The organism is Neptuniibacter sp. CAU 1671 (assembly GCF_029222905.1).
GTDB lineage: Bacteria > Pseudomonadota > Gammaproteobacteria > Pseudomonadales > Balneatricaceae > Neptuniibacter.
In genome coordinates, this window is record NZ_JARHUE010000006.1 from 1 (window position 1) to 57,671 (window position 57,671).

Consider the following 57,671-nt stretch of genomic DNA (forward strand, 5'->3'; position numbering starts at 1 on the left):
CTTGGCGACCATAGAGTTGTGGAACCACCTGAATCCATCCCGAACTCAGACGTGAAACGCAACATCGCCGATGGTAGTGTGGGGCTTCCCCATGTGAGAGTAGGTCATCGCCAAGCACCTAATGTAAAAGAAAGGGTCATCCTAAGGGATGGCCCTTTTTTTATATTCGGCGTGATGATCTGCTGTTACTGCAAAGGGGCATGTGACCACCTCTGCTCCGCAGGAGCGAGGATGGAAGCGCCAAAGGCGTCGCGCAGCGATTGAAAGCATAGCTTTCAACTTAATGTAAGTCATCGCCATACCCATAGGGCATAAATACCCCTAGGGCACCTAGAGCACCTAATATTAAAAAACCCCAATCGCTCACGCGGTTGGGGTTTTTTATTGCGGTTGAGACAGTGCGAGAACATGGAGCCTATGTACCCACGGGGCATAAATGATTAAACAAAAAAAACTGACTGTTACCAATCAGAGCTATGTATTACATCGGCTTAGACCGTTACTTAAAGGCCATTACAGACCTGATCAATAACGGCATATGATTTGCGCAACCAGACTTTGGTGCGCTGGCGTTCCATCAGGCTGAGATGCTCAATACTGCTGTCTTTTAGATTCTCCGCACCCCAGAAGCTGAAATTGAGTGCATCAATTTTATGCATGGTTTCTCCATGCAGTGCGGGTAAGGTCGCTTGTACTAATCTGTCGCTACCCAATTCCATAGCGCTATTTACAATGTTTTCGACGGCTTCGAAACTGTTGCCCCGGCCTCTGTTCTTAATAACGATGCAGCGCATCCGGGTTCCGTATTTCTGAATAAAGTTTTCCAGCAGTTTGGCGGAATCCATTCCATCATCAACGATGTACCAATACACAAACGGCAGCTCTAACTCTTCACACATATCCAGTACGCCATTTTCTTCTATCCAACGATCCAGAAAACGTTCACTTTGTGCGGGTAGATCTACAACCACGTGATGATCGTCTTCTACCGCTACCTCCATGATTGCATCCGTACTTTCAAAATAATCGAGGTTAATAGGCTGGGTAAACTCAGCATAAAAACGGCTCAGCGTGGCATGGGACTGATCGGCATCCAGGCCTACAAAAGGCAGGTTCTGATCAATAAAGTATTGAGACAATAAGCGTGAAAGGACGGATTTACCCACCCCTCCTTTTTCTCCGCCGACAAAATGTATAGTACTCATGCTGAAAATTCCTGTAGGTAAATAATTGCAATGCCGTGTTGAGTCAGCCGGTCTTTAAAACGTAAACGCAATTGCGCGTACACATATTGGCCCTGCTCGAAACATAAAAACACGTACAGGCTCAATGGGTGAAACTATGGGTACATTTGACTGCTCTGAGTGACAGTGTATTGCGGGTGGTACTAAATTGCAGTGTAATTTTGCTGCGGCGCAATAGATAAAGCGGGTTACTGAATAAATTCAGGCTAAATTGCTGTTTCAACGTGGCCGGTTTTTGATAGCTAGAGGTGTGCAAGCCTCTGCTGTAATCTCGGTAATAACCACTCTATCAGGGCCCGTACACGTTTTGAGAGCAGACGTGAATGGGGGTATATGAGATTAACCGGCAGCGGTGCTGGCTCGTAATTCTCCAGTAGAAGGGAGAGCTCCTGGTGCTTCAGGGCATCACTGATCTGGTATAGGAGAAAACGGCTACACCCCAGTCCTTTTTTACAGGCGTCCTGTGCACTATCGACTTGGTTGGTGACCAGCCTGGGTTGAATCGACACAGAGATCTGTTTGTTATTCTCTAAAAAAGTCCACTCTGCTGCAGCATTGAGCGGGGTTAACTGAATACATTGATGTTGGTTCAGGGCTTCAGGTGTTTCAGGTGCTCCGTGCCTGGCTAAATATGCAGGACTTGCGCAGATGACCTGGCGCATCTCTCCTACTGCTCGGCCAATCAGGTTTGAGTTTTGCAGGTGTCCAATTCTTACTGCGAGATCAACGCCTTCTTCCAGCAGGTCTACTGGCCGGTCCAATAACATGAGTTCTATCTGGGTTTTAGGGAATTGGTTCAGAAAGTCATTTATCAATGGCGCTACGTGCATCCGGCCAAAAGTAGTGGGTGCGGTCAGGGTTATTTTTCCAACGGGCTCTGCTGCGCGTTCGGCAAGGCTTGCTTCTGCCTCAGCGATTTCGCTGAGAATATTCTGGCACCGTGCCAGATACTCACGGCCCTCATCCGTTAGGGCAATGTGTCGGGTGCTCCGGTTTAGCAGGCGTACATTGAGGTGGCTCTCTAGTGCCGCAAGTGTGCGTACTACCGATGTGAGCGAGGTGTTGAGTTGATGGGCTGCCCCTGTCAGGCTCCCGTTCTGAACAATCTGGACAAAAACTTCCATCCCTTTCAGCTTATTCATGCTGTTATATCTCGTCTATTACACCGGTTATCGGTTTTTAATGATTACATAAAGTCTATTTATTGCGAATGCCGTTGTGTTGATACTGATCTAAATTCAATATGGTTTATTTTTTTATGCAGTTCAGTGATATCAGTTTCACTTCATCCGTCTTGAAGACCCAATGTGAAAAGGGCACTCGCGAACGTGTGGCTAAGCGGGTTTCCCGGCAGCCGGCCAGAGATAGGCTGGGTCCGCAAGAACAGCAGTTTATTTTGCAGCGGGACAGCTTTTACATGGCCTCTGTCAATTCAGATGGATGGCCGTATGTACAGCATCGCGGTGGAAAACCCGGATTTCTGCAGGTTCTCAATTCCACCACCCTGTCTTTTGTTGAAGCTCCGGGAAATGGCGAGTATGTGAGCCTGGGCAATCTGCGGGATAACCCGCGAGTCGCCTTGATTTTGATGGATTACCCCAATCGTCGACGCCTCAAAATTTTTGGTTGTGCATCTATGGTAGAAGCTGAACAGGGCGCTATTCACTGTGTCATTGAGTTAAAGGCATTTGACTGGAATTGCGCACAATTTATTACGCCGCGCTTCAGTGAAGCCGTGGTGGAGGAGTTGATAGACCCCCTTAAACGTCGCATCCAGGAATTGGAACAGCAATTATTCACTCGTCAAAGTGATTGATAATAAGGAGAAAATAATGAAATTGTATGATCTTGAGTTGTCTGGTAACTGCTATAAAGTCAGGCTTTTTGCTGCGCTGACAGGTGTTCCGCTGGAGGTGATTCCGGTTGATTTTCTGGCAGGCGAGCATAAACAGCCGCATATGCTTGCGATGAATCCTTGGGGAGAAATCCCAATCCTGGTGGATGGTGATGTTGTTTTACGGGATGCACAGGCGATTCTGGTGTATATCGCTAAAAACAATGATCTCGAGGCATGGTTGCCCTCTAATCCTGCAGAGATGGCTGAAGTTGTGCAATGGTTATCGACCGCGGCGAATGAGATTCAGCATGGCCCTAATTCAGCCCGACTGGTTGATAAATTTGGTTATGCGCTTGATAAACAAACGACATTAAAGACATCAGAAAGAATTTTGTCATTACTTGAGCAACATCTCAGTCAGCATGACTGGTTGGCGCTGAACCGGCCTACGATAGCCGATTGTGCTGTCATGCCTTATGTTGCGCTGGCGCCGGAAGGAGGTGTCTCACTGACGCCGTATCCGGCGGTTCAGCGTTGGATTGAGCGTATTCGTCAGTTACCTGGATTTATTTCAATGCCGGGAATCTAATTCCGTTATTGTCGTTATGCTGCACCGCACCTAATATACTTCTCCTGAATAATAATTCGCTCTGACCCTGGGTCTCAGAGCAGTCCATTTGTCAGAAGAAGGGGATTGTAGTGCAGTTAATGGCGGGTAAGAAAATACTGATTGTGGGGATTGCTAACGATAAAAGCATTGCGTACGGCTGCGCGAAACAGCTGAAAGCGCAAGGGGCTGAGTTAGCAATTACCTATCTGAATGCGAAAGCGGAACCCTATGTGCGTCCTTTGGCAGAGGCGCTTGAGGCCGATATTTTTCTGCCGTTGGATGTAACAGTGCCTGCGCAGATGGATGCGGTGTTTGCTGCCATTGCAGAACAGTGGGGTGAGTTGCATGGCCTGGTGCACTCACTGGCATTCTGCCCGCTGGATGATCTGCATGCGCCAATCTCGGCCTGTAGCCGGGACGGTTTCCTGCAAGCGATGGACGTGTCCTGTTATTCCTTTATTGATCTTGCAGCCAGAGCCAGGGTGTTGATGAAAAACGGTGGCTCTATGATCAATTTTTCATATCTGGGCAGCGCGCTGGCCACCGGTGATTACAACATCATGGGATGTGCCAAAGCGGCGTTGGAAGCTTCCACGCGTTACCTGGCGCGGGATCTTGGCTCAGAGCATATTCGCGTTAACTGCATCTCGCCGGGCACAATTCCGACCCGGGCCGCAGGCGGCATAAAGGATTTTGATGCGATGCTGGAGTATAACCAGCACCGTGCAGTGGATGGCCTGTTGCCCACCATCGAGGAAGTGGGCAACGCGGCGCTGTATTTTCTGAGTGATCTTTCTAAGGGTGTGACCGGCAGTATTCATTATGTCGATCACGGCGTGAATATTATCGGTTAGCTCAGATCCCGTACTGATCCCGATAGGTGCGAATCGCTGCCAGATGTTCGGGGTCGGTACCGGTTTCCTCAAGGTATTCGATCAGATCGGCCAGAGAGATAATGCTGACAACCGGCATGTTGTAATCGCGCTCGACTTCCTGAATCGCGGACAGTTCGCCCTGGCCTTTTTCCTGACGGTTCAGGGCGATAACCACGCCAGCGGGTTGGGCGCCGGCCTGATCAATGATCGCCATCACTTCACGAATGGCGGTACCTGCAGTGATAACATCATCGATAATCAGTGCTTTTCCCTGCAACGGTGCGCCCACAAGCGTGCCGCCTTCACCGTGATCTTTTGCTTCCTTGCGATTGAAGACGTAAGGCACGTCACGCTGATGCTGATCGTACAGGGCAACGGCGGTTGTGGCGGCCAGAGGAATGCCTTTGTAGGCGGGACCAAGCAACACATCGAAGCTGAGCTTTGAATCTGTGATGGCCTGGGCGTAAAAACGACCCAGTTTCGCCAATGCGGCACCGCTATTGAACAGTCCTGCATTGAAAAAATAGGGACTGGTGCGGCCTGATTTCAGCGTAAACTCGCCAAAGCGCAGTACTTTCTGGGCGATGGCAAATTCAATAAACTCGCGCTGATAATCATGCATTGTGTTACTCCTGCTTTGGGCATAAATAAAATGCCTATTCTACCAGCCTGCTCTGCTTATCGGGATGCAGGTGACGGCAAAAAATTTCAATTTAAAGCAGTTCACTATACAATCCGCAGATGGGGGAGAGTATAAACCCTTCTTTTGTTATGACTTTATCTTCATTTTCTGAGTGGCGACTTGCCTAAAGGTGGATCGAAATCCCCTGACATACCAGAAAATGATCTGAAGGATCTCATTTCTCGGGCCTTGGGACAGGATCAGAAATATATGCGAGTCATCACCTTCAATACACAGGGTATTGAACTGGCTACTGAGCTTGGCTTATTCGACTGGCTGGTTCAGCAGAATGCGGATGTAATTTGTCTGCAGAATCTCAAAGCCAAGGAGTATCAGCTGGATGACGAGCGGTACCATCCCGAGGGCTATAATGCTTATTTCTTTGATGCCTGGGAAGACGGGTACAGTGGCGTCGCCATTTATACCAAACACCTGCCCAAAGCGATCATGACCGGGCTGGGTTTTGAGCTGTGTGACCAGCATGGCCGTTTTATCCAAGCCGACTTCGAACATGTCAGTGTCAGTTCTTTGTGTGTGCCTTCCGGCCTCAAAGGTGAAGATGCCCAGGCGGCAAAAGAAGCCTTTATGGATGGTCTGCTGGGACACTTCAGAAAAACCCTGCGCAAGCGCCGTGAATTTATCTTCTGCGGTAGCCTGAACATCGCACATAAAACCGTTGATCTCAGCAACTGGTATGCAAACCAGACCGTGTCCGGCTTTCTGCCTCACGAGCGTGAGTGGATGGATGAAATCTTTGAAGAGATGGGCTTTGTTGATGCGTTTCGTGAGCTCAACAAAGCGGAACGTCAGTTTACCTGGTGGCCTGATTACAACCGTGCGCGTTCTCTTAATGAGGGTGCCCGTCTGGATTACCAGATCACTACCGCAAATCTACGCAAAACCATCAAAAATGCACGCATCTTCCGTGAAAAATCGTTCAGTGAGCATGCGCCGTTGATTATCGATTACGATGTGCCGATGTAAGTTTGAATCGCTGGAAATAAAAAAGGAGCCTTGTGGCTCCTTTTTTAATGTCGATCAGTTTTGTGCCAGGGCATCCTGTTGTGCGGCGAGTAGCTCCTGAATCCCTTTTTGGGCCAGAGCCAGCATGGCGTTGAGTTCGTCCTGCGTATAGGGCGCACCCTCTGCCGTACCCTGAACTTCAACAAAGCCACCCAGGGATGTCATCACCACATTCATGTCCGTTTCGGCTTTACAGTCTTCGGCGTAATCCAGATCCAGGACTGGCTCGCCCTCAAAAATGCCCACGGATACGGCTGCAATCGCGTATTTGATAGGGTCACCTTTCATAGCACCGTTTTTATCCTGCTTGAGCACATTAATGGCGTCCTGAAGTGCGACAAACGCACCAGTGATCGCCGCGGTGCGGGTGCCGCCGTCGGCCTGCAGGACATCACAGTCGATGGTGATGGTGTTTTCACCCAGTTTATTCAGGTCCAGACTGGCGCGCAGCGAGCGGCCGATCAGGCGCTGAATTTCAACCGTCCGCCCGCCCTGTTTGCCGCGGGCAGCTTCCCGGTCATTACGGGTGGTTGTGGCACGGGGCAGCATACCGTATTCCGCCGTGACCCAGCCTTGACCGGAACCGCGCAGGAAACGAGGTACGCCTCTGTCCACGGTGGCGGTACAGAGGACACGGGTATCACCAAATTCAACCAGCACCGAGCCTTCAGCGTGTTTAGTAAAGTGACGGGTAATTTTGATGGGGCGCAACTGGTCGGGTGCGCGACGGCTGGGTCTTAATTTAGACAGGCCAAGGTTTTGCAGCTGTTCAGAGATTGATGAACTCATGCGGATCCCTTAGGGTTGCTCGCCATGGGCAGGATGCCAGAGGACGAATCACTCAAGTATGAATGGCGGCATTCTAAATCATCCGGCCCCGTATTGGCAGCGTACCTTTAGTTACCCTGACATAGAGCAGTAAATTGTGGGTTCTGTTTGTTACACTTGTCGGGCCAATGAGTTTTGGCTCAGGCACCACCGGTCAGCCAACAAAGAGATACGATGTATGACGAAAAGTATGACAGCCTTCGCCCGACAGGATGCCGAGTATGCATGGGGTTCCATCAGTTGGGAGATCCGATCAGTCAATCATCGTTACCTTGAACCCCATCTGCGGTTGCCTGACAACCTGCGCGACATTGAGCCTGTGCTGCGTGAAAAGCTGCGTAAGTCTCTTAATAGGGGCAAAGTTGAATGCACCCTGCGGTTTTTCCCGGAAGCCAGTCTGCAACAGCTGGTGATCAATGAAGAGTATGCGCGTCAGGTGGTGGCTGCGGCAGAACAGGTCCAACGTCTGATTGCGGGCAATGCGCCCCTGGATGCGCTTGAAGTGTTGCGTTGGCCCGGGGTATTGCAGGATGTAAAGCTGGATATGGAGGCGGTCAAGACCGCTGCGGTAGTACTGTTTGATAAGGCGTTAACGGATTTGACCAATGGCCGCCGACGGGAAGGTCAGGAGCTGGCCCAGTTAATAGAGCAACGCCTGGTGGCCATCAGTGACATTGTCGATCTGGTCAGAGCGCAGATGCCAACGATTCTTTCAAACCAGCGTGACACGCTTGCCCAGCGAATCGCGGAGTTGAAAGTTGATCTTGATGAAGCGCGGCTCGAACAGGAAGTGGTACTGTTAGCCCAAAAAGCGGACGTCGATGAAGAGATGGATCGCTTAAATACCCATGTGCAGGAAGTACGCCGGATACTGCAGCAAAATGGACCGGTTGGGCGACGCCTGGACTTCCTGATGCAGGAATTAAACCGTGAGGCGAATACACTGTCGTCTAAATCCATCGTCTCCGGAACGACGCAAAGCGCTGTTGAATTGAAGGTACTGATTGAGCAGATGCGTGAGCAGATCCAGAATATCGAGTGATGTTCAACTGATATTCGTCAAACACCAGTGAATATGTAAAGCCCCAATATTAGGGGCTTTTTTATTTCTTTGGTTTGTGGCGATTCATTGTAAAAGAGATATATGGCTCGTTAGTTACCCAAATTCAGCTGTGGACTTTGAGGAGGAAGCCGGTGCAGTTAAAGGGCGCGAATGCATCCCCTTGGAGTTCTGGTAATAACTGTACAGAATGAACATCAGCTGGAAATTAGAGCATCAATTTGCTGATAGACATTGCGCCCTTGATCGTCTGTCTCAACAGCCATTAAGAACAAACATTTACCTTGGCTGCTTTCAGCCCAGCGTAAGCCAACAGCGTTCTTGACCCTGGAGTCGTCGTTACTGCGGTAGACCGCACCCTTGTACTCCACTACCAGTGTTCGACCATCGTTAAGCTCGACGACAAAATCTGGATAGAACCACCCTTTTGAGAGTGGAAGCCTGAACGAAGCCTGCTGTCGATCCACAAGGTTGCGAACCCAGTGTTTAATTTGGCTATTAGCATCAATTGCTTGAGCGCAAAGAAATTCTTCACCATCTACTTTTAGGTCTTCGATGTAGGGGTAATAGTGCTTCCTAAATTTATATCCACCGGAATAATATGGAGGGCGTGCGGGATAGAGGCCGGGGAAGAATTCGTAGCTGTAGTCAAAGCAGCTTTTCATCGGCAGAGTATTTTCGAACAGCGCCTGCTGGAAGCCTTGGCTCGATGCCCTCTCCTGCAAAATTGCCAGGCGTTGGCGAATCGCCTTAACCAGAAGGAACTTGCTGCGTAGCAGTGCGGTTAGGCTAATGCCTCGCTCTTGGGTGAGATGTGAAAGGGTTTTCACCACAAAGGCATGCAGTACCGACTGGTTTAAATAGTGGGTCCGTAATTCTCGATCCAGCCAGCGCGCTAGATCATCTTCACTAATGTCAGTAGCGACCATGTTCAGATTATAAACGGCCTTTTCTTCGGCAACCTGATAGCTGACTTTTTTACCCTCCATATCCACTTCAAACGTAGTGGCGTTTTCTTGCAGGCTAAAGCCGGGCAGCTCAATGGTGAAATTCAAGGGTGACCAGTCACCATTCAAAAATAGAAAGGATTCCGGTTCTAACAATTCCAGCTCGCCTTGCTGTTGAAGACAGAGCTGAGGCAAAGGTGCAAAAGGCACCCCCTGTTCAGAAGGTGATTTACTGGCTTCAATGCGGGCATTGTGTTGCTCAATCAGCTCCAAGGTTTCTTTTTTTTCTTTGCCTTTTAAGCTTTTACTGATGCAGGATTGTAGCTTTTCATCCACTTGACCTTTCACCTCAAGGGTAAAGCCCTCATTAGTTTCGGTCAGTCGCATGGAATCTGAAAGAGACAGCTCATTTTCATCCAGCGCTGGCCGTGTTGAGAGTTGCAGGGTAAGCGGCGGCTCTGGCTGATGTGTAGGTGTTTGGTCAGAGAACAAATCATCCGCATCGCCGTGTCGAATATGGGCAGGTACTTCCATTGCCTCAAAACCCATATTAATGAGGTTATCCGTCAGTGATTTAGCCACTTGTGCAAAGCCGGGGGAAGCTAGATGAGCATACGCACGGTTTAGCGCTTCTACTGGACGGCGTTTGGCAAAGGGCATCCGTAGTACACGGCCTAGCAGCTGCTCTGCATCTTTGTTCGAACGGATATCTCTGACAGAGCAAAACACATAGGCAAAGGGGCAGTCCCAGCCTTCTTTGAGGGCTTCGACGGTGATAATCAGCTCTATAGGGCAGCTGGGTGAAAGCAGATTAAGGCCATCCAGCTCCCGTTGGGTGCCAGTGACTACCGCGATTTTCTGCTCGTCGATATTCTGCTCATTGATCAGAAAATCCCGCAGTCTTTCCCAGGGCACTTCGCCGTTTTTCTTGTCTGCCTGAAACAGCACGATGGGGCGAATATAGTCCGGGTCTTTTTGTGCTTCGGTATTGAGTTTGGTGCGGGTCAGTACCGCATCACGCACGGCTTCCTGCCAGTCTTTATGCTCGGTCAGCATAATCGGCAGCTTGATCATTTCCTCTGCTTTCAATTCAGCTGCCGTGACATGAAAAAGCACGTTTGACGCCGAGGTTGTGGATTGATCCGGCGTGGCGGTAAATTCCACCACACAAGCCGGATGTACTCGTTTCAGGGTTTCAAAGGTCAGTGGGGTGCGGGCGTTATGGGCTTCATCCATAATTACCAGCGGGCGTTTTAGGGCTAGTAGATTGGCGAAAGAGTATTTGATCTTGCCCAGTTGTGCCGGGCCTAAGCCTTGCTCTTGCAGGTCAGATTCAACTACCCGCTCAAGGTTAGGGGTGTTAGGATCAATCCCGGAAAAATGTGGTTCAAAATCTTCATGGTAGGCGTAGATTTTGCGGTCGCCGGTATTAGTGACGCGCAGGTTCGCCAGCGTGGTCACCACAACAATCAGTTGCGAGCCAATATCTTGCGGACGAATCTGGGTGACTTCATCGGCATCTAATACCCGCACCCGTTGATCAAAGGCACGATCCAGCTCGACCCGGTAGGGGTGGCCGGGGGTTTTCAGGGCTTCGAGGGTTTGTTGCTGGATGGTGTTAGTGGGCACCAGCCAGAGCACGATGGGGTAATCCTGTTCTAAATAAGCGCGGGCGGCGACTTTAACCGTGTGTGAACCCAACACAGTTTTACCGCCGCCGGTGGGCAGGCGTAGGCACACATAGGGTACTTCGGCAAAATCGTAATGACGATAAGGCCAGGGCTGTTTGCCCTGATTGCGCAAGCTGATCTCAAAGGCTTCGGCCACAGACGAAAGGCGCGCCTGGCTTAAAAAGGCTTCCAGTGCATCCAGGGCATTTTGTTGGTAAGTCTTGAGCCGAAACATTAGCGCGTCCTTACGTCATAGGGGATTTGTTTAAAGCTGATCTGTTCTTGCGCCAGCCGTGCCGGGCCAAGACGGCTGCTTTCACCGTAAATAACCTTGGGGCCGCTATGGGTGGGCAAGCTGTCGAGAATGGTGTTAGTGAGTACATTCCCCCCCTGTGGCCGTCGATCCCCCAAAATGCCGTTATAAAGCAGATAATAGGCAGTGCCGTTATGTACACCCAAAAGGGGTGTGTCAGTTTGTTTTTGCAAAGGCTGTTTGGTTTCTAAAAACCATAGATGCGTGGCCAAATCGGCAAAGCGCACTTCCGGGCGGATAGCACCAAACTCATCAAACACACTGGGGCCTAAACGGTAATAGTGAAAGCCGCCACCGCCTTGCCAATTAACGGCTTTGGAAATACCGCCCTGTTCGCCCCCAATCACTTTGGCCAAGCGTGGCTGGCAATGGGTTTGGGCATGTTCACCCATTTCGATACCGATATAACGGCGCTTCATTTTATGGGCTACAGCAGCGGTGGTGCCGGAGCCAAGGAAGGAGTCGAGGACTAGGTCGTTGGGATTCGTAGCAATATGAAGAATTCTTTCTATAAGACGCTCAGGCTTTGGGGTGCCAAAGGATAACTCAGCAGAAAATAGTCTATGCCCTTCTCTCTTGGCTTCATCTGTGTGGCCGGCCTCATCATGTGGCCACCATGTCCAAGGAACCATTCCTTCTACTTCATTGAGAAACTGCTTTCTCGAAGGGATGGCATTCCCATCTTTGCCAAAATAGATTCTGTCGTTTTTAAGTAACTCGTTATATTTTGACTCTATGATCTTCCAGCATGAACCAGCTGGCGGAATATGTTTTTTACCATTAGGAGCAGTAATCTCATACATTTGGTTTGGCCTGTAGCCTTGAGCAGAAAGGGATACCCCACGCCAAGGTCCTCGAGGGTCGTTATTATCGTTTTTGTATGGCTTTAACTGCTTTTCTCCTAACGGTAGTTTATTTCTGAGTTGTTTAAACGTATCTGGGTTTTTCGCATAAAGTAAAATGTGTTCGTGAGCCTCTCCAATGGCAGTTCTATTTTCACGAGAGTATCTTTTCTGCCAGACCATTGACGTTATAAAATTCTTCCTCCCAAATACCTCATCCATGATTACCTTTAAGTAATGGGCCTCATTGTCATCAATCGACACCCAAATACTGCCATCCTCCGCGAGTAATTCTCGTAACAATTCCAGACGGGGATAGATTATCGACAACCATTGGCTATGCTCCAGATTATCGTCGTAGTGCTCAAAGGCCGATTTGGTGTTGTACGGCGGGTCAATATAGATGCATTTTACCTGCCCGGCATAAAGCGGCAGCAGGGCTTTCAGAGCATCCAGGTTATCGCCCTCGATCAGCATATTCTGGTTATTGGGGTCACCGGCCGACAGCTCCGGCACTGCCTGCAACAAACGGTAAGGCACCTGCTTGGCGGTGTTAACGGCGGCGTCTTTATTTAACCAGTCCAGAATGGGCATGTATTAATTCCAATCAAATCAGCTATTCGTATTGTTCGTGGGTTCAGCCAGAGCCTGCTGCCAAAGCGGTAAATCCCGCCAATCTACCGGAAAGCCCATGCGCTTGGTATCCACTGGGTATTTTTCGATCAAGGCATTCAGGCGCATGGCCCAGCTTGAATCGGGGCAGATGATAGTCATCAAGTGCTGGATTACCACCAGAGTGTTGTAGATTTTATGTTCGGTTTTGTTGGCATCATCGACATAGATATTGTCTTTAAGCCCGGCGGGTTTGCCCTTGGGGAGTGGCATCTTTTTGGTGAGGTGACGGTTCCATAAGCGGTTGTGATGAGCGCAGACATTTCTTATGTAGCAGAGGTGCTCCATAAAACCCTCCAGAAACCCCTCGTCAAAGCCGTATATAGACGCAATGGCCCGTCTTACGGGATATGCTCTGAGGTTGCTGTAAAACCGGGACAGCAATCCAAGAGACATGACTTCACAGCTAACCCAGGCTGGCGGTAATGCTTCATCGTAATGGTCGTTGTAGTGCTGAATAAATACTTCGTCGCTGCGTTGTACGTGCTGCTCTAGGTCCTTAATGTCATTCAGTAGACGGTGTTCGCTTTTGCGCATGCCCTTGCTATTGATAAGGTAGCCATGAGGACCGTAAGCATGACTGATGTGATAGGCCCACTGAGTGCGAAAGGAGACTTCTATCCTTTCGATAGCGTCCAGTACGAGCAGTCTGAGCTCACGGTCGAACAGGTAATGGTCGACAATGGTCTCAAAACGGGTTTCTGGTTTAAAGTGGTGAGGTGATCTACTGGCTTCAAAAGGTAGCCAGTAGGCTTCCAACCGGTAGTAGTTCAGGTGGGATAACAGCGCTAGTGCCTGGCTTCGATCCGGGATGATCATGCCCCGAGTCAGCAGAATGTCCAGCTGTTCATCAAAGGTTTTGGCAGGCTTTTCGAATTTCATCGGCCCCCCAGAAATAAATAACCCGCCAGTTTGAGGGTATTCCGGAGAACATAGCCTGGGCGGGTATTATTGGCGCTAATTATAGGTTTGATTTGAGATTTTGCAACCGGCCTGTCTAACAAAAGCTGGCATCCTTCCTTGGAGTAAGTAGGCAATATAAGGAGATTATTACTTAGCCTGATTGAAATGCCAACCTCCTGCCTATTTGTTCACGCACTCTTACATAATCTGTCTATTGCCTATGCTGGCTAGTTAAGAATCGTTTAAATTGTGATGATACGTTGGTGGGTAAAATGTTGGGTTTTTGAAGCCTTAATCTATATTAATTTTATGCAAAACAGATAGCTAAGGTTGGTTTGTTAAAAAGATCCAGAATATTGAATAACCGCATTTGGCAGGAAGCCTGTGATCGAACATGGGCTTCCTGCCAAGCTGGTAAGGACTTGTGCGAAAGTAGTATGAAGTCCGGCGCTCATTTCTAAACCAGCAACCTCCCGCCACATCACGGCAGTACTATTCTGAGACTATTTTCAAACGCTGCTTTTAAAATTAACTGCAGCGGAAAGCCCAATTTCTGCCTGATTCCTGTCATTCTTAGACCTTGGTCGTGTATTTTTATTGATGCGAATCAGGAAACTCTAATCAACAAAGCTGTTTGGTAAAGTTCATAATGCGTATGCAAAAAAAATTGTGCTTTACTTCATTCTTAAGTGCTTAAGTATCTACTGCTGAAGCCGAAGAAACACTTATTAGCGAGTGGTTAATCAATTCATCCAGAATTGGTTATCTGGAAGGTGCTGGTTTACTGGTGACCTTTCGTTCACTTTATGAACGATTGCTGGCCTCAGGCGGTGGTTGCCGCCAGGTAAGGAATGTTTATGACCCCTGAAATGACCGTTGAACTGCCCGAAGAAATTTCGATAGAAAATGTCGCAGAGTGGAAGCAGACATTTACCGGATTATTGCAAGGAAGCAGTCCAGTACAGGTTGTGGCCAGTGCGCTCAGTCGGGTCGACACTGCAGGTGTTCAGCTCTTTGCTGTTGTTGCCCAGGCGGCTAAAGCCGCGGGTAAACCTCTGGTATGGCAACAGCCCTCTGATGCTTTGAAAACAACCGTTGCTCAGCTTGGGCTGACCCAGGTTGTGTTCAATTAAGCAAAAACTTCTTTTTTAAAAAAATCCTGGAGATTGTTCGAATGGCAACAATTCTGGTGGTTGATGACTCCGCGTCCCTTCGCAGCATGGTGACTTTCACCCTGAAGCAGGAAGGCTATTCCGTTGTGGAAGCCGGAAACGGGCAAGAGGCTCTTACCAAGGCTCAGTCGGGCCGTTTTGATCTGGTTCTTACCGATGTGAATATGCCGATTATGGATGGCATCACCTTTTGTACAGAGCTGCGCAAACTGCCGGCCTTTAAGTTTACCCCGGTGCTCATGCTGACCACAGAAAGCTCAGATGACATGAAGCAGAAAGGTAAAACTGCCGGTGCAACGGGTTGGTTGGTGAAACCGTTCAATCCTGAAAAACTGATCAGTACGATCAAGCGCGTTGTAAGGTAATCAGAGATGAGTATTGATCTGTCCCAATTTGTCGCGACTTTTCTGGAAGAAAGTTACGAAGGCTTGGAGGTCATGGAATCCAGTCTGCTGAACCTTGAAGCGGCAGATGATGAGACGATCAATACGATCTTTAGGGCTGCACACTCCATCAAGGGCGGTGCCGGTACCTTTGGTTTTAATGACGTGGCCCATTTTACCCACGTGGTTGAAACCCTGCTGGATGAAATACGCAATGGCAAACAGGCGGTTACGCCTGTGCTGGTTAACCTGTTGCTGGAATCGGTGGATTGTATCCGGGCCCTGCTTGAAGCCGCTCAGGATGGCCCGGATGCCGAGATGGACAAAATTGAAGATGTCCGGGCGCGTCTGAAGGACTCCCTTGCTGGCGAGTCCGCTGCCGCTGCTGCACCTGCTGCGAGTGAATCTGCTGCCACTGTGGCGCAGGCAAAACGCTGGCAGATTGAGTTCATCCCTAATGCCGATATGTTGCAGGCCGGGCACGAGCCGATCTTTATGTTTGAGGCCCTGGCTCAGCTGGGTGAACTTGAAGTCACAGTCAGGACTGATAGTTTGCCGCAACTGGCTGACTTTGACCCGCAACTGCTGTCGCTATCCTGGCTGCTCACACTCACCTCGGAGTGCCCTGAAGACGAGGTACGTGAAATCTTCGAATGGGTCGAAGATGATTGCCAGCTGACTATCAAAGCTGTCGAATCCGGCCCGGCTGCCGCGATGCAGGGCTGGTCGATCCTGTTTGTGCCAAAACCGGGTTTGCTGCAAACCGGTAACGAACCCTTGCTGATGTTTGCTGCGTTGGCTGATCTGGGTGACTTAACGGTGCAGGCTGACACCAAGGGTCTGCCAGTGCTGGCTGAGCTTGATCCCGAGCAGGTACATCTGTCCTGGCAGCTCACACTGATTTCGGATTGTGCGCAGTCCGAAGTAGAGGAAGTGTTCGAATGGGTTGAGGATGAGTGCAAACTCGAAATTAAACCCCTTGTGCCAGTATCGGCTGAGGCTGAAACACCGCAAAGCAACACGGCGCCTCCGGTGGCTGAGGTCAAAGCGGAAGCACCTAAACCGGCGGGTGCGCCTGCTCGCAAACCCAAAGCGGCAGCGGAAGCCAGTTCAGTACGTGTCGATACTGACAAAATTGATGCCCTGATCAACCGCGTCGGCGAGCTGGTTATTACACAGGCAATGCTGGGTCAGATTGGCTCAGAACTGGCTGATCAGCTCGGCACGCAAGGCTCTGCGATGGAAGCATTACAGGCCGGGCTTGAGCAACTCGAACGTAATACGCGTGACCTGCAGGAAGACATCATGCGGGTCCGCATGTTGCCTATCAGTTTTGTATTCAACCGATTCCCCCGACTGGTGCACGATGTCAGTGGCAAACTGGGTAAAAAGGTTGAACTGGTGCTGTCCGGTGAACAGACCGAAATTGATAAAACCGTGATGGAAAAAATCGGTGACCCGATGGTTCACCTGATTCGAAACTCTCTGGATCACGGTCTGGAAACACCTGATGAGCGTCGTGCCGCAGGCAAGCCTGAAACCGGTCGTGTTGAGCTGAATGCGTATCATCAGGGTGGCTACATCATTATCGATATCATTGATGATGGTCGTGGCCTGAATACGCAGAAAATCTATCAGAAAGCGGTTGAGAAGGGGCTTATTAACCCTGATGTGGCGATGTCTGATCAGGAGATTAACGACCTTATTTTCCGCCCTGGCTTCTCAACGGCGGATGCGGTCAGTGACCTCTCCGGTCGTGGTGTCGGCATGGATGTGGTCCGCCGTAACATTGAGTCGCTGGGTGGACACGTCAGCCTCAACTCAGAACCCGGTATGGGGTCAACGTTCAGTGTCAAACTGCCACTGACCCTCGCTATTCTGGACGGCCAGCTGATTGGTGTAGGGCCTGAAACCTATATTATTCCGGTGGTTTCTATTGTCGAGACCATGCAGGCAAAATCGTCCGCGCTCAGTTCGATGGGGGGGGAAAGCAAGCTATTGCACTTCAGGGATGAATACATCCCGCTGATTAATCTGCGTAAATTGTTTGGCCTGGATAATGCCCCGGTTACTCATACCAACCTGGTTGCCATTGTTGAAAATGGTGGTCAGAAAGTCGGCATTATGGTGGATGAGCTATTTGGTCAGCAGCAGGTTGTGATCAAGAGTCTTGAAGTGAATTTTAAACGTATTGAAGGTTTCTCAGGCGCCACCATCCTCGGTGATGGCAGCGTCGCGCTGATTCTGGATATAGCCGGTCTGGTAAAACGTGGTTTAGACCGGGAAACCTCAGAAGCTGCCGCAAAACGCAGCAATATCTTTAGACAAAATACCAATCTTGGAGGTGTCGCATGAGCCTTGGCGCCCGGCAGTCGGACGAATCTGGCGTGATTAAAAGTTCCGATAGCCGTCAGTACCTCAGCTTTCTTTTGGATAACGAGGAGTATGGCGTCGACATACTTCGCGTGCAGGAGTTAAGAGGCTGGACGCCTGTCACCCGGATTCCGGAGATGCCCAATTACATCAAGGGTGTCCTGAATCTGCGGGGTGCGATCATTCCGGTTATTGACTTGCGGCAGCGGTTTGGGTTGCCGCCGCGTGAGTACGGCCCAACGACGGTGGTCATTGTTGTTAAGGTTGAAACCGGCACCTCTGAGCGCGCTATGGGCATTATTGTTGATGCCGTAGCGGAAACGTACACACTGGAAAAAAACGAGATTCAGCCAGCCCCTAATTTTGGTGGTGTGATTAATTCCGAATACATCACAGGGCTGACGTCACAGGATGACACCATGATTGTGTTGATAGATATCGACGCGCTGTTGAATTCGGATGAGTTGGCAATTGAAGACTTGACCACAAAAAATCTTGTAGAGACTCAGGCTTAGGCACTGCAGAGAAGGGGCGGAGGTAACACAATGAAAATTAATGAGCCGGTCACAGATCGCGAAGTCAAGATGCGGGATGACCAGGAGCTGGTCACGCGTACTGATCTGAAAGGGATTATCACCTATACCAACCCTGATTTTGTGGAAATCAGTGGGTTCTCTCGGGAAGAGTTGATGCATAAAAACCACAACGTGGTTCGCCATCCCGATATGCCCCCTGCTGCATTCAAAGACCTGTGGGAGACCCTGAAGCTCGGTCGGCCATGGTCAAAGCTGGTTAAAAACCGTTGCAAAAGCGGTGATTACTACTGGGTAAAAGCCAACGTCACGCCGGTCTTCCGCAATGGCGAAATTGTTGAGTACATGTCGGTTCGTACCAAGCCCAGCCAGGAAGAGATCGATGCCTCCGCCAAACTCTATGCCAAGCTGAAACGCAATGAAGTCACGCTGCCGTCCCCAAGCCGTATCGCTAAGGCTACTCTGGGAAGTGCGATTTTCAAGGTGGCTGGCGTTGCCGTTGCCGCAGGTGTGGCTATTGACCTGATTGGTGCCGCCGTGGGTTTGACCGGCAACTGGACCATGGCCGGACCTATAGCCGCATTTCTGGTGATGCTGGCCGGTGCTCAGAATGTTCTGTCGAAAAAAGTGATCGCTCCGCTGCGTCAGGTGCAGGAGTTCATGAAGCAGATCATGGAAGGCGACTACAAAGCGGATATCCCGATCGAGGATGATGGGGAGATGGGCGAGCTGATGCGATATGTGAAGATGCTGTCGCAGCAGATGGGCTTTGAGGTAAATGACGCAAAAGAAGCGGCCCGTCGTTCTCAGCGCATCAAAGTCGCGCTGGATAACGTTTCCTCTAACGTCATGATGGCGGCGAATGATGGTGAAATCATCTACTGCAACGAAGCGGTACTGGAGATGATGCGCAGGGCGGAAACCGATATTCGTGAACAGCTGCCTGATTTTGACGTGGATAAAATTGTTGGCTCTAACTTTGATATCTTCCACAAAAATCCCGATCACCAGCGTCGCATGCTGGACGCGCTGAAAACCACGCATCGTGGCCGTATCCGAGTGGGCAAACGCAGTTTTGATCTGATCGCCAACCCGGTGGTGGACGATAGCGGTGTGCGTTTGGGTACTGTGGTTGAGTGGGCCGATGTGACTGATCAGCTGATTGCTGAAGAGCAGGTGGATAACCTGATCCGTCAGGCGTCTTTGGGTCAGTTGGATGAACGTCTGGATGCATCAATCTACACCGGCTTTATGAACCAGATTGCAACCGGTGTGAACCAGATGCTGGATGCGGTGGTTGAGCCGATGCGCGAAGTTAAACGCGTGCTGCAGTCCCTGTCGCAGGGTGATCTTACCCAGAAGATGGAAGGTGAGTTCCACGGTGAATTTGCTGAGCTGAATGAAGCGTTGGATAGCTCGCTGGATAACCTGAATCAGATGGTGAGTGAGATTCGCACGGCAGGTGCCAGCATCTCTACCGGTGCCAGTGAAATTGCCAGCGGTAACACCACGCTGAGTCAGCGTACTGAAGAGCAGGCAGCCAGTCTGGAAGAGACCGCCGCCAGCATGGAAGAGATGACCAGTACGGTGAAACAGAACGCAGACAATGCTGATGAAGCGCGTCGTCTGGCGGCTGATGCGCAGAAACTGGCTGAAAAAGGTGGAGAAATTTCGAACCGGGTGGTTCGCTCCATGGGGGATATCAGTGGCAGCTCCACCAAAATCGCTGAAATTATTGGTGTGATCGACGAGATTGCCTTCCAGACCAACCTGCTGGCGCTGAATGCGGCCGTTGAGGCTGCACGCGCCGGTGAGCAGGGCCGTGGTTTCGCGGTGGTTGCTTCTGAGGTGCGCAGCCTGGCGCAGCGCAGTGCCTCTGCGGCTAAAGAGATCAAAGAGCTGATTAACGACAGTGTCCAGAAAGTTGAAGAGGGCGGCGCATTCGTTGATGAGTCAGGTAAAGCCTTGTCTGAGATCATGGCGGCCATTAAAAACGTCTCTAATATCATCAATGAAATTGCTGCGGCCAGCCGTGAGCAGGCGACCGGTATTGAGCAGGTGAATATCGCCGTGACCCAGATGGATGAGGGTACTCAGCAGAATGCTGCACTGGTAGAGGAGGTTGCTGCTGCATCGTCTTCTATGGAAGAGCAGGCTGCGCAACTGGATCGACTGGTGAATGCGTTTAAGGTGTCGGGCGCTGAAGTGGTTAAGGCCGCTGGCTCTGCCATGAGTGATATTGCCAAGATCCGTAAGATGGCAACCCAGACTGCACCGGCGCCGGTCAAGGCCAGCATGCCAGCGAGCAGGCCTGCCGCTAAAGCAGCACCCAAGCCTGCCGCCAAAGTGCCACCACTGGTGAAACCGAATGCCAGTGACGATGAGTGGGAAGAGTTCTGAGAACCCTTCTCCTCACAAGGATAAACATTAACAGTGGCCGATGACGGTGTCAGTCAAACGATGGTTGAGAGCACGCACACAAATCGCGAGTTCGAGTTTACCCATGCACACTTCGTTAAGGTTAAAGACGAGTTGTATGACTACGCCGGAATCGTGCTTGCTGAGCACAAAATGGATATGGCCTACAACCGGCTGGTCCGCCGGTTGCGGGAGCTGCGGTTAAACTCTTTTGAGGATTACTTCCGCTATCTGGATCAGCATCCGGAAGAGTTTACGCAGTTTATCAATGCGCTTACGACTAACCTGACGGCGTTTTTCCGGGAACGCCATCATTTCGAATTTATCACTCAGCGTATCCTGCCGGAGCTGGCTGCAAAATCGCAGCGCTCGCTTCGGGTCTGGTCTGCCGGTTGTTCTTTGGGTGAGGAGCCCTACAGCATAGCGATTACGCTACAGGATGCGATGCTGACCCGCGGCTGGGATATGAAAATACTGGCAACCGATATTGATTCCAAGGTCCTCGCCAGTGCGCAGTCCGGCGAATACAGCTTTGACCGGGTTAAGGCGTTACCTGATGCAACGCTGCGTAAATGGTTTCTGCGCGGTAAAGGGTCACGCGCCGGACAGGTGAAAGTGCGCCAGCCACTGCAGGATATGATCACGTTCAGGCACCTGAATCTGATGCATGAATGGCCTATGAAAACGGCTTTCGACATCATTTTTTGCCGCAATGTGATGATCTATTTTGATCAGGCAACCCAATCTCGGCTGCTGAACCGTATGGCCAGCCTGTTGACGCCGGGTGGTTACCTGTTTGTGGGTCATTCCGAATCGCTGGCCCGCACTACCACCGAGTTTGCTCTGGTGGGAGGCACCACGTATCGCAAGGTACAGTCATGAGTGCCCCGGCTTTTCGCCCGCGTATTGTGCCTGGGTTTGAGCAGTTCCACCTGTTTATGGACCCGAAATGGGGCAAGTACGCCGCCAAAATCGGCCCCGGTGATTATTATGTTGCCTGTGACGATATGATCATTACTACGGTGCTGGGCTCCTGCATCTCAGCCTGTATTCATGATCCGGTGATGGGGATGGGCGGAGTCAATCATTTTATGTTGCCGCCAACAGACGCAAACCAGGAGTCCTCCCGTTCCCTGCGGTATGGCCTGTTTGCAATGGAGCAGTTGATCAACGGCTTGATGCGCTTTGGCTGTCAGAAAAGCAACATGCAGGTAAAAATCTCCGGCGGGGGCAAAATTCTGGCTGGGATGACCGATATAGGTAAACAGAACATTGATTTTGTTATGCGCTATATCAATGACGAGGGTTTAAATCTCCTGGCTTCTGATGTCGGCGGCACCAGCGCCCGAAAAGTAGTGTATTTCCCTACTCAGGGAAGAATGCTGGTGAATAAACTGGATCATAAAGAAGACAAACGTCTGGCGCTGGTGGAACGCGCCTTCCGTGTTCAGGTGGAACACGACGTTGACGATAACGATGTAGAACTGTTCTGAGGATTGACGGATTCATGGCGAAAGTGCGGGTATTGATCGTTGATGACTCTGCGGTGGTGCGAAGTGTACTTGCCGAGCTGTTGTCGATGGACCCTGGCATTGAAGTGGTGGGTGAGGCAGAAGATCCCTATGTGGCGCGGGACAAGATCAAAGCGCTGCGTCCGGATGTGTTGACACTGGATATTGAAATGCCGCGTATGGATGGTCTTACCTTCCTGAAGAACCTGATGCGGCTGAATCCAATGCCGGTTGTCATGTTGTCCTCGCTGACCAGTGAAGGCGCTGAGGAAACCCTGTATGCGCTTGAATTGGGTGCTGTTGATTTTATTTCCAAGCCCACTGTTTCAGCGTCGGACACCGCGTTGGAACAGTTTCAGCGTGAACTGATCAGTAAAATTAAAACGGCGGCAGCAACCGCCAGCAAACTTAAGTTTCGCCGTACCAGTTCAACGCCTGCGCCGAAAACGGCAAGTACAAAACCGTTGTCATTTGGTAAGCACTCACTGATTGCGATGGGCGCATCCACCGGCGGCACCGAAGCCCTGCGTGAAGTGATCTGCGGGTTACCTGCCGGAATGCCCCCCATCGTGGTGACCCAGCATATTCCGGCAACGTTCAGTTCCCGGTTTGCCAACCGCCTGAATGAACAGGCGGTGCTGACAGTGAAAGAGCCGGCTGAAAATGAAGTTTTGCAACCGGGTTATGTGTATATCGCACCGGGCTCTCATCACCTTGAAATCAAAAAGCGGGGCGACCAGCTTTATTGTCATCTGAGTGATGCCGAGCGGGTCAACCGGCATAAGCCTTCGGTTGAGGTGATGTTTAAATCGTTACTAGGGATTAGTCCTGATAAAGTGGTAGCCGTGATGTTGACCGGCATGGGTGAGGACGGTGCCAAAGCGATGAAAGAGCTGGTGGATGCCGGTGCGCATTCACTGGTTCAGGATGAAGCTTCGAGTATGGTCTGGGGTATGCCCGGCGCTGCATATCGATACGGTGCAGCAAAAGAACTGGTGTCATTGGATAAAGTGGCTGACAAACTGGTTAGATATTTTTCACGTTAGCCCCGCAGCAGAGGAATTGTTATGAAATTGAAGCAACTGTCTGTCCTGACGCTGATTTTGGCGTTGATGTTGTTGGCTGCACAGGCGTTTGGCTTACCCGCTCCCTTTTTCTGGGTCGGTGCAGTCCTTATTTTGCTGTGTCAGATTGCTGTGATTCTGCAGTTATCCAAGGCAACGAAAGAGCCAAAGGTAAAAGTGGTTGAAGCAGCGGTGTTTTCGGATACCTCACCCCTTCAGGCGGCGACCCATGAGTTGTCCTCCAGCCTGGGTCAGGAGGCGTCCATCATCAGACAGGAAGTCACGCGCGTTAATCAGTTGATTGGTGAAGCGGTGGCTCTGATGGGGCAGAGTTTTCACAATATGCATGAACTGGCCAGTCGTCAGGGCCAACTGACGGCAGAAATTATCGATCAGACCCATGATTCGGTTGCCAATGATGCTGCTGGCGATGAGGCGAGTGATAACTTCAGCATGCAGCAGTTTATCCAGGCCACCAGTGCCACATTGGATATGTTTGTGAAGATGATGGTGGATGTCAGTAAACACAGCCTTGAAACTGTGCATCACATTGATGACATGGTGCAGAAGCTCGATGGTATTTTCGGATTGATAGAAAATGTTGAAAATCTGGCCAGTCAGACTAACCTGCTGGCCCTCAACGCCAGTATTGAAGCGGCCCGCGCCGGTGATGCCGGGCGTGGGTTTGCGGTTGTGGCTGATGAAGTGCGCTCCCTATCGATTAACTCTGCAAAACTGAACAACCAGATCCGTGAAGAGATTGCCGGTGCCAAGGGGACGATTGAGGTGCTGAGATCTACGGTAGGCAATATGGCGTCGGCGGATATGACTGATACCATTTCCACCAAAGATAAGATGAGCCGGATGCTGGAAATGATGGAGCGCATGAATACGTTCCTGAATGACAAAGTGATGCAGATTTCCGGTATCAGCGGGCAGCTCAGTCAGGCTGTCGACAATGCGGTTCGCTCAATGCAGTTTGAAGATATTTCATCGCAGGCGCTGGGGTCACTCGATCATAACATCACTGCCATGCATGAGATCGCAATTCTGATCAGTAATCTGATTGATGGTGAGGGCAAAATCAGTGCCGAAGCCGCGCGTGAAGCGGTTGACCGCTGTCGTGCCCTGACCCATGAGGCAGGAAAACGTAATACCCAAAGAGCTGTTTCTCAGCAGACGATGGATGAAGGTGAGGTTGAGCTGTTTTAAAAATTTAGCTTAAAACAGCACGATCCCGATTCAAAACAGAATAAGAGACACGCCAATGACCGTATCCGTAAGACAGGTTGATGATAAAAATATAGTGATTGTTGTAGGGGAACAGTTTGATTATTCCCTGCATCAGGCGTTCCGTAATGCCTATGCTCAGGTACAAAAGCCCGGCACTGTATTTCGGGTTGATCTGGCCAGAGCAAAACATATGGATAGCTCTGCCCTTGGCATGATCTTGCTGCTGAAAGAACATGCGGATAAGTTGGGCGGCCGGGTGATTTTGTCTAAACCAGCTGAAAACGTGGTTAAAATCCTCACCATCGCGAATTTCAATCAGTTTGTCACGATTGAGTCCTGAGCATGCCGCAGTCGGTTCGAGCAAGTGGTAAAGAGGTGCTGATCCTCATTGCCGATGATGTAGCTCCTAACCGCGAGTTACTTGCCCATATGGTCAAAAATATGGGCTTTGAATCCATCATGGCCAGTAACGGCCATGAAGCCATAGAACAGTTTGAACGCTTCCGTCCTGATCTGGTGCTGATGGATATCAGCATGCCCGTTATGAACGGTATTGACGCGACGCGGGAAATCAAACAGCAAGCGGATGAACGTTTTGTCCCTATTGTGTTTGTTTCTGCTGCTGTGGGCCCTGAGGCCATTCGCAGTGCCATTGAGGCGGGCGGGGATGACTTTTTGCAGATGCCGTTCCCCTATGAGCTGCTGGAAGGCAAAATCATTGCGCTGTTGCGTATCTCAGAGCTCTACTCTGAAGTGGCTAAGTTAAATGCACTGCGCTCGCACGAAGCCGAACTGGCTGAAAAACTGCTGAGTAATGCGGTGGAGTCGGGCAATGTGCCCAATTCCCAGGTGCGCATGCATAAACAACCGGCGGAAACCTTCAGTGGTGATGTGCTGCTCAGTGCATACCGGCCTAACGGTGATCTCAATGTGTTGTTAGGTGACTTTACCGGTCATGGTCTTACCGCAGCAGTGGGGGCTTTGCCGCTGTCGGAAACCTTCCGGGCGATGACGGCCAAGGGCTATGAAGCTGAAGAGATTGTCGCCCAGATTAACCGCAAACTTGGCCAGCTCCTGCCGACGGGGAAGTTTCTCGCGACAGCCATGCTGACCCTGACCGCTGAGGGTACGGTTAAGATCTGGAACGGTGGTTTGCCGGACGTGTTGATTGTGTCTAAGGGTAAAGTGGTGCACCGGATCGCCTCCAGTCACCCTCCTTTGGGGATCCTCAAAAAATTAAACGATACCCATTTTCAGCTTTTCAAGGTTGAACCGGAAGACCGCATTCTGATGCTCAGCGATGGTGTCCTCGAGGCGGTGAATGCTCAGGATGAACAATATAGTGAAGCGCGTCTGATCGATGTCATTGAGCAATGCCCGAAAGGTTTTGATCTGATCAGCGCAATCCTCTCAAGTCTGCAGAACTTTATGCACGGCCAGGTGCAGCGGGATGATATCTCCCTGATTACAGTGCCGGGTTGGCTTGAGAATAACACGCTTGAACAGGTTAAACCCGCCTATGCATTTGAGGTTGATTCAGAAGAAGAGGGCATACTGGATACCTGGACCTGGCACATTGAGTTGCAGGGCCAGAGCCTGCATCGGACCAGCCCTGTTGCCCAGGCGTTAAGCCGGTTACAGGAATCTGAGGGGCCGCGTCCGGAGTGGCAGCAGGTGTTTACGGTGATTACCGAACTCTATGTAAATGCGCTGGATCACGGGGTACTGGGTTTAAGTTCGAATATGAAACGCACGCCTGAGGGGTTTGCGCGCTACTTTGACGAGCGGGAAAAACGTTTACAGAGTCTGGACTCCGGCAAGGTGTCACTGAGTCTGCAGCATACCCGCATGCCGGGCGGTGGGCGTCTGGTGATTCGGGTTGAAGACAGTGGCAAGGGTTTTGATTACGACTGGTGGTTAAAAAATCTTAACCAGTCTGCAGAGCGTCAGTTTTCCGGCCGGGGTATCTCTCTGGTAAAAAATATCTGTGAATACCTGACCTTCAGTCACAATGGTTCAGTGGTTGAAGCGGTGATGTATTTCGGCGATAAACACTAATCAATGGGGCCGTTTTGACTCTCAGATTCGGCTCTATTGTTTTGCTCCGGTTAGAAAAATCCCCCATGGCAGGCTACATTTTTTCTAATTACGCCGAGGCGTACAGTTCTCTTCTAAACTTTAGGTGTTATGCCAAAGCACTGGCCTGCTAATTGCTTTATGCGATAACAGAACTATCAGAGTAGGGAAAAGCACCATCTGGCTGCGCCTGCTGCCCTAATTCAGAGCCGTGTATTTCTTGTTCTGGGTTGCACGCACCTTTTATGTGCATTTAACCACTTCCCACTAGCTGACCAGAAATCAGGGTGTGTCGTAATGAGTATTGAATGGTCCAAGTATGTTCCGGGGAATTTTTATGATGAGCTGATCGACGGGGATATCAAACCACGTCCGACAGCTAAAAAACTGGTGGAATACCTGCAGTCACTTTCGACAGAGGAGTTGAAGCGTCGCAAGCAACTGGCAGAGGCTACCATTCAGGAGATGGGGGTGAGTTTTACCGTCTACTCCGATGAAGGCAACATTGATCGTGCCTGGCCCTTCGATATTATCCCTCGCACTATCTCCTCCTGTCAGTGGGCTAAAACAGAAGCCGGTCTGAAGCAGCGCCTGACAGCGCTGAATATGTTCATCAACGATCTATATAACGATCAGCAGGTAATTAAAGACGGCATCATTCCTGAAGCCATCATCAAAGAATCCAGCAACTTCAGACCTGAGTGTGTCGGCATGACGCCGCCCTATGGTGTCTGGGCGAATATCTGCGGCACCGATCTGGTACGTGACCAGGATGGTGAGTTCTACGTGCTCGAGGACAACCTGCGGGTGCCCTCCGGTGTCTCCTACATGATTGAAAACCGGGAGATCACCAAGCGGGTACTGCCGGAGTTATTTGAAAATGACTCCATCTTGCCGGTGGACGGTTATCCGGCGGCACTGTTTGACATGCTGAAATCGCTGTCTCCCCGCAAACTCAAACAACCTGAAATTGTTGTGTTAACGCCGGGCATCTTCAACTCGGCCTACTTCGAACACAGCTTTCTGGCGCAGCAGATGGGGGCTGAGCTGGTCGAAGGCAATGACCTGGTTGTGCTGGAAGATGACTGCGTCTACATGAAAACCATCTCCGGACTGGAGCGGGTGGACGTGATCTATCGCCGCATCGATGATGCGTTCCTCGATCCCGAGGTGTTCCGCAAAGATTCCATGCTGGGTGTGCCGGGCCTGATGCGTGCCTGGAAAGCGGGCAATGTTGCACTGGCCAACGCGCCGGGGGCCGGTGTGGCTGACGATAAGGTGGTTTATGCCTATGTGCCGGACATTATCCGGTACTACCTGAACGAAGAGCCATTGCTGCCTAATGTTGAAACATATCTGTGTGATGATCCGGAGCAGCGTGCGTATGTACTGGATAATTTGGACAAGCTGGTGGTGAAACCGGCGAATGAGTCTGGCGGTTACGGCATGCTGGTGGGGCCGCACTCCACCAAAAAAGATCAGGCCAAATTTGCTGAGCTGATCAAAGCCAACCCGCGTAACTACATCGCTCAGCCAACTCTGAGTCTGTCCACGGCGCCAGCGCTGGTGGGAAGCGGCGTTCCAGAGCCAAGGCATCTGGATTTGCGGCCGTTTATTTTGCAAGCCAAAGAGACCTATGTGACGACCGGTGGTCTGACCCGGGTTGCTATGAAAAAAGGCTCGCTGGTAGTGAACTCCTCCCAGGGCGGGGGCAGTAAAGACACCTGGATTGTGGAAGAGGAGTGCCTGTAATGCTGTCAAAAGTTGCAGAGCGGATGTACTGGTTTGCGCGTTACCTGGAGCGCGTCGAGAATACCGCACGTTTAGTAGGGGTATATGATAACCTGCTGTTTGACCTGCCACGCAGTTACTCCATCAGCTGGTTTAATCTGGTGGTGATCAACTCGTCAGCAGAGCAGTTTGCGGCCCGGTATAAAAACCAGGATGAGCGCAATGTGGTTAAGTTCCTGCTGGCCGATGATGATAACCCCAGCTCCATGATGACCAGTTTGATCATGGCGCGGGAGAATGTGCGTACCACACGTGAAGTGTTGCCGGAAGAGGTCTGGGAACAGGTCAACGAACTCTATCTGTATGTGAAAGAAAATGTGCAGACCGGCATCAACCGCACCTATCGCCACGCATTTCTGGATCAGATTATTAAGAGCTGTCAGCAGATGGTGGGTTTGCTCGCTGCCAATATGAGCAAAGATGCGGGCTGGCAGTTTATTCGCCTGGGCCGCAACTTGGAGCGGGCGGATATGACCACCCGTTTGCTGGATGCGGGCAGTGCGGCGCTGCTGAACAACGAAGCGGCGGAGCAACAACTGGACACCTCGCAGCTGATCTGGGGCAACGTGTTGCGCTCCTGCAGTGCGTCGATGAACTACCGCCGCACCGTGCGCTCACAGGTCACCGGACCTGATGTGGCAACTTTTCTGCTGCAGGATGAGGCGTTTCCACGCTCGGTTATTTTCTGTACTCAGCAGATGCAGAATGCGATTGATGCGCTGCCGGAATGCTGTGTCGATAAAATGGAGACTCTGCAGAGCTTGCTGGATATTGAGTTTGCTGAAGATGATCAGCTGGGCGAGAACTTCCGTGATTACTTGAATGAATTGCAACTGGTACTGGCCGAATTACATGGCCAGTTTGCACACTGTTGGTTTGCCGCAGAATAATTTTTTAGCTGGAGGAACGGCATGACCATTCGTGTTGCCATTCATCACAAGACCCGTTACAAGTTTGACCGTCGCGTAAACCTCTCACCGCATATTTTGCGTTTACGCCCGGCGCCGCACTCCCGTACCCATATTCACGGTTACTCACTGAAAGTGGAGCCTGAGGATCATTTCCTTAACTGGCAACAGGATCCGTTTGGTAATTATCAGGCGCGTCTGGTCTTTCCCGAAAAAACCACGGAGCTGAGCTTTGAGGTGGAGGTGATCGCCGATATGACGGTGATTAACCCCTTCGACTTCTTTGTGGAAGAGTATGCGGAAAAATTTCCCTTCAAATATGACAAACAGCTGCTGAAAGAGCTGGCGCCCTATCTGGAAGTCACCGACAAAGGGCCGCTGATTACAGAATGGGTCTCCAAGATCTCCCGCAAAGAGACGCCGATCATCGATTTTCTGGTGGCGCTGAACCAAGGTCTCGAAAAAGAGATTGAATACGGTATCCGCATGGAGCCGGGGGTTCAGACCTGTGAAGAAACCCTGAGCCTGAAAAAAGGCTCCTGTCGTGACAGCGCCTGGCTGCTGGTGCAGATTTTGCGCAGCATGGGACTGGCGGCACGGTTTGCTTCGGGCTATCTGATTCAGCTGGTGGCTGATGTGAAATCACTGGACGGTCCGTCCGGCACCGACGTGGACTTTACGGATCTGCATGCCTGGTGTGAAGTCTACCTGCCGGGTGCTGGCTGGGTGGGTCTTGATCCGACCTCAGGCCTGTTTGCTGGCGAAGGGCACATTCCGCTGGCCTGTACGCCTGATCCGGTCTCTGCCGCACCGATTACTGGTGCAACCGATAAATGTGAAGTGGAATTTGAATATTCCAACGAAGTTATTCGTATTCACGAAGACCCCCGTGTGACCAAACCTTACACCGATGACCAGTGGCAAACCATCATGGCGCTGGGTGATAAGGTGGATGATGATCTGCAGCAGATGGACGTGCGTCTTACCATGGGTGGCGAACCGACCTTTGTGTCCATCGATGATATGGAATCGCCGCAGTGGAACACCGAAGCGTTGGGTGCAGACAAACTGCGCCTGGCCAAAGATCTGCTGCTGAAACTGCGTGAATCCTTTGCCCCCGGTGGGCTGCTGCATTACGGGCAGGGTAAATGGTATCCGGGCGAGGAGATTCCGCGCTGGGCGCTGGGTTGTTTTTGGCGCGAAGATGGCCATAGCCTCTGGCACAACCCTGAGCTGCTGGCCCGGGTTGATAAAGATTACGGGCATGGCCCGGAAGACGCTAAACGTTTCAGTGATTGTCTGGCTGGCAAGCTTGGCCTTTCCACCGAATATGTACTGGATGCTTACGAGGACGCGCTGTATTACCTGATGACCGAGCAGTCTCTGCCGGATAACGTAGACCCGCTCAAATACAACCTGAAGGACAGCCTGGAGCGACGTCGTCTGGCCAAGCTGCTGCAGAAGGGGCTTAACCAGGCGTCGGGTAATATTCTGCCGCTGGCGTGGAATTACTTCACCTCTAGCTGGCGCAGTAGTCCATGGCCAATGCGGCGTGATCACATCGTACTGGTACCCGGTGACTCACCTATGGGCCTGCGTCTGCCGTTGAACTCTCTGCCGGTGGTGGCAGAAGAGCACAAAAAAGAGCTGCCGCATGAAGCGGATCCGATGGCGCATCGCGAACCCTTGCCGCCAAGCGATTTTGCAGCGATACCGGCGCGTCCACCTAAGATGGCCGCGGCGGACCGAATGGATACGGTACTTACCGATGTGATTCGGACGGCGCTCTGTATTGAACCGCGTGACGGTAAACTGCATATCTTCCTGCCGCCTCTGCAGTATCTGGAACACTTTGTTGAGCTGATTCATGCCATTGAACATACCGCAGTTGAATTGCAGTTGCCGGTGGTGTTGGAAGGTTATGAGCCGCCCAAAGATTTCCGCCTGAAAAAACTGCTGGTGACTCCCGATCCGGGTGTGATCGAAGTGAATATCCACCCATCCTCAAGTTGGCAGGAGCTGGTGCATACCACCGAGACCCTCTACGACGCGGCATTCCGCAGCCGTCTGGGTACCGAGAAATTCATGCTGGATGGCCGTCATACCGGCACGGGGGGCGGCAACCATATCACCATCGGTGGTACGACGCCGGCAGACAGTCCACTGCTGCGACGGCCTGATGTGTTACGCAGTCTGCTGACCTACTGGCAGCACCATCCGGGCCTGTCCTATGTGTTTTCGGGCATGTTTATCGGCCCGACCAGTCAGGCGCCACGTGTTGATGAGGCGCGTGAAGAGTCACTGTATGAACTCGAAATCGCCTTCCAGCAGATGCCGAACGGGGTGATTGAACAGCCCTGGCTGGTGGATCGCCTGTTGCGTAACCTGCTGGTGGACATGACCGGTAACACGCACCGGTCTGAGTTCTGTATCGATAAACTCTATGCGCCGGGCAGTGCCAGTGGCCGTCAAGGCCTGCTCGAATTCCGTGGCTTTGAAATGCCACCGCATTCGCGGATGGCTCTGGTGCAGGCGCTGCTGATTCGCTGCCTGGTGGCGCGTTTCTGGAAACGGCCATACCACAAACCGCTGGCCCGCTGGGGCACTGAACTGCATGACAAGTTTATGCTGCCGCACTACGCCTGGTCCGATATTCGGGGTGTGGTGAAAGACCTGCAAGCTAATGGTTATCCATTCCAGCTGGAATGGCTGGCGGCGTTTGAAGAGTTCCGCTATCCACACTATGGCCGGGTGCGCATCGATGATGTTGAGCTGGAGCTGCGCTGGGCGATCGAACCCTGGCATGTGCTGGGTGAAGAGGTCAGCAGTTTTGGTACTGCGCGTTACGTAGACTCGTCTGTGGAACGTCTGCAGGTCAGAGCCACTGGCCTTGATCCTAACCGTTATGTGCTGGCGTGTAATGGGCGTCGTGTGCCCCTGCGCAATACCGGGCAGCATGGCGAGTATGTTGCCGGTGTCCGCTATCGTGCCTGGCAGCCACCTTCGGCCCTGCACCCGACCATCGGGGTCCATGCGCCGCTGGTGTTCGATCTGATCGATACCTGGAACGGCCACAGTATTGGCGGCTGCACTTACAGTGTCAGCCATCAGGGCGGGCGTAATTACGATACTTACCCGGTCAATAGTTATGAAGCAGAAGCACGCAGGGTTGCGCGTTATGATGGCTTTGGCCATACTCCCGGTGCCTTGCCTGTGCAGCATCCAATGGAAATGCTTCGCAGTTTCTTCCCTCATGAGCATATCCCTCGTCCGATGGAGCCGCCGAAAGAGGAAAGAACCGACGAATATCCGCATACGCTGGACCTGCGTCGGCAACCTGAATAACGATTGTCAGTTTAATCATCGCGGAACCAGAGCATGAAAACACCCGGGGCGGCCGAGCAGCAGCAGTTGGATAGTTTGTTATATCCAGCGGCTAATCAACGGCATGATGAGGTTTACACCCCAGAGGGTAAGGTACGTCCCTACTGGCAATATCTGCTTGATAGTCTGGAAACGCTGGGCCAGTCCGAGATGGCTCAGCGTCAGCTCAAAACCCAGCGCATCCTGCGGGATGACGGTGCTACCTATAGCTCCTTTGAAGGCCCGGCCAAGAGCAATATCTGGGAACTCGACCCGGTACCGATGCTACTCGACAGTGAAGAGTGGAGCGGTATTGAGGCGGGGCTTATAGAACGTGCTGAACTGCTGGATCTGGTCCTCAAAGACCTCTATGGCGAACGCACACTGATTCGTCGTGGCATTCTACCGCCCGAACTGCTGTTTGATCACAAAGGGTTTATCCGTGCCTGCCATGACGTGTTCATGCCGGGTGAGCAGCAGCTGATTTTCCATTCGGCGGATATGATCCGTACCCAGGATGGTTCGATCTGCGTCCTCACAGACCGCACCCAGATGCCAAAAGGGGTGGGGTACGCGCTGGAAAACCGCACCGTATTATCACGCGTATTCCCCAGCCTGTTCCGGGACAGTCAGGTGCATCGTCTGGCGTTGTTCTATCAGGCGCTGCGTCAGAAACTGAACGAACTGGTGCCCTATGCACCGGATGGTCGTCCCCGTGTGGTGGTGATGACACCGGGTACTTTCAACCAGTCCTATTTTGAACATACCTACCTGGCCAACTACCTGGGTTATCCGCTGGTTCAGGGCGGTGACCTCACCGTACGGGGTGGCCGGGTCTGGATGAAATCCGTGGGTGGTCTGCACCCGGTGGATGTGATCGTCCGCTTTGTAAATGACAGCTTCTGTGACCCGGTTGAACTGCGCAGTGATTCCCATCTGGGTGTACCCGGTTTGCTTGAAGTGGTGCGCAGCGGCGGTGTTGTGGTGGTGAATCCGCTGGGTTCCGGTGTGTTGGAAAATCCGGCACTGCAATGCTATTTGCCAAAAATCAGCGAATTTTTCCTCGGTCGGCCGCTGCAGCTGGCCTCGGTTAACAGTTACTGGTGTGGCGATAAAAAAGATCTGGAGTTTGTGCAGGCAAACTTTGATGCCATGGTGCTCAAGGCCGTTAATCCAACGCATGATAACCAGAGCGTGTTTGTTGCTGAGCTGAGTAAAGAGGAGCGGGCCAACTGGCTGGCACGGATTCTGGCGGAACCACAGAAGTGGGTGGCTCAGGATCTGTTGGAACCTTCGCAGTGCCCGACGCTGGTGAAGGGTGATCTGCAGCCGCGTCGTGTCATTCTGCGCAGTTTTGCGGTCGCCTCTGAACAATCGTTTAACGTGATGCCGGGCTGTCTGGCACGTATTGCACCGGATAAACGCTCCCGCCGTGTGGTGCAGGGTCAGGGTTCCCTCAGTAAAGATACCTGGGTACTGGCGTCCGAACCGGAGAAACAGTTCTCACTGCAGGCAACTGCCCGTGGCAAACAGCTGGCGCGGACCGATGTACCAGCCAACCTGCCAAGCCGTGCGGTCGAAAATCTGTTCTGGCTGGGCCGTTATGCTGAACGTGCTGAAACCTCAGCGCGTCTGCTCAGAACGGTGTTCCTGCAGCTCAACAGTACCTTGCAGTTACCGAAAGATGCCCGTCATCTGATGCTCACAGCTGTGACTGATGTGACCAATACACTGCCGGGTTTCCGTGGTCCGGATGCGGCCAAACTGTTTGATGCACCGGAGCCGGAGTTGCTGTCGGTGATTCTGGACAGCAGTCGTCCTGGCTCATTGCGTTATGACCTGCACGCCATGCTCACCTGCGCGGAAGAGGTAAAAGAGCAGTTGTCAGCGGATGCGCAACGAATCGTTAACGACATCCGCGACGAACTGAGTTATCTGGATTCTTCTCTGGCCGGTGGCCTGGGTTCTGCGCCGGAAGAAGCCCTGGACCCGCTGGTCACAGCTCTGTTGGCCATGGCAGGACAGGCACACGAAAGCATGTTCCGCGGCATAGGCTGGCGGTTCCTTGAAATGGGCCGTCGTCTGGAAAAAGCCCACCAGAGCGCGTCGCTGATCCGTGCGCTGCTGGTAAGCTGTTATGAAGGCCGCTCGCAGGATCTGTTACTGGAAACCCTGCTGCTGAGTACCGAAGCGCTGATCTCCTACCGTCGTCGTTATCTGGCACAGCTTGATATTGGCGATGGCCTGAAACTGATGCTGATGGATCTGAGCAACCCGCGCTCTATGCTGTTCCTGATGCAGGAGCTGACCGAACATCTTAACAGTCTGGTGAGTGACCTTTCCCTCTCGGGTCTGGCAGCAGAGCAGAAACAGCTGCTGTCCGCTACAACGGCGCTGCAGCTGGTGGATATTGATGCGCTTGAATTAGCTGACGAGGAAGGCATTGAGCGGGCAGCGCTGGATGCGTTCCTTGAATCATTGCAGGAGAAACTGCGGCATACCGCTGATCTGATCAGTGATCGTTACTTTGATCACACGGCAGGACCGCAGCAGTTGGTGCAGACCGCCTGGGAGAATGACGCATGAAGTATCAGATCCGCCACGTCACCCGTTACGATTATGCATCCCCGGTCAGCCAGTGTTACAACCGCGCTCACCTGTTGCCACGGGACACCGATACCCAGACCTGTCTTCATACCCGGGTGCGGATTGCACCGCTGCCGGCGACTGCCCAGCAGCGCGTAGATTATTTTGGTAACAGTACTTACCACTTCGCGCTGGAAGACCCCCATACCTCACTGACCATCGACGTTGAATCGGAGATTGAGGTATTGGAGCGGCCCAAGTTCAACGCTTTCGATCTGGATCTGGGGGTTACCTGCGCAGAAGCCCGTAACCTGATCCGGCGCGGCCGTACGGAAGAGATTCTGCTGGCCAAAGAGTACCTGCTGGACTCGCCCATGGTTCGATGCAGTGAGGAGCTTGCAGAGTACGCTCGGGCGCTGTTTGTGGATGACCGCCCGTTGTTGTCTGCGGCACGTGAACTGACCAGCAAGATCTTCAATGAGTTTACCTATGATCCCGAATTCACCACGGTGGCAACGCCGATTGGTGAGGTAATGGAACACAAGCGGGGCGTGTGTCAGGACTTTGCGCATCTGGCTATCGGCTGTTTGCGCTCTCTTGGTTATCCGGCCCGTTATGTCAGTGGTTATCTTGAAACCCTGCCGCCACCCGGGCAGGAAAAACTGGTGGGGTCTGATGCCTCTCATGCCTGGTTTGCTCTGTTCTCGCCCACCGAGGGTTGGTTCGAGTTTGACCCGACCAATGACAATATGCCCACCGAACAACACATTACCACGGCCTGGGGCCGCGACTACTCCGATGTGACCCCACTGCGGGGGGTGATATTTGATGGCGGTAAAACCCAGAAATTACACGTCGCAGTAGACGTTACCCGTATTCCCGAGTGAGTTAGCCCTGCCATGCAACTCGGCGTGGCAGGGTATATAATGCCTCTCCCATTCACCAGCTAGCTTATATGTCATGAATGATGCTCAGGGCACACTGTTTATCATCTCGGCGCCATCCGGTGCCGGTAAAACCAGTCTGGTAAAGGCGCTGCTGAAACGCGATTCGCAGATCGTGGTGTCGGTTTCTCATACCACGCGGGCGCAGCGTCCGGGTGAGCAGCACGGCATTGATTATCACTTTATCGACCATGTCGAGTTTGATGCCATGATTCAGGCTGGAGATTTCCTTGAGTATGCCGAAGTCTTCACCAACAAATATGGCACCTCGCAGCAGTGGGTTCAGCAGCAGCTGGATAATGGACTGGATGTCATCCTGGAAATCGACTGGCAGGGTGCGGCTCAGGTACGCCAGTTGATGCCGCACAGCCGCTCTGTTTTCATTCTGCCGCCAAGCCGCGAGGCGCTGCATGAACGCCTGACCGGCCGTGGTCAGGACAGTGACGAGGTGATTGATCTGCGCATGCGCGAAGCGATCAGCGAAATGAGCCACTATCCGGAATATGATTTTCTGGTGATCAATGATCAGTTTGATCAGGCGCTTGAAGAGCTTGCAGCGATTTTTGTGGCCCGCCGGGCCGAGCTGAACATGCAGGAGTCCCGTCATGGCGGATTGCTGCAGGCGCTCTTGTCATAAACTATCGCGAAGAGTAAACTGCGCGGTCTCCTTTCCGTAAGATTTTTAGATTGAGGTCACCATGGCACGCGTTACCGTTGAAGATTGCCTGGAAAACGTGGATAACCGCTTCCAATTGGTGCTGGTTGCAGCTAAACGCGCGCGTCAGCTGGCTACCGGTGGTAAAGAAGCTAAGGTTGAGTGGGAAAACGACAAACCAACAGTCGTTGCCCTGCGTGAAATTGCAGATGGTCTGGTGGGTCGTACCGTTCTGGACGAAAACGATCACGACTGATCTGCGACTGCAGCGTCTTTCGGGGCGCTGCATCTGCCCAATCCCTTTCCCTCCAGCCCTGAATACGGCATGATCCTTAGTAAGGGTGCTCTATAGTTGTAAGAGGCACCGGAGGAATTATGTCCAGCATCGACGAACTGTCATATCAATTGAATACCTATATGGATCCATCGCTGATCCAGCAGGTTCGTCGTTCCTATTTTTATGCCGAACAGGCCCATGACGGTCAGAAACGCAAAAGTGGTGAGCCCTATGTGACCCACCCTCTGGCAGCGGCTGGCATTCTTGCTGAAATGCGCATGGATCATCAGAGTCTGATGGCTGCCATGCTGCATGACGTCATTGAAGACACCGAAATTACCTACGAAGGTCTCGAGTCACAGTTTGGTACAGTGGTGGCGGATATCGTCGATGGTGTCTCCAAGCTGACCCATCTGGAATTCGAAACCCGGGCCGAAGCGCAAGCCAGCAACTTTCAGAAAATGGTGCTGGCGATGGCGGAGGATATCCGCGTTATTCTGGTCAAACTGGCGGATCGGTTGCACAACATGCGTACCCTGGGCGCCATGCCGCCGGTTAAGCAGCGCCGCATCGCCCGCGAAACCCTCGATATCTATGCGCCGATCGCCGCGCGTCTCGGGATGCGTGACCTGCAGGTTGAGTTGGAAGATCTGGCGTTTCAGGCCTATTACCCGATGCGAGCCCGCTATATTCGCCGGGCAGTTGTTAAAGCGCGTGGTCAACGCAAAGACGTCATCAGTGGTATTCAGCAGGCGATTGAGCAACGTCTGGCGCAGGAAGGTTTGTCTGGACAGGTGACGGGGCGTGAAAAGCACCTGTACAGCATCTATTCCAAGATGAAGGCGCAGGGTAAATCCTTCGCCGAAATAATGGATGTGTTTGCTTTCAGAATTGTGACGGATTCCGTGGATGATTGTTACCGCATCCTGGGGTCGGTGCACAATCTCTACAAACCGGTATTGGGTCGGTTTAAAGATTACATCGCCATTCCTAAAGCCAATGGCTATCAGTCACTGCACACGGACCTGTTTGGTTCGCATGACATCACCATAGAGGTGCAGATTCGTACTCATGAGATGGATGCGGTGGCCAGCCAGGGTGTTGCCGAACACAGCATGTACAAAGCCAACCGTACAGACAGTGGCAACGACTCTGAAAGTGCTCAGGACTCCTATCACCGTGCCCGTAAGTGGGTTCAGGGCCTGCTGGAGATGCATAAAAGCGCGGGTAACTCGATGGAGTTTATCGACAGCGTTAAATCCGATCTTTTCCCTGATGAAGTCTATGTTTTTACGCCAAAAGGCAAAATCATGGAATTGCCTCGGGGGGCAACGGCTGTAGACTTCGCTTACGCCGTGCATACCGCAGTAGGGAACTCCTGTGTTTCCTGTCGTATTAACCGTCGTTTGGCACCCTTGTCGCAACCGCTGCTGAACGGTCAGACCGTTGAGATCATCACCACTAAAGCCGCCCAGCCGAATATGGCCTGGCTGAATTTTGTGGTCACGGGTAAGGCTCGCTCGGCGATTCGGCATTACCTGAAAAATCAGCAGCGTCACGAATCTGTAGCCCTGGGGACCCGTCTTCTGAACCAGTTCCTCGGCAACTACAACATCACGCTGGCGGATGTCTCACAGGCAAAACTTGAGCATGTACTGTCACAGGCGGGGCTTAAGACACTGGATGACCTGCTGGAAGATATCGGGCAGGGCAACCGGATGGCTTATGTGGTGGCCCGTCAGTTACGACCAGATGAGTCCGAACTGGCTGAAGCGGATCACTCCAACAGCCCACTGGCGATTAAGGGCACTGAAGGCACCATGCTGCACTATGCCAAGTGTTGCCGTCCGATTCCGGGAGATCTGATAGTCGGTCATATCAGTGCCGGACGCGGGCTGGTGGTCCATCAGGTGGATTGCCGGAATATTGATTATCTGCGTGATGATCCGGAGAAGTGTGTCTATCTGGAGTGGTCATCCACCCAGGATCAGGAGTTTCCGGTGGACCTGCACTGTGAGGTGCAGAGTCATCGCGGCATCATCGCCGAGCTGGCCTCTGCAGTTGCCAGTGTCGGGGCCGATGTGTTGTCCATTGATCTTGGTCGCCATGAAGGTGAGCTGGCGCAGGTGAAGATGGAAGTCAGTGTGAAAGACCGTGTGCACCTGGCGCGGGTGCTGAAAAAACTACGTCACCTCAAAACCGTCAGCCGAATCAGTCGCAGCGAATAGTCGCTTATTCGCTGATTGCCCTGCCTTCTCGCCGTGGATCAACACCACTCTCCCAGCCACCTTGTGGCAGTCTTCTGAATGCATGCAGGCCGCTGTTAAGATCCCGAATTTTTACGTCATGGCCCATCTCTTCCAGGACTGATTGCCAATTCACGGCAGAGGTATCGGCTTCCAGTTCTGTCTGGCCATTGCGGTTACTGATATGGGGCTGAGAGACCACCTCCTGCAGACTCAGGGGGGTGTTCAGCATCAGCAGCAGGCTTTGTGCGACATAACTGATGATACGGCTGCCACCGGGTGATCCGACGGCGGCATAGAGCTGATTATTCTGGTCAAACACCATAAAGGGCGCCATGGAACTGCGCGGTCGTTTACCGGGCTGCACCCGATTGGCGACCCATTTCCCCTCCCTGTCCCTAGGGGTAAAGGAAAAATCGGTGAGCTGATTATTTAACAGAAAACCACCGACCATCAGGGTAGAGCCGAAGGCCATCTCTATGCTGCTGGTCATCGACATCGCATTGCCCCACTGATCAACCACCACAAAGTGGCTGGTGGAGGGTTGCTCGGGCGATAAGCTGTCCTGCCAGTCAGGGGAGGTTCCGGGTGGCTGACCTGCCTGGGCGGTGCCATCATCAAAATTTGGGTTCATCAGCGCTGCACGCTGTTTTAGGTAGTCGGTATTAAGCAGTCCGGCCACCGGGACGGGGACAAAATCACTGTCGGCCAGATAGCGCTGGCGGTCAGCAAAGGCGAGTCTCGACGCCTGAGTAAACAGGTGGTTAAAGCGAGGATTATCAGGCGCCACGGTCAGCCCCTTGACCTGCTCCAGCAGCTTAAGGATCTGCAATACGGCGATCCCGCCCGAGGTGGGTGGTGGAAAACCGCAGACCCGGTAAGCCAGATAAGGCTGACAGAGCGCGCTGCGTCGAACGGCTTTGTAGTTACTCAGATCCTCGTTACTCAGATGCCCCGGATTATCCGGCACGGTTTGCACCGCCTTACTGATGGCCGCAGCCAGTGGGCCGGTATAAAACGCATCAGCGCCACGGTTGGCAATTTCGGTCAGGCTATAGGCCAACGCCGGGTTTTTGCGCAGGTAACCCACGGGTAGCGGACTGCCATCGGGCAGATAGAAATATTCCCGGCTGGCTTCATACCGGTTCAGTCCCGGATTGATGCCACTGGCGATAAGCTTATGCAGTCTGGGTGTGACCGAAAACCCAAAATGGGCCTGGTGTATGGCCGGCTGAAACAGATTCTTCCAGGGTTGTTTGCCGTGCTGCCGGTGTGCCATATCGAGCATTCTGACGACACCGGGCACGCCCACAGCGCGGCCGCCTACCAGGGCCGTTTGCCAGCTCACCGGTGTATCGCCTTGCATAAATAGGCTTTCGTCTACTGTAGCTGGCGCGGTTTCCCGGCCATCATAGGCGTTCAGCATCTGTTTTTCGGCATCCCAATACAGCATAAAGCCACCTCCGCCAATACCGGAGGACTGGGGTTCTACCAATGTCAGCATGGCCTGTATGGCCACGGCCGCATCAGCAGCCGTGCCACCCTGGCGTAAAATGCTCATACCGGCCCGGCTGGCAAGGGGATGGGCACTAACGACCAGTGCCTGATGGCCGATAACAGTGCTATGGGTCTGTATGCCTGTTGCAGACTCCGGGGCGAGGTTTTCCTCAACAGCAGACAGTTGAGCTGAAAACAGGCAGCCGAGCCCCAACCAGAAAGCGTACCGCAATAGCCCGCGGTAGTAGGGAAACTCCATGATGTTGTAATAAGTCCGTTAACGACGTGTTGGAATTTTCGCTACTAATCTACGCTTTAGATTGCGTCATGACCATAGAGGGAGAGGGAAATTGGCAATCGGCGTCAGAATTCCAGAAGGCCATGCTGACTCAATGTTACGTATGGTGCTGTTGCATGACAGCGAAAGTAAGGTGTTGGCGATCATGCCGGCCCAGTCCTTGTTAAATTTATCCGTTGTGTGGAAACAAACGCACCGTCAGTTACAGCCGGTGCGGCATGAAGATGTCTGTCGTTTTTTTAATCAGGATGCGTTGCAGCGTGAAGCCGGTCAAAAGAAACTGCTCTCGCTACCCCTGCTGATCGACCCACAATGTCTTAAACACGATAAAAGCGAGCTGATCGAGCTTTGCTCAGGTTTTAGTTTTCCCGTCACGCGGGCGGATTTTGCCGGTGCTGTGCCCTGTCAACTGTCTGTGACCACGGCGGAGATCGCGGCCGAGCAGCCCAGCGGTGATGATGAAACCGTGATCACCCGTGCAGTGGAACGGTTTACCGCACTGCGCATTAAACAACGCCTGGAAGATACGCTGGATCTGCCTTCGTTGTCGCCCACTGTGCAGCAGATCATTATGTTGCGTTCAGACCCGGATGCGGGAGTGGCGGATCTGGTCCCGGTGGTGAAGGTGGACCCCAGTCTGTCAGCTCAGGTGATGAGCTGGGCCGCGTCGCCCTACTATGCGGCCCCGGGCGATGTGCATTCGATTGATGATGCTGTGATTCGGGTGCTGGGTTTTGATCTGGTGGTGAATATGGCGCTGGGCACCGGCATGGGCAAGGTATTGAAAGTGCCGAAAGACGGTCCCCGGGGCGGCACGCCGTTCTGGTTACAGTCGGTCTACAATGCCTGTCTGGCGGAGAAACTCTGTAAGCAGATGCCTGCGGACATTCGGCCACAGCCGGGTATGGCCTATCTGGCTGGGTTGCTGCACAACTTTGGTTATCTGGTACTGGCACATCTGTTTGCGCCGCAGTTTTCACTGCTGATCCGTTACATTGAGGCAAACCCGCACTTTCAGTTGCATCAGGTTGAACAGCAGGTTTTGAATGTGACGCGTGAGCAGATAGGCAGCTGGCTGCTGTCCAGCTGGGCTTTGCCGGAAGCAGTCTGCACCGGAATTCGTCACCAGAACCAGCCTGGTTACACGGGTGAGCATGCCCATATGGCACAGCTACTTTACCTTGCTAACCGGATGCTGAGACAGGAAGGGTTAGCAGATGGTCCGTTGGAAGAGCCTGCTCCTGAAGTCTACAAAACGCTGGGGCTGACCCCGGAGCAAGCGCGTGCAGCTCTGGATAAACTGCTGACAGAGGACAGTGCTATTCGTGCGCTGTCCACCATGCTGGAGCAGCCAGGCCAGGTGGCTTAAAGCGCGGCTGCATCGATCTCGGCCTGCAGAGCCTCCAATTGTTCCTGCAGGCTGAGCCATTCCTCTTCGGCCTCATCGTTTTGCTGCTTAAACTGGGTTTGTTGTTGCAGCAACGTTTTCAGGCGATCTTTGTGTGCTTCGGTATAAAGCTCGCTGTCGGATAACTCGGATTCGATGACCGAGAGCCGGGCCTGAGCCGATTCCATGGTTTTTTCAAGGTTTTCAATCGCTTTACGCAGAGGTCGTAACTGATTACGCCGTTCTGCATCCAGACGTTTTTGTTCCTTGCGCTCTGCGGCGCTGAGTGAACGTTTTTCACTGCCCGATTCTGAAATCTCGGCGGCTGCAGTGTTGGCCGTGGCCTGACGTTTTTGCTGAATCAGCCACTGCTGGTAGTCATCCAGATCACCGGCAAACGGTGCCACTTCGCCATTAGCGACCAGTAAAAACTCATCCACGGTATTGCGCAGCAGATGACGGTCATGGGATACCAGAATCAGCGCCCCTTCAAAACTTTGTACGGCCATGGTCAGGGCGTGCCGTACTTCAAGATCCAGATGGTTGGTTGGTTCGTCCATCAGCAACAGGTTTGGTTTCTGCCAGGCCAGCATCGCCAGCGCAACACGGGCTTTTTCGCCGCCGGAAAAGGTGCTGACCTGCTCCAGCGCCTGATCGCCATGGAAACCAAAACTGCCGAGAAAATCCCGTATCTCCTGGTCTGTACGCAACGGTGTCATGCGTTTCAGGTGCAGGGCAGGTGAGGCATCCAGATCCAGTGCTTCCAGCTGATGCTGGGCAAAATAACCTACCTTGAGATGCTCGCCTCGGTGGGATTCGCCACTGAGCAGGGCCAGATCTCCCACCAGAGTTTTGACCAGCGTGGATTTACCGGCACCATTGGGGCCCAGTAAACCAATGCGGGAGCCTGGTGCCAGATTAAGTTTCACCTGACGCAGTATGGGTTTGCCGGGATAACCGCAGTCGGCTTTATCCAGTGTCAGCAACGGGTTGGATAGCTTTTCATTGGCATCAAAGCGGAAACTGAAGGGGCTGTCGACATGGGCGGGCGCAATGCTCTCCATACGCTCCAGCTCTTTCAATCGGCTCTGCGCCTGTTTTGCTTTGGAGGCTTTGGCCCGGAAACGACGGACAAAATCTTCAATCTGGGCAATGCGCTCCTGCTGTTTTACAAAAGCGGATTGTTGCTGCGCCAGACGCGCTGCGCGCTGGCGTTCGAAATCAGAATAGCCGCCCTTATAGAGCTGCAGCTGGCGCTGCTCCAGATGCACTACATGGGTGACGACGTTATCGAGAAAGTCGCGGTCATGCGAGATCAGCATCAACATGCCCGGGTACTGACGCAGCCACTGCTCCAGCCAGATAGTGGCGTCCAGATCCAGGTGGTTGGTGGGTTCATCAAGCAGTAACAGATCGGACGGACGCATCAACGCCTGAGCCAGATTGAGGCGGATACGCCAGCCGCCGGAAAAGTCTTTCACGCTGCGGCTAATATCTGCGGGGGCAAAGCCCAGGCCGTCCAGCAACTGTGCGGCCCGTGCCTCTGCGCTATAGCCGTTATGGCTGTCCAGCTCAGCATGCAGACTGCCGATGTGAGCATGGTTCTCTTCCTGCTCGGCATGAAGCAGTGCCTGCTGAATCCGGCGCAGCTCGGTGTCTCCGTCCAGCACATAATCGAGAGCACTGCGGTCCGTAGCAGGAACTTCCTGTGCCATGTGGGCAATACGCAGACCACCGGGCAGCAGCAGATCGCCCTGATCCTGATGCAGTTCCCCCAGCAGCAGTTTAAATAGCGATGACTTGCCGGCACCGTTGGCACCGACAAAACCGATTTTCCAGCCATCATGCAGAGTCAGGGAAGCCTGCTCTAGCAATGGGTTGCGGCCGCGTTGTAAGCTGAGGTTCTGTATTTGAATCATGGCGCGGATTCTATCAATAGCGATGGCACTGGAAAATGCACTCTGGCACTTTGCCCTGAAATTTTATGCTCAGCCAGGGGTGGAAGCGGCTTGTCTGGAACTGCAAAACCGCTTTGGACTGAGTATTAACCGTCTGATCTGGTCATGCTGGGCGGCGCAACAGGGTATCCAGCTCAGCGCGGATGATTTTGTGGAGACCCCGGCGCAGCAGTGGCAACAGCAGATCACCGCCCCTTTACGGGAGGTGCGCTACCGCGTGCGCCAGCAGCGCGTAGACCAGCCAGAGCTGGATGCCTGTTATCAGGCGCTGCGCAAGGCGGAACTGGCGTGTGAGCAGGTTGAACTGTCATTGCTTTATGCCTCAGTGCAGGACCGAATTCCAGTTCCAGATAAAGTTGATCTGCTGCAGGTGAATTTGAAGCAGTATCTGCAAAGTCGCGCTCTTAAGGGAGAGGAGATCTGGACGGTTCTTAAGCCGTTGCTGGAGGCGGCAGAACAAATCAATCATGGCTAAGGCTGGCGAGTCGATGAACTTTACGGTTTAATCGTCCACTAAGGTAGCATCGAATCAGCCTCGCTTATCTCTGTTGCGCAGCTGTTTGAGCCATTTAACCCCGCAGGTGCATAGGCGGGTATTTTTTCAATTATAAGTATTAAAGGATTTGAGCAATCATGAAAAAAACATTGCTGGCCGTTGCCCTGAGTGTAGGCATGGTTTCTCCGCTGGTGAGCGCCGTGGAGCTGAAAACCGAAGATCAGAAAGTCAGCTACAGTGTGGGTTTGATGGTAGGTGAGCAGCTGAAAACCATCGATAATTTTGATTTCGAAGCGTTCCTTGCGGCTGCAAAAGCGGTGTATCAGGACAAAGAGCCTCAGATGACAGTTGAAGAAGTGCGTACTGTGATGAAGGCTTTCCAGGACCGCAAAATGGAAGAGAAAAAAGCCGAATTTGCCAAGCTGAGCCAGGATAATCTGGATAAAGGTAAGGCTTACATGGCGGAAAACGGTAAAAAGAAAGGCGTGAAAACCACTGACTCCGGCCTGCAGTATGAAGAGCTGACGGCGGGTAAAGGTGCAATGCCAAAAGCGACCGATACCGTTAAAGTGCATTACCGCGGTACCCTGATCGATGGCACTGAATTTGACAGCTCTTATTCACGTAATGAACCTGTTTCATTCCCGCTGGACGGTGTGATTCCAGGCTGGACCGAAGGTCTGCAGCTGATCAAAGAGGGCGGCAAAGCACGTCTGGTGATCCCTTCTGAGCTGGCCTATGGCCCGGGCGGTATGGGTAATGCGATTGGCCCTAACGAAACACTGGTGTTCGAGGTTGAGCTGCTGAAGGTTAACCCAACTGAAGAAGATGAAAAGGTAGCTGGCGAAAAAGCCGCTAACTAAGTCTTTGTCTAAATTGAAAAAGCCGGTCTTATGACCGGCTTTTTTGTGTCTTTAAAGCTGGCTTAGCGTAACTGGTTGAGGATGCCGTTGGAGCTGATAGCGAAATAACTGCCATCAGGACCAAAGGCCAGCGCGTATACACCGGCGTGTACCGGACCGTAGGGATCACGTTTATGCACGCGCCAGGCTTTCAGTACTGTGCCGTCGGCAACACTCCATAACTGCACTAATCCGGCGGCGGTACCGGTGAGTAATTGCTCACCATCATCAGAAAAGCGGGCGCTAAGATAGCTGACCCGTTGCTGTTTGATACTGTTGATATCACTGAGTGTGTGCAGGATTTCGCCGGTTTGGGTATCCCAGATGATCGCTTTGTCGAGACTGCCGGAACTGAAAGCTCGCTGGGCATCCGGCGACAAGGCAACCGTATCGACCACGTTACCGAGAGTGATGGATTGTAACTCGGTACCCTGCTGTATATCCCAGAAGCGGGTTTTGTAGGCATCAGAGCCGGTCAGTGCAAAACGACCGTCGACGCTCAGGTCAACGCTGCGTACCCGTGCGTCATGGCGCAGTGTGCGTTTGATACCGCCCTGTTTCACATCAAACAACACCGCGGTATGGTCAGCCAGCCCTAACAGCGCGAAGTTGCCGGCCGGTGACAGGTCGAGCTGCATGATTTCTGCCGGTGCACTCCAGAATGCGCGGGGCTGGCCGGAGGTGACTTCCCACAGTACCAGGTCCTGTTGGGTTGCAGTGACGGCATAATCTGCGTTGGGTGAAAATGCGGCAGCAGAAATGATACTGAAACCCTGATTAACATGATTCCAGTCAAACAGCCGCTCTTTTGATTGAATATCCCACAGGCTACCGCCGTGGTTGAAAGAACCCACCACGGCAAGTCGGCCATCATCAGACAGGCTGGCGCTGTAGGCACCGCCTATCGCCAGCTCTTCCCAACTGGTGGGTGATGTGGCGTTATCACAGCCGACCAGGGTCAAACACCCCACAAGCAGCGCAATTTTGACTGGCTGACGCCCAAACATCTGGTTAGCCTGTAACAAGATCCTGATGCGAGGTATGGAGGATCTGAATCATCTGATCTTCCAGTTCAAAACGCTCTTCCAGGGCTTCCCCTAAACGGGAAAGCTTTTCAGAAAACTCACGAATGGACTGCACGCTGAACTGCATACGCTGGGCGCAATCATCATTGAAGTCGAGCGCAATGTCCGTGGTGTTCTGGATTCTGGGCAGTAGCGCCTGAGCTTTTTCAAGGCTGCCATCATTGTATTCGTTGCCTTCGAGCAGTAACTGCTCGTACACCTCGAAGTGACCAAAGGAAAGGTAATCCATCATCACCTGACAAAAGCGAGCGATGTTGTCGTTCAATTGGTCATCAATGGGGTGTTCCGGTAGGTGCACATAGAGGCTGATCAGTGTTTGCCGCTCGTCCAGCCAGTTATCAACGATCTGGCTGACACCGCCCCAACGCTCCTTGGCATTTTTGCATTTTTCCAACATGGTGTGCTCCGGGCTTTCTTCTTTTTTATTATTTGAATATCCACTGGATGGCTGCGCAATGGCAGACCGACATAGACCCATCATATGCCCATGAGATTTTTCGGGCAATGCTCAGCAGATCGAAAAATGGCGTAACCGTTTGAGAGTTGCTTGGCAGATGGCCACAGGTATACTGCCTGTATTGATCCTCTGAGGAAGCTGAAAATGCTGGTGCGTTTGTTAATCTGTCTGATATTGAGTGTGGCTCCGCTAACGGTCATGGCGGAAGATCCCGCTCCTGAAAAAGAGTCGGATTACGTAAGTTACATAGAGCTTAAGCCCTTTATCACCAACTTTGGCGGGCAGGGCCAGACGCGGTTTCTGAAGTGTGAAGTCAGTATCCAGGTGGGCAGCTCTGAGGCGCACCACGCGGTTAACCACCATATGGCGCATATTCGCAATGATCTGGTGTTTTTACTCAGTGCGCAGACTGAAGACACTGTAAAGACGGTGGAAGCGCAGCAGATTCTGGCGAAAAAAGCGCTGGATAAAGTGCAGAAAATTTTGCTGGATGAAGAGGGCGAAGCGTTTGTCTCCGACCTCTTCTTTACCAGCTTTGTGGTGCAGTAAGCTTAGTTGGCCAGATAGCTGGCCAGAAAACTGTCAAAATCAGGTGCCGGTGCTGCTTCCAGCGCCGCCTGAGCCTGCAAGGATGCTTCCGATTGACTGCGCAGTGTGCTGAACAGATCCTGATTCAGTGGACTGGCACTCAGCGTCTGCTGATGCAACTGACTCTGTTGCATAACAAATGCCGCATGGCTCAGATGCTGATCACGCATCGCGGCTAAGACCTGTGCCGAGGGTGTCAGTGAACTGTCCAGTAGCTTAGCCTTCTGTATTGCCAGCGTTTCAGAGTAGCGCGTGTTTTGATTAACACGATCCAGCGTTGCAGCGGTAAGACTTAGCTGTTCCAGCAGCGCAATCCCCCAGTCCTGCAGCGCAATCGCTTCCCCTTTAAAGGTCAATGTAAGACCCGGTTCCCGACCACGATTAACCACCCTTTGCTGGTTTTCACTGATCTCGCCGCACTCTGCTGCAGAGATATCGTCATCGCCCATAAACAGGCAACTGAGCAGAAACAGGTTGAGGAAATCGGCTTCTGCCGCATCAATGCCGACCGGCAGGAAGGGATTGATGTCGATATTGCGCACTTCGATATACTCCACACCCCGGTTCATCAGGGCGTGAATCGGTTTTTCACCGGAGCGAATCACCCGTTTAGGGCGGATGTCACTGTAATATTCGTTTTCAATCTGCAGGATATTGCTGTTGAGCTGACGGTATTGCCCGTCTACCTTGATACCGATCTTTTCATAGGGCGGATGCGGGGTATGGATCGCCTGGTGCAATGAATTCAGATAGGTATTGAGCTGGTTAAAACAGATACCGAGACTGGACTGGGCCTTGTTGGAGTAACCCAGATCGCTCATGCGCAGGGAAGTCGCCCAGGGCAGGTAGAGGGTTTCATCATCAAACTGCTCAAGGTTATGCGGCTTGTCCTTCATAAAGCTGCTGCACAGAGCCGGTGAGGCGCCAAACAGATACAACAGCAGCCATGAATAACGGCGGAAGTTGCGGATCAGGGCAAAATAAGCCGCTGACTGAAAACCCTGCAGGGGTGTATTGGAGCCTTTGTACTGCTGATACAGCGGCCAGAAACCGCAGGGCAGCGAGAAGTTGTAATGAATGCCGGCAATGGTCTGCATGGCACGTCCGTAACGGTGCTCAAGTCCGACCCGGTAGATATGCTTTAGCTGACCAATATTGGAGCTGCCATACTCGGCGATGGGGATCTGGTCCGCCGGTGGCAATTCGCCCGGCATGCTGCCGCCCCAGATCTGTTCATCGGAGAGCTGGGTGTAGGCGTACCGGTGCAGGTCGGCAAGATATTCAATACCTTGTTCCGGCTGGCTGAAAACCGGCGTAATAAATTCCAGCAGTGCTTCAGAGTAGTCAGTCGTGATCTGCTCATGGGTTAACGCAGAACCGAGTCCGCGCGGGTGCGGTTGTTGCGAAAGCTGACCTTGCTGGTCCACGCGCAAACCTTCTTTTTCGATCCCGTGTTGCAGTTGGCTGAGCAGGTGTTCCTGGCCTGATGTTTTAAGCCAGGTCAGTGACTGGGCGAGTGAACTTGGCAAACGTATATCCTCTGAAACCGCCGTGAAGGGGTGCATTATAGTAGAGCAGGGGTGAAATACTCTATGTTTAAAAAGCCCCGTTCAGTGTGGGGCTATTCGACCTTCAGTACCTGCAGGGTGTTGGTTCCGGCATGCTCGCCCAGGACAGAACCGTGGGTCAGGATCACCAGATCACCGCTGTTCAGCAGGCCGCGAGCGCGTAGTCCGGCCAGTACTTCCTGATACAGTGATTCTTCAGGGATTGCAGTGGCATCAAACAGCAGGCCCTCAACGCCGCGATACAGGGCTACCCGGCGCAGGGTTTGTTCATTGCGGCTTAGGGCATAGATGGGCAGACCAGAGCGAATACGCGACATCCACAGCGGGGTGGAGCCCGATTCAGTCAGGCAGATGATGGCTTTAACGCCGGTCAGGTTATTGGCGGTATACATGGCCGAGCGGGCAATCGCTTCATCAAAACGCGCCAGCGGTTTGCTGGGTGCAGTGGGACTGCGACGCGCCAGCTGGTGTTTTTCTGCGCCCTGACAGATAGAGGTCATCGCTTTAACTACCTCAACCGGGTGGCTGCCAGCCGCCGTTTCGGCGGACAGCATCACCGCATCGGTACCATCAAGGATGGCATTGGCCACATCAAACACTTCGGCACGGGTGGGCATTGGATTCTGGATCATGCTCTCCATCATCTGGGTCGCCGTGATCACGACACGGTTCAGTTCGCGGGCCCGTTTAATGATGTGTTTCTGCACGCCAATCAGTTCGGCATCACCAATTTCCACCCCCAGATCGCCGCGGGCGACCATCACACCGTCGCTGGCCATGATAATGGCGTCCAGTGCTTCGGCACTGGTGACGGTTTCGGCGCGTTCAACTTTGGCGATAATTTCGGCACGGCCATCGGCGGCACGCAGTAACTGACGGGCTTCGTTGAGGTCGTCAGCGGTGCGCGGGAAAGAGACCGCGACGTAATCCATGTCCAGCTCGGCAGCCAGTTTGATATCACGTTTGTCTTTGTCGGTGAGTGCCGCGGCAGAGAGACCCCCGCCCTGCAGGTTGATGCCTTTATTGTTGGACAAAGTCCCGCCAATCACCACTTCGGTTTTAACCTGGCTGCCTTCGACCGCAGTCACCCGCAACTGAATGCGGCCATCGTCCAGCATCAGAATATCGCCGGTTTTGCAGTCCTGCGGCAGGTCTTTGTAATCCAGTCCCACCTGATGTTGATCGCCGGACATCGTGCCCAGGTTGGCATCCAGTGTAAACGCATCACCGTTGGCGAGTTGAATCTTGCCCTCTTTAAACTTGGCGATACGAATTTTCGGTCCCTGCAAATCCCCCAGTATTGCCACAGCCAGCCCAAGCTTACGTGCCGCTTCACGCACTTCACTCGCGCGTCGTCGGTGATCATCGGCCACGCCATGTGAGAAGTTCAGGCGTACGGTGTTTACCCCGGCGCGCAGGATCTGCTCAAGTACATTGCTTTCGTCAGTGGCGGGTCCCAGGGTGGCGACAATCTTGGTGCGCTTCAACATGGTTGAGATTTGCTCCATAGGGCAGAAGGGTTAGACTCAATAGAACAGGGCATACCATACTCCCCTTTCTAAGGGATGTCAGGCCGGACAAACGGGCTGAAACGTCCATGCTTATTACAGGTTAGACATAAACGATGACATCGGAAATAACCAGCGGCTGGAAATCCTATCGGAGTTTGATCCTGTTGTTGCTGGTGCTGATTTTTCTGGCGGTGATTGGCAAAACAGCAGAAATCAGCCAGCAGCGCGGTTACGAGGAGCTGCAACAGCGTAGCGCCACTAACCTCAATCGTTACCTGATCAGTTTGCAGCAGAAACTGGAGCGATACCGTGATCTGCCCAGCCTGCTTTCGACCCACTCATTGTTAGTGCAAACGCTGTTGCAACCTGATGATAGGGGAGTGGCCGCAGACGCCAGTGTTTACCTTGAGTATGTGAACCACACCGTCGGCAGTGCGGATGTCTATCTGATGGCAATGGATGGCACTACACTCGCCGCCAGTAACTGGGCAGAAGCCCGCTCCTTTGTGGGCAGTAATTATGCGTTCCGCCCCTATTTTAAAGACGCGGTGAAAGGCCGTGCCGGCCAGTACTTTGCTTTGGGTACGGTATCGAAAAAACGCGGCTATTACTTCTCCTATCCGGTGTATGCCAATCTGCAGGTGATCGGAGTTGTGGTGGTTAAAATTGACCTGAATGACATCGAGGCAGACTGGAGTGATCCGGATCAGGACCTGCTGGTAACGGATGAGGACGGTGTCATTTTTATCTCCACCCGCGAAGAGTGGAAATTCAAAACCCTGCGGCCGCTGAACCAACCAGACCTGCAGCGTATTATTGAGAGCCTGCGTTACGGCGACCATACCCTGACGGCGCTGGATATTGTTGATCGCAAACCAAGACCAGATGGCAGTGAACTGATCACGCTGGTAGAAGGGGACCGCATCAGCAGTCCTGCACTGGATGGTGTGAAAGCCCGGGAATATCTGGTGCAGACCCGTCGCCTGGAAGGCTCAGGGTTGAGTGTAGTGGCACTGGCCAGCACCCGGCCGGTTGCTGTGCGGATGGTGTCTGCCACCGTGACCAGCGGTTTTGTCTATGTTGCACTGGTTCTGCTGGTACTGTTTCTGGTCACCCGGCATCGTATTCAGCGTGAACGCCTGCGCTTCAAGCAGAAAGAAACCCAGGCATTGGAAGCCAACGAACAGCGGGTGCGGGCGATTATCGACAGCACCCAGGCCGGATTGATCACGCTGGACAGTCAGGGGCGAATCGAAAGTTTCAATACCATGGCGGAAAGGCTGTTTGGCTATAACCAGGCTGAGATCGTGGGTGAGTATTTCAGCAAGCTGCTGTCGCAGGGTGACCGGCCAATCTGCTGGCACTATCTGACATCGGACCCGGCGCACCGTACACAAGAGCTGACCATTGAAGCCCGCGCCGTACGCAACGACCATAGTACCTTTCCGGTGGATCTGATTATCGGCGAAATGGTCTATGGTCCGATTAAGCGTTTTCTGGTGACCATCCACGACATCACCCAGCGTAAACAGTTTGAAGATGCGCTTGAACACGCCCGTGAGCTGCTGGAGCAGCGTGTTGAAGAACGAACGCTGGATCTGACCCGGGCCAACAGTCAGCTCAGAGACGAAGCGGAAAAACATAAAAGCACGCAGGATCAGTTGATTCAGACCGCTAAACTGGCGGTGCTGGGGCAGATGTCTGCCGGGATCAACCACGAACTGAATCAGCCGCTGACAGCGATTCGCACCTATGCCGACAACGCCCGGGCGTTTCTGGCACTGGGCAAACCGGAAACGGTGAATGCCAATCTGCAGGAGATCAGCGGCCTGACTGAACGCATGGCGAAGATCATCCATCCATTGAAAGAGTTCTCCCGCAAATCCTCCGGCGCACCTGAACCGGTTTGCCTGAAGAATGTACGTGACGGGGCTATGTCGATCCTGTACGGCAAACTGAGTAAAGTGCACGCTGCGGTGGAATGGCCGGGGCAGCTGGAGCAGTATTTTGTGATGGGCGATACCGTCCGGCTGGAGCAGGTCTTTGTAAATCTGATCGGCAATGCGCTACAGGCGATGGAAGATCAGGATCAGCCGCGTATCGAAATCACTCTGCAGGAACGGACTGATGAGATTGAGATCGCTCTGCGTGATTATGGCCCGGGCATCCCCAAGGCAGAATTGAGCCGGGTATTTGAGCCATTTTACACCACCAAAAAAGCGGGGCAGGGATTAGGGCTTGGTTTGTCTATTTCGCACCGTATTATGGTCAATCTGGGTGGCCAGCTGAGTGCCCGCAACCATCCGGAGGGTGGTGCGGTGTTTATATTAATCCTGCCGAAAGTCACCACGCAGGACCGGGCAACAGGTTAAGTACGTTAAGGGTTATTGATGCATACAGAAACTGAACAGCCAGTCATGCTGGTGGACGATGAACAGCACATTCGTCTTGCCGCGGGACAGGCGCTGGAACTGGGTGGATATGCGGTGCAGCTCCATGAGTGTGCAGAAACCGCACTGGCAGCACTCAGTGCCGACTGGCCCGGTGTGCTGGTAACAGACATTAACCTGCCCGGTATGGATGGCCTGAAGCTGCTGGAAGCTGTGCAAAAACTGGATGACAGCCTGCCGGTGATCCTGATTACCGGTCACGGTGATATCTCCATGGCGGTCAATGCCATGCGCTCGGGTGCCTATGACTTTATTGAAAAGCCCTTTTCGTCCGAGCTGCTGACCGATGTAGTTCGCCGGGCCATGGAAAAACGCAGTCTGGTGGCTGAAAACCGACGGCTGCGTAAAGAACTGGAGGCCCAGAGTGCTCCCGGCCCCCGCGTAATCGGCAATACCCCACAGATCGCCCAGCTGCGTCAGGTGGTGCACCGTATTGCGGATACCCCGGCAGATATTCTGATTCTGGGTGAAACCGGCACCGGTAAAGACCTTTTGGCGCGTTACATACATGAACACAGTCAGCGTCGTGGCAAGAATTTTGTGGCGATCAACTGCGGTGCGGTGCCGGAAAACCTGATCGAATCCGAGTTGTTTGGTCATGAAAAGGGGGCTTTTACCGATGCCCGTACCCAACGCATCGGTAAATTTGAACACGCTAACGGTGGCACCCTGTTTCTGGATGAAATTGAAAGCATGCCGCTGGCGCTGCAGATCAGATTGCTGCGGGTACTGGAGGAACGCAGTATCGAACGCCTGGGTTCAAACGTGACCATCCCGCTGGACCTGCGGGTTGTTGCCGCAACCAAGGTGGATCTGCGTGAAGCGGCGGACCGTGGCAGTTTCCGGGAAGACCTGTATTACCGGCTTAATGTGGTGCGGGTCGATATTCCGCCACTGCGGGAGCGGCGGGAAGACATTGGCATGCTGTTTCAGCACTTTGCCCTGATTGCGTCCTCGCAGTATGGCCGCGAGGTACCGCTGCTGTCACCGGAGCGTATGCACAGCCTGATGACCCATGACTGGCCAGGCAACGTCAGGGAGCTGCGTAATCTGGCAGAGCGCTACGTGTTGCTGGGTGAGAGCTGTACCTTCGACTTTGAAAACCGTCCCATTACGGATCTGAACCATCAAGCCAGTCTGTCGCTGGCGGAACGGGTCGAGCAGTTTGAACGGTTGCTGATTCAGGCGGAATTGTCACGTTGTGGGGGGTCTATCAAAGAAACCCAGCAAGGCTTAGGTCTGCCGCGTAAAACACTCTACGACAAGATGAAGAAATACGGTTTGGATAAAAGTGACTTCAAACCGGAACCGGGCGCTTGATCGTTGGTCCAAACTAATTGGTGTATTTTAAATGCATTAAAATAATGCAGTGTTGCACTTTTATTACACACGATTTCATTTTTTGCTGCACCACAGCAAAACAAGCTAGCGCCAAAGATGTGCAAAAAATATATTTTTAGCCTGTTTTGCTAAAGGTGTATTGCTAAAACATCTAATTGGCACAGCCCTTGCTCTATCAGGGTTAATCTATAACCTGATAAGGAGCAATCCATGATCGCCTTCCCCCCCCGTATGATTCTGGCTGCCGCCATTGCTTCAGTTATTCTGACGCCGGTACAGGCTGCTGAATCGATCGCAGAAGCGTTTACTAACGGTAAAACCAACGTAAGTTTTCGCCTGCGTTACGAAGATGTGAATGATGATGCTGCTGAAGATGCAGAAGCACTGACCCTGAAGAGCCGAATCACTTTTACCACTGACAGCTACAAAGGCTTCTCTGCCCTGCTGGAAGTGGACGACGTGACCGAGCTGGATAACGTGACCTATACCGATGGTGTTACCAATCGTGGAACGACTCCGATTGTTGACCCTGAAGATACTGACGTAAACCAGGCTTACCTGGCGTACACTACTGGCGCAACAACCGTGAAAGTTGGTCGTCAGCGCATCCTGCTGGATAACCAGCGTTTTGTGGGTGGCGTAGGTTTCCGTCAGAACGAACAGACCTATGACGCGCTGTCCATCACCAACACCTCACTGCCAGATACCACCCTGTTCTACAGCTATATCTCGTCTGTAAACGGCATCACCGGTACTGACGTTGAGCACGAAACTCACCTGGTTAACGCCAAATATACCGGCCTGCCAATCGGTGCGCTGAGTGCGTACTACTACAGCATTGAGCTGGAAGATGCCGATGACAGCCTGGATACCTACGGTGTGCGTTTGTCCGGCAGCAAGCCAGCAGGCGATGCAAAAATCCTTTATACCGCTGAATATGCAACTCAGGAAAACGTGGGTGGCACTGCAGAACCTGATTACTACGTAGTAGAAGGTGGTGTCAGCGTTGCGGGCGTTACCGCTAAACTGGGTTACGAAGTGCTGGGCTCTGATGAAGGCGTAGGTTTCAATACTCCGCTGGCAACCAAGCACAAGTTCCAGGGTTGGGCTGATATGTTCCTGGCAACCCCAGGTGCAGGTATTGAAGACCTGTATTTCTCTGTGGGTACCACGCTGGCCGGTATCAAACTGCTGGCGGTTTACCACGACTACGAGTCTGACGAAGGTTCTCTGGACTTCGGTGACGAGTGGGGCTTCCTGGCTGCGAAAAGCTTTGGCAAAAACTACGGTCTTGAACTGAAGTACGCCAGCTATGACGCCGGTAAAGACATCGCTAAAGAAGACAAATCCAAACTGTGGCTGACCGCTACAGCGAAGTTCTGATCTCTCCCCGAGCTGTCTGACAGCTCCACTGGCAATGCCGGTAAGGATGCCTCACCCCTTCGGGGCATCCATGGGCCGCCTTCGGGCGGCCTGTTTTATTTTGCGGTGCAGTAATTAATGGGGCGATTACTTTGTGCTGTGAATGGCCGCTTCCATATTGCTTTATCCTGATGTGAAACAGCCCTTGCCTGGTGCCGAGTAACACTGTCAGCTAACAACATCCGACCAGACCGCAAACTCATTGCCGCTGGGTTCGGTAAAGTGGAAACGTCGTCCACCCGGGAATTCAAAAATCGGTTTCACAACCTCACCTCCCGCGGCTGTCACGCGAGACAAGGTAGCTTCCAGCGCCTGACTGTAAAACACCAGCAATGCACCACCGTTCGCGGTGCTGGAACAGAGATCCGCCCTGAAAAAACCACCGTCCAGCCCCTGATCTGAAAAGGCCGTGTAGTCCGGGCCATAGTCCACAAAGTCCCAACCAAAGGCCTGTTCAAAAAACTGTTTGGTGGCAGTCAGATCGGCTGCTGCAAATTCGACGTAATTGAGTTTTTCATGTTGATTCATGGCTTTGGTCCGACGTGAATTAGGTTGCAGTTATTAATATAGCCAGCCAAATCTATAGAGGCAGCGAATGCTGCCTCCTGCTGAGCATATAAACCAATATAGGATTGGAGGGGCAGGCTACATCTCGGATTCAAATTGCACGGGTACCTTACCTGTCTCACGGATAACCACGGTTCCGGCAAGTTTGTCGTGCCACCCTTGTTTTTTCTTGTCGATACCCACCCAGATAATGCCCAGACCGAAGGGTAAAACAGCAACTAAGTACGCAAAATAACGACCAACAGCCTGCCATACGCTCATTCTTTGACCGGTGGCTGCGTCAACAACCCGCAGGTTGGTTGCCATCTTTCCGGGCGTTGCACAGAACCGTCGCCACAGCCAAATGGTGGCAATAAACGGGGCGACATACCCCAGCATCACATCCCAGAAACCATAAATAAATCGTGATCCTGTCCAATACTCCTGACCGTAGATCATGCTTAAAGGGATCGTTAGCAGAATAACAATCAATATCATGTCGATGAGAGATGCGCCGACGCGAATCCAAAAACCAGCATATTCCTTGCTTTCCATGGGTAAGGTCCTTTCTTGATGTTTAATTTTCAGTGTTTAACCTCGATTTTGTTAGATCTAGGTGTCCACTAAAGCGGAGGAACTACAAGTCGGACTGCCTCATCTTGTTAGATGCCATACTTCCTTCGCAGCAACTGGAGACTTTTAAAGCAAGCCTGCAATTCCGAAACGATAATTTCAAGATGCTCCAATGAAAATCGGGAACCAGGATATACTGCTGCGTATTTTTGTTTCATCCATGGCGCAATAAGAAACTCAACTCCTTCCTCAAGGTGAGGCAGGAAAGCCCATTGGCCATGCATGTACATGTTGCGCTCATGCCGTTTCTCGTGTGCGTCCGCACACCACTCATGTAAATCCCGCTTACTATCTACCGGAGACAGATCCATCAGGCACTCAAGTTTTCTTTCAAAACTCATTTTTTCGAGTTTTTTGTCTGATTCCTCTAGCCCGAGGGGAGATAGGTGTCGAATACATAGCCCTACATTTAGCTCGATAAAATTGAATGTATTTAAATAATCTGCAAGCAGATTATTAAACTTATTCTTTAGCATCTCTCTATCCGGCTCCA

47 protein-coding genes and 1 rRNA gene are annotated in these 57,671 nt (G+C 52.4%); 32 read left to right on the forward strand and 16 right to left on the reverse strand.

Annotated elements, in window-relative coordinates; all coding sequences use genetic code 11:
• Nucleotides 1–116, forward strand: a 5S ribosomal RNA gene (gene rrf / locus P2G53_RS10965).
• A gap of 387 nt (nucleotides 117–503) precedes the next feature.
• Here rrf and P2G53_RS10970 read toward each other — a convergent pair.
• Both P2G53_RS10970 and P2G53_RS10975 read right to left on the reverse strand, forming a co-directional pair.
• On the reverse strand, nucleotides 504–1,205 hold the full coding sequence (locus tag P2G53_RS10970; RefSeq protein WP_275817152.1) for a mobilization protein MobD: 702 nt from the start codon (nucleotides 1,203–1,205) through the stop codon (nucleotides 504–506).
• A gap of 281 nt (nucleotides 1,206–1,486) precedes the next feature.
• Nucleotides 1,487–2,386 carry a LysR family transcriptional regulator gene (locus tag P2G53_RS10975; protein ID WP_275817154.1) on the reverse strand — a complete coding sequence of 300 codons (900 nt, stop codon included), beginning with the start codon at nucleotides 2,384–2,386 and terminating at the stop codon, nucleotides 1,487–1,489.
• A gap of 116 nt (nucleotides 2,387–2,502) precedes the next feature.
• Here P2G53_RS10975 and P2G53_RS10980 point away from each other — a divergent pair, with 116 nt between their 5' ends.
• The 3 genes from P2G53_RS10980 to fabI all read left to right on the forward strand — a co-directional run bounded on the left by P2G53_RS10980 (nucleotide 2,503) and on the right by fabI (nucleotide 4,545).
• Entirely contained in the window at nucleotides 2,503–3,060 is a 558-nt protein-coding gene (locus tag P2G53_RS10980; RefSeq protein ID WP_275817156.1) for a pyridoxamine 5'-phosphate oxidase family protein, read from the forward strand.
• A gap of 16 nt (nucleotides 3,061–3,076) precedes the next feature.
• On the forward strand, nucleotides 3,077–3,670 hold the full coding sequence (locus P2G53_RS10985; protein ID WP_275817158.1) for a glutathione S-transferase: 594 nt from the start codon (nucleotides 3,077–3,079) through the stop codon (nucleotides 3,668–3,670).
• 119 nt (nucleotides 3,671–3,789) lie between these two features.
• Nucleotides 3,790–4,545: an enoyl-ACP reductase FabI gene (gene fabI, locus P2G53_RS10990; protein ID WP_275817455.1), complete on the forward strand. Its 756-nt coding sequence runs from the start codon at nucleotides 3,790–3,792 to the stop codon at nucleotides 4,543–4,545.
• A gap of 1 nt (nucleotide 4,546) precedes the next feature.
• On the opposite strand, the gene pyrE is transcribed toward fabI, so the two are convergent.
• Entirely contained in the window at nucleotides 4,547–5,188 is a 642-nt protein-coding gene (gene pyrE / locus P2G53_RS10995; protein ID WP_275817160.1) for an orotate phosphoribosyltransferase, read from the reverse strand.
• Nucleotides 5,189–5,458: 270 nt separating this feature from the next.
• On the opposite strand from pyrE, the gene P2G53_RS11000 reads away from it, so the two are divergent.
• Nucleotides 5,459–6,232, forward strand: coding sequence for an exodeoxyribonuclease III (locus tag P2G53_RS11000; protein WP_275817162.1), 774 nt, complete (start codon nucleotides 5,459–5,461; stop codon nucleotides 6,230–6,232).
• Between the two features lie 54 nt (nucleotides 6,233–6,286).
• Here P2G53_RS11000 and rph read toward each other — a convergent pair whose 3' ends face one another.
• Nucleotides 6,287–7,060 carry a ribonuclease PH gene (rph, locus tag P2G53_RS11005; RefSeq protein ID WP_275817164.1) on the reverse strand — a complete coding sequence of 258 codons (774 nt, stop codon included), beginning with the start codon at nucleotides 7,058–7,060 and terminating at the stop codon, nucleotides 6,287–6,289.
• A gap of 217 nt (nucleotides 7,061–7,277) precedes the next feature.
• Between rph and P2G53_RS11010 the strand changes: the two genes are divergently transcribed.
• On the forward strand, nucleotides 7,278–8,141 hold the full coding sequence (locus tag P2G53_RS11010) for a YicC/YloC family endoribonuclease (RefSeq protein ID WP_275817166.1): 864 nt from the start codon (nucleotides 7,278–7,280) through the stop codon (nucleotides 8,139–8,141).
• Between the two features lie 215 nt (nucleotides 8,142–8,356).
• Here the strand turns inward: P2G53_RS11010 and P2G53_RS11015 are convergent, their stop codons facing one another.
• The 3 genes from P2G53_RS11015 to P2G53_RS11025 are packed head-to-tail and all read right to left on the reverse strand — an operon-like array spanning nucleotide 8,357 to nucleotide 13,485.
• Nucleotides 8,357–11,011, reverse strand: a complete 2,655-nt coding sequence (locus P2G53_RS11015; protein WP_275817168.1) for a DEAD/DEAH box helicase family protein — start codon at nucleotides 11,009–11,011, stop codon at nucleotides 8,357–8,359.
• Nucleotides 11,011–12,525 carry a site-specific DNA-methyltransferase gene (locus P2G53_RS11020; RefSeq protein WP_275817170.1) on the reverse strand — a complete coding sequence of 505 codons (1,515 nt, stop codon included), beginning with the start codon at nucleotides 12,523–12,525 and terminating at the stop codon, nucleotides 11,011–11,013. Before P2G53_RS11020 ends, P2G53_RS11015 begins: the two co-directional genes overlap by 1 nt.
• A gap of 18 nt (nucleotides 12,526–12,543) precedes the next feature.
• Nucleotides 12,544–13,485 carry an Abi family protein gene (locus P2G53_RS11025; RefSeq protein WP_275817172.1) on the reverse strand — a complete coding sequence of 314 codons (942 nt, stop codon included), beginning with the start codon at nucleotides 13,483–13,485 and terminating at the stop codon, nucleotides 12,544–12,546.
• A gap of 878 nt (nucleotides 13,486–14,363) precedes the next feature.
• Between P2G53_RS11025 and P2G53_RS11030 the strand changes: the two genes are divergently transcribed.
• The 19 genes from P2G53_RS11030 (at nucleotide 14,364) to spoT (ending at nucleotide 39,021) form a co-directional block, all read left to right on the forward strand.
• Nucleotides 14,364–14,639, forward strand: coding sequence for an STAS domain-containing protein (locus tag P2G53_RS11030; protein WP_275817174.1), 276 nt, complete (start codon nucleotides 14,364–14,366; stop codon nucleotides 14,637–14,639).
• Nucleotides 14,640–14,680: 41 nt separating this feature from the next.
• A complete protein-coding gene (locus P2G53_RS11035; RefSeq protein WP_275817176.1) occupies nucleotides 14,681–15,043 on the forward strand; it encodes a response regulator in 363 nt (120 codons plus the stop codon).
• A gap of 6 nt (nucleotides 15,044–15,049) precedes the next feature.
• Nucleotides 15,050–17,416, forward strand: coding sequence for a chemotaxis protein CheA (locus P2G53_RS11040; protein ID WP_275817178.1), 2,367 nt, complete (start codon nucleotides 15,050–15,052; stop codon nucleotides 17,414–17,416).
• Nucleotides 17,413–17,949 carry a chemotaxis protein CheW gene (locus tag P2G53_RS11045; protein WP_275817180.1) on the forward strand — a complete coding sequence of 179 codons (537 nt, stop codon included), beginning with the start codon at nucleotides 17,413–17,415 and terminating at the stop codon, nucleotides 17,947–17,949. Before P2G53_RS11040 ends, P2G53_RS11045 begins: the two co-directional genes overlap by 4 nt.
• Nucleotides 17,950–17,979: 30 nt before the next feature.
• Entirely contained in the window at nucleotides 17,980–20,367 is a 2,388-nt protein-coding gene (locus P2G53_RS11050) for a methyl-accepting chemotaxis protein (protein ID WP_275817182.1), read from the forward strand.
• Between the two features lie 60 nt (nucleotides 20,368–20,427).
• Nucleotides 20,428–21,267 carry a protein-glutamate O-methyltransferase CheR gene (locus P2G53_RS11055; RefSeq protein ID WP_275817184.1) on the forward strand — a complete coding sequence of 280 codons (840 nt, stop codon included), beginning with the start codon at nucleotides 20,428–20,430 and terminating at the stop codon, nucleotides 21,265–21,267.
• Nucleotides 21,264–21,878 carry a chemotaxis protein CheD gene (locus P2G53_RS11060; protein WP_275817186.1) on the forward strand — a complete coding sequence of 205 codons (615 nt, stop codon included), beginning with the start codon at nucleotides 21,264–21,266 and terminating at the stop codon, nucleotides 21,876–21,878. The genes P2G53_RS11055 and P2G53_RS11060 overlap by 4 nt, the downstream gene beginning before the upstream one ends.
• 14 nt (nucleotides 21,879–21,892) lie before the next feature.
• On the forward strand, nucleotides 21,893–22,942 hold the full coding sequence (locus tag P2G53_RS11065) for a chemotaxis response regulator protein-glutamate methylesterase (RefSeq protein WP_275817188.1): 1,050 nt from the start codon (nucleotides 21,893–21,895) through the stop codon (nucleotides 22,940–22,942).
• Between the two features lie 21 nt (nucleotides 22,943–22,963).
• Nucleotides 22,964–24,172, forward strand: coding sequence for a methyl-accepting chemotaxis protein (locus P2G53_RS11070; protein WP_275817190.1), 1,209 nt, complete (start codon nucleotides 22,964–22,966; stop codon nucleotides 24,170–24,172).
• Between the two features lie 55 nt (nucleotides 24,173–24,227).
• On the forward strand, nucleotides 24,228–24,533 hold the full coding sequence (locus P2G53_RS11075) for an STAS domain-containing protein (protein WP_275817192.1): 306 nt from the start codon (nucleotides 24,228–24,230) through the stop codon (nucleotides 24,531–24,533).
• Nucleotides 24,534–24,535: 2 nt separating this feature from the next.
• Entirely contained in the window at nucleotides 24,536–26,251 is a 1,716-nt protein-coding gene (locus P2G53_RS11080) for a SpoIIE family protein phosphatase (protein ID WP_275817193.1), read from the forward strand.
• Nucleotides 26,252–26,566: 315 nt separating this feature from the next.
• Entirely contained in the window at nucleotides 26,567–28,021 is a 1,455-nt protein-coding gene (locus tag P2G53_RS11085; RefSeq protein WP_275817195.1) for a circularly permuted type 2 ATP-grasp protein, read from the forward strand.
• Nucleotides 28,021–28,950, forward strand: coding sequence for an alpha-E domain-containing protein (locus P2G53_RS11090; protein ID WP_275817196.1), 930 nt, complete (start codon nucleotides 28,021–28,023; stop codon nucleotides 28,948–28,950). Before P2G53_RS11085 ends, P2G53_RS11090 begins: the two co-directional genes overlap by 1 nt.
• A gap of 21 nt (nucleotides 28,951–28,971) precedes the next feature.
• Nucleotides 28,972–32,313: a transglutaminase family protein gene (locus tag P2G53_RS11095; protein WP_275817198.1), complete on the forward strand. Its 3,342-nt coding sequence runs from the start codon at nucleotides 28,972–28,974 to the stop codon at nucleotides 32,311–32,313.
• Nucleotides 32,314–32,346: 33 nt separating this feature from the next.
• Nucleotides 32,347–34,917 carry a circularly permuted type 2 ATP-grasp protein gene (locus P2G53_RS11100; RefSeq protein WP_275817200.1) on the forward strand — a complete coding sequence of 857 codons (2,571 nt, stop codon included), beginning with the start codon at nucleotides 32,347–32,349 and terminating at the stop codon, nucleotides 34,915–34,917.
• A complete protein-coding gene (locus tag P2G53_RS11105) occupies nucleotides 34,914–35,804 on the forward strand; it encodes a transglutaminase family protein (protein ID WP_275817202.1) in 891 nt (296 codons plus the stop codon). Before P2G53_RS11100 ends, P2G53_RS11105 begins: the two co-directional genes overlap by 4 nt.
• Before the next feature lie 73 nt (nucleotides 35,805–35,877).
• Nucleotides 35,878–36,498 (forward strand): guanylate kinase, encoded by a 621-nt coding sequence (gene gmk / locus P2G53_RS11110; RefSeq protein ID WP_275817204.1) that lies wholly within the window; start codon nucleotides 35,878–35,880, stop codon nucleotides 36,496–36,498.
• A 61-nt stretch (nucleotides 36,499–36,559) separates the two neighbouring features.
• Nucleotides 36,560–36,772 carry a DNA-directed RNA polymerase subunit omega gene (rpoZ, locus tag P2G53_RS11115; protein ID WP_275817206.1) on the forward strand — a complete coding sequence of 71 codons (213 nt, stop codon included), beginning with the start codon at nucleotides 36,560–36,562 and terminating at the stop codon, nucleotides 36,770–36,772.
• A 119-nt stretch (nucleotides 36,773–36,891) separates the two neighbouring features.
• A complete protein-coding gene (gene spoT, locus P2G53_RS11120) occupies nucleotides 36,892–39,021 on the forward strand; it encodes a bifunctional GTP diphosphokinase/guanosine-3',5'-bis pyrophosphate 3'-pyrophosphohydrolase (protein ID WP_275817208.1) in 2,130 nt (709 codons plus the stop codon).
• Between the two features lie 4 nt (nucleotides 39,022–39,025).
• Here the strand turns inward: spoT and ggt are convergent, their stop codons facing one another.
• Nucleotides 39,026–40,795, reverse strand: coding sequence for a gamma-glutamyltransferase (gene ggt / locus P2G53_RS11125; protein ID WP_275817210.1), 1,770 nt, complete (start codon nucleotides 40,793–40,795; stop codon nucleotides 39,026–39,028).
• A gap of 91 nt (nucleotides 40,796–40,886) precedes the next feature.
• Here ggt and P2G53_RS11130 point away from each other — a divergent pair, with 91 nt between their 5' ends.
• Nucleotides 40,887–42,203 carry an HDOD domain-containing protein gene (locus P2G53_RS11130; RefSeq protein WP_275817211.1) on the forward strand — a complete coding sequence of 439 codons (1,317 nt, stop codon included), beginning with the start codon at nucleotides 40,887–40,889 and terminating at the stop codon, nucleotides 42,201–42,203.
• On the opposite strand, the gene P2G53_RS11135 is transcribed toward P2G53_RS11130, so the two are convergent.
• Nucleotides 42,200–44,140: an ATP-binding cassette domain-containing protein gene (locus P2G53_RS11135; protein ID WP_275817212.1), complete on the reverse strand. Its 1,941-nt coding sequence runs from the start codon at nucleotides 44,138–44,140 to the stop codon at nucleotides 42,200–42,202. The genes P2G53_RS11130 and P2G53_RS11135 overlap by 4 nt on opposite strands.
• Here P2G53_RS11135 and P2G53_RS11140 point away from each other — a divergent pair.
• Together P2G53_RS11140 and P2G53_RS11145 are read left to right on the forward strand one after the other, a co-directional pair.
• Nucleotides 44,139–44,654, forward strand: a complete 516-nt coding sequence (locus tag P2G53_RS11140; RefSeq protein WP_275817214.1) for a TIGR02444 family protein — start codon at nucleotides 44,139–44,141, stop codon at nucleotides 44,652–44,654. The genes P2G53_RS11135 and P2G53_RS11140 overlap by 2 nt on opposite strands.
• 158 nt (nucleotides 44,655–44,812) lie before the next feature.
• A complete protein-coding gene (locus P2G53_RS11145; protein WP_275817216.1) occupies nucleotides 44,813–45,538 on the forward strand; it encodes an FKBP-type peptidyl-prolyl cis-trans isomerase in 726 nt (241 codons plus the stop codon).
• A 62-nt stretch (nucleotides 45,539–45,600) separates the two neighbouring features.
• Here P2G53_RS11145 and P2G53_RS11150 read toward each other — a convergent pair whose 3' ends face one another.
• Nucleotides 45,601–46,584, reverse strand: a complete 984-nt coding sequence (locus P2G53_RS11150) for a hypothetical protein (RefSeq protein ID WP_275817218.1) — start codon at nucleotides 46,582–46,584, stop codon at nucleotides 45,601–45,603.
• A 4-nt stretch (nucleotides 46,585–46,588) separates the two neighbouring features.
• The gene (rsd, locus tag P2G53_RS11155; protein WP_275817220.1) at nucleotides 46,589–47,059 is read right to left on the reverse strand and encodes a sigma D regulator; all 471 of its coding nucleotides are present in this window, start codon (nucleotides 47,057–47,059) and stop codon (nucleotides 46,589–46,591) included.
• A gap of 204 nt (nucleotides 47,060–47,263) precedes the next feature.
• Between rsd and P2G53_RS11160 the strand changes: the two genes are divergently transcribed.
• Complete coding sequence (locus P2G53_RS11160) at nucleotides 47,264–47,668, forward strand: flagellar basal body-associated FliL family protein (RefSeq protein WP_275817222.1); 405 nt, start codon at nucleotides 47,264–47,266, stop codon at nucleotides 47,666–47,668.
• Between the two features lie 2 nt (nucleotides 47,669–47,670).
• Here P2G53_RS11160 and gshA read toward each other — a convergent pair whose 3' ends face one another.
• On the reverse strand, nucleotides 47,671–49,236 hold the full coding sequence (gene gshA / locus P2G53_RS11165; protein WP_275817224.1) for a glutamate--cysteine ligase: 1,566 nt from the start codon (nucleotides 49,234–49,236) through the stop codon (nucleotides 47,671–47,673).
• Between the two features lie 92 nt (nucleotides 49,237–49,328).
• A complete protein-coding gene (pyk, locus tag P2G53_RS11170; RefSeq protein WP_275817226.1) occupies nucleotides 49,329–50,765 on the reverse strand; it encodes a pyruvate kinase in 1,437 nt (478 codons plus the stop codon).
• 134 nt (nucleotides 50,766–50,899) lie between these two features.
• Here pyk and P2G53_RS11175 point away from each other — a divergent pair, with 134 nt between their 5' ends.
• From P2G53_RS11175 to P2G53_RS11185, 3 genes are all read left to right on the forward strand, one after another.
• On the forward strand, nucleotides 50,900–53,158 hold the full coding sequence (locus tag P2G53_RS11175; RefSeq protein WP_275817228.1) for an ATP-binding protein: 2,259 nt from the start codon (nucleotides 50,900–50,902) through the stop codon (nucleotides 53,156–53,158).
• 18 nt (nucleotides 53,159–53,176) lie between these two features.
• Complete coding sequence (locus P2G53_RS11180) at nucleotides 53,177–54,556, forward strand: sigma-54 dependent transcriptional regulator (protein ID WP_275817230.1); 1,380 nt, start codon at nucleotides 53,177–53,179, stop codon at nucleotides 54,554–54,556.
• Between the two features lie 231 nt (nucleotides 54,557–54,787).
• Entirely contained in the window at nucleotides 54,788–55,960 is a 1,173-nt protein-coding gene (locus P2G53_RS11185; RefSeq protein WP_275817232.1) for an alginate export family protein, read from the forward strand.
• A 207-nt stretch (nucleotides 55,961–56,167) separates the two neighbouring features.
• Here the strand turns inward: P2G53_RS11185 and P2G53_RS11190 are convergent, their stop codons facing one another.
• From P2G53_RS11190 to P2G53_RS11200, 3 genes are all read right to left on the reverse strand, one after another.
• Nucleotides 56,168–56,527, reverse strand: coding sequence for a VOC family protein (locus P2G53_RS11190; RefSeq protein ID WP_275817234.1), 360 nt, complete (start codon nucleotides 56,525–56,527; stop codon nucleotides 56,168–56,170).
• 117 nt (nucleotides 56,528–56,644) lie between these two features.
• Nucleotides 56,645–57,100, reverse strand: a complete 456-nt coding sequence (locus P2G53_RS11195; RefSeq protein ID WP_275817236.1) for an RDD family protein — start codon at nucleotides 57,098–57,100, stop codon at nucleotides 56,645–56,647.
• A 107-nt stretch (nucleotides 57,101–57,207) separates the two neighbouring features.
• Complete coding sequence (locus P2G53_RS11200) at nucleotides 57,208–57,654, reverse strand: hypothetical protein (protein ID WP_275817238.1); 447 nt, start codon at nucleotides 57,652–57,654, stop codon at nucleotides 57,208–57,210.
• Nucleotides 57,655–57,671: the final 17 nt, after the last annotated feature.

Excerpts from the sequence above, each read along its gene's own strand:
- P2G53_RS11090 (WP_275817196.1), top strand. The coding sequence starts at position 28,021 with ATGCTGTCAAAAGTTGCAGAGCGGATGTACTGGTTTGCGCGTTACCTG.
- P2G53_RS11180 (WP_275817230.1), top strand. The coding sequence starts at position 53,177 with ATGCATACAGAAACTGAACAGCCAGTCATGCTGGTGGACGATGAACAG.
- P2G53_RS11095 (WP_275817198.1), top strand. The coding sequence starts at position 28,972 with ATGACCATTCGTGTTGCCATTCATCACAAGACCCGTTACAAGTTTGAC.
- P2G53_RS11015 (WP_275817168.1), bottom strand. The coding sequence starts at position 11,011 with ATGTTTCGGCTCAAGACTTACCAACAAAATGCCCTGGATGCACTGGAA.
- P2G53_RS10980 (WP_275817156.1), top strand. The coding sequence starts at position 2,503 with ATGCAGTTCAGTGATATCAGTTTCACTTCATCCGTCTTGAAGACCCAA.
- P2G53_RS11020 (WP_275817170.1), bottom strand. The coding sequence starts at position 12,525 with ATGCCCATTCTGGACTGGTTAAATAAAGACGCCGCCGTTAACACCGCC.
- P2G53_RS11065 (WP_275817188.1), top strand. The coding sequence starts at position 21,893 with ATGGCGAAAGTGCGGGTATTGATCGTTGATGACTCTGCGGTGGTGCGA.
- P2G53_RS10970 (WP_275817152.1), bottom strand. The coding sequence starts at position 1,205 with ATGAGTACTATACATTTTGTCGGCGGAGAAAAAGGAGGGGTGGGTAAA.
- rph (WP_275817164.1), bottom strand. The coding sequence starts at position 7,060 with ATGAGTTCATCAATCTCTGAACAGCTGCAAAACCTTGGCCTGTCTAAA.
- P2G53_RS11055 (WP_275817184.1), top strand. The coding sequence starts at position 20,428 with ATGGTTGAGAGCACGCACACAAATCGCGAGTTCGAGTTTACCCATGCA.
- pyk (WP_275817226.1), bottom strand. The coding sequence starts at position 50,765 with ATGTTGAAGCGCACCAAGATTGTCGCCACCCTGGGACCCGCCACTGAC.
- P2G53_RS11085 (WP_275817195.1), top strand. The coding sequence starts at position 26,567 with ATGAGTATTGAATGGTCCAAGTATGTTCCGGGGAATTTTTATGATGAG.
- P2G53_RS10975 (WP_275817154.1), bottom strand. The coding sequence starts at position 2,386 with ATGAATAAGCTGAAAGGGATGGAAGTTTTTGTCCAGATTGTTCAGAAC.
- ggt (WP_275817210.1), bottom strand. The coding sequence starts at position 40,795 with ATGGAGTTTCCCTACTACCGCGGGCTATTGCGGTACGCTTTCTGGTTG.
- spoT (WP_275817208.1), top strand. The coding sequence starts at position 36,892 with ATGTCCAGCATCGACGAACTGTCATATCAATTGAATACCTATATGGAT.
- P2G53_RS11140 (WP_275817214.1), top strand. The coding sequence starts at position 44,139 with ATGGCGCGGATTCTATCAATAGCGATGGCACTGGAAAATGCACTCTGG.
- fabI (WP_275817455.1), top strand. The coding sequence starts at position 3,790 with ATGGCGGGTAAGAAAATACTGATTGTGGGGATTGCTAACGATAAAAGC.
- P2G53_RS11050 (WP_275817182.1), top strand. The coding sequence starts at position 17,980 with ATGAAAATTAATGAGCCGGTCACAGATCGCGAAGTCAAGATGCGGGAT.
- P2G53_RS11000 (WP_275817162.1), top strand. The coding sequence starts at position 5,459 with ATGCGAGTCATCACCTTCAATACACAGGGTATTGAACTGGCTACTGAG.
- P2G53_RS11145 (WP_275817216.1), top strand. The coding sequence starts at position 44,813 with ATGAAAAAAACATTGCTGGCCGTTGCCCTGAGTGTAGGCATGGTTTCT.
- P2G53_RS11200 (WP_275817238.1), bottom strand. The coding sequence starts at position 57,654 with ATGCTAAAGAATAAGTTTAATAATCTGCTTGCAGATTATTTAAATACA.
- P2G53_RS11100 (WP_275817200.1), top strand. The coding sequence starts at position 32,347 with ATGAAAACACCCGGGGCGGCCGAGCAGCAGCAGTTGGATAGTTTGTTA.
- P2G53_RS11150 (WP_275817218.1), bottom strand. The coding sequence starts at position 46,584 with ATGTTTGGGCGTCAGCCAGTCAAAATTGCGCTGCTTGTGGGGTGTTTG.
- P2G53_RS11135 (WP_275817212.1), bottom strand. The coding sequence starts at position 44,140 with ATGATTCAAATACAGAACCTCAGCTTACAACGCGGCCGCAACCCATTG.
- pyrE (WP_275817160.1), bottom strand. The coding sequence starts at position 5,188 with ATGCATGATTATCAGCGCGAGTTTATTGAATTTGCCATCGCCCAGAAA.
- P2G53_RS11075 (WP_275817192.1), top strand. The coding sequence starts at position 24,228 with ATGACCGTATCCGTAAGACAGGTTGATGATAAAAATATAGTGATTGTT.
- rsd (WP_275817220.1), bottom strand. The coding sequence starts at position 47,059 with ATGTTGGAAAAATGCAAAAATGCCAAGGAGCGTTGGGGCGGTGTCAGC.
- P2G53_RS11010 (WP_275817166.1), top strand. The coding sequence starts at position 7,278 with ATGACGAAAAGTATGACAGCCTTCGCCCGACAGGATGCCGAGTATGCA.
- P2G53_RS11030 (WP_275817174.1), top strand. The coding sequence starts at position 14,364 with ATGACCCCTGAAATGACCGTTGAACTGCCCGAAGAAATTTCGATAGAA.
- P2G53_RS11175 (WP_275817228.1), top strand. The coding sequence starts at position 50,900 with ATGACATCGGAAATAACCAGCGGCTGGAAATCCTATCGGAGTTTGATC.
- gmk (WP_275817204.1), top strand. The coding sequence starts at position 35,878 with ATGAATGATGCTCAGGGCACACTGTTTATCATCTCGGCGCCATCCGGT.
- P2G53_RS11185 (WP_275817232.1), top strand. The coding sequence starts at position 54,788 with ATGATCGCCTTCCCCCCCCGTATGATTCTGGCTGCCGCCATTGCTTCA.
- P2G53_RS11040 (WP_275817178.1), top strand. The coding sequence starts at position 15,050 with ATGAGTATTGATCTGTCCCAATTTGTCGCGACTTTTCTGGAAGAAAGT.
- P2G53_RS11195 (WP_275817236.1), bottom strand. The coding sequence starts at position 57,100 with ATGGAAAGCAAGGAATATGCTGGTTTTTGGATTCGCGTCGGCGCATCT.
- P2G53_RS11160 (WP_275817222.1), top strand. The coding sequence starts at position 47,264 with ATGCTGGTGCGTTTGTTAATCTGTCTGATATTGAGTGTGGCTCCGCTA.
- P2G53_RS11080 (WP_275817193.1), top strand. The coding sequence starts at position 24,536 with ATGCCGCAGTCGGTTCGAGCAAGTGGTAAAGAGGTGCTGATCCTCATT.
- P2G53_RS11105 (WP_275817202.1), top strand. The coding sequence starts at position 34,914 with ATGAAGTATCAGATCCGCCACGTCACCCGTTACGATTATGCATCCCCG.
- P2G53_RS11035 (WP_275817176.1), top strand. The coding sequence starts at position 14,681 with ATGGCAACAATTCTGGTGGTTGATGACTCCGCGTCCCTTCGCAGCATG.
- P2G53_RS11045 (WP_275817180.1), top strand. The coding sequence starts at position 17,413 with ATGAGCCTTGGCGCCCGGCAGTCGGACGAATCTGGCGTGATTAAAAGT.
- rpoZ (WP_275817206.1), top strand. The coding sequence starts at position 36,560 with ATGGCACGCGTTACCGTTGAAGATTGCCTGGAAAACGTGGATAACCGC.
- P2G53_RS10985 (WP_275817158.1), top strand. The coding sequence starts at position 3,077 with ATGAAATTGTATGATCTTGAGTTGTCTGGTAACTGCTATAAAGTCAGG.
- P2G53_RS11060 (WP_275817186.1), top strand. The coding sequence starts at position 21,264 with ATGAGTGCCCCGGCTTTTCGCCCGCGTATTGTGCCTGGGTTTGAGCAG.
- P2G53_RS11025 (WP_275817172.1), bottom strand. The coding sequence starts at position 13,485 with ATGAAATTCGAAAAGCCTGCCAAAACCTTTGATGAACAGCTGGACATT.
- P2G53_RS11070 (WP_275817190.1), top strand. The coding sequence starts at position 22,964 with ATGAAATTGAAGCAACTGTCTGTCCTGACGCTGATTTTGGCGTTGATG.
- P2G53_RS11190 (WP_275817234.1), bottom strand. The coding sequence starts at position 56,527 with ATGAATCAACATGAAAAACTCAATTACGTCGAATTTGCAGCAGCCGAT.